General features: G+C 68.7%; 52 protein-coding genes and 2 pseudogenes (1 of these 54 cut by a window edge). 32 read left to right on the top strand and 22 right to left on the bottom strand.

Annotated elements, in window-relative coordinates; genetic code table 11:
- Nucleotides 1-95: 95 nt before the first annotated feature.
- A complete protein-coding gene (locus QC818_RS04250) occupies nt 96-1,259 on the bottom strand; it encodes a 1-acyl-sn-glycerol-3-phosphate acyltransferase (protein ID WP_374710053.1) in 1,164 nt (387 codons plus the stop codon).
- Between the two features lie 28 nt (nt 1,260-1,287).
- Complete coding sequence (locus QC818_RS04245) at nt 1,288-2,220, bottom strand: recombination-associated protein RdgC (protein ID WP_309651595.1); 933 nt, start codon at nt 2,218-2,220, stop codon at nt 1,288-1,290.
- 182 nt (nt 2,221-2,402) lie between these two features.
- Here QC818_RS04245 and QC818_RS04240 point away from each other — a divergent pair, with 182 nt between their 5' ends.
- The 8 genes from QC818_RS04240 (at nt 2,403) to QC818_RS04205 (ending at nt 14,148) form a co-directional block, all read left to right on the top strand.
- The gene (locus tag QC818_RS04240) at nt 2,403-2,822 is read left to right on the top strand and encodes an acyl-CoA thioesterase (protein ID WP_309651594.1); all 420 of its coding nucleotides are present in this window, start codon (nt 2,403-2,405) and stop codon (nt 2,820-2,822) included.
- A 279-nt stretch (nt 2,823-3,101) separates the two neighbouring features.
- Complete coding sequence (gyrA, locus tag QC818_RS04235) at nt 3,102-5,768, top strand: DNA gyrase subunit A (RefSeq protein ID WP_309651593.1); 2,667 nt, start codon at nt 3,102-3,104, stop codon at nt 5,766-5,768.
- A 95-nt stretch (nt 5,769-5,863) separates the two neighbouring features.
- Nucleotides 5,864-6,967 carry a 3-phosphoserine/phosphohydroxythreonine transaminase gene (gene serC, locus QC818_RS04230; RefSeq protein WP_309651592.1) on the top strand — a complete coding sequence of 368 codons (1,104 nt, stop codon included), beginning with the start codon at nt 5,864-5,866 and terminating at the stop codon, nt 6,965-6,967.
- Between the two features lie 120 nt (nt 6,968-7,087).
- Complete coding sequence (pheA, locus tag QC818_RS04225) at nt 7,088-8,179, top strand: prephenate dehydratase (protein ID WP_309651591.1); 1,092 nt, start codon at nt 7,088-7,090, stop codon at nt 8,177-8,179.
- A 9-nt stretch (nt 8,180-8,188) separates the two neighbouring features.
- Entirely contained in the window at nt 8,189-10,459 is a 2,271-nt protein-coding gene (locus QC818_RS04220; RefSeq protein WP_309651590.1) for a bifunctional prephenate dehydrogenase/3-phosphoshikimate 1-carboxyvinyltransferase, read from the top strand.
- Complete coding sequence (gene cmk / locus QC818_RS04215; protein ID WP_309651589.1) at nt 10,456-11,145, top strand: (d)CMP kinase; 690 nt, start codon at nt 10,456-10,458, stop codon at nt 11,143-11,145. Before QC818_RS04220 ends, cmk begins: the two co-directional genes overlap by 4 nt.
- A 180-nt stretch (nt 11,146-11,325) precedes the next feature.
- Nucleotides 11,326-13,002 carry a 30S ribosomal protein S1 gene (rpsA, locus tag QC818_RS04210; RefSeq protein ID WP_309651588.1) on the top strand — a complete coding sequence of 559 codons (1,677 nt, stop codon included), beginning with the start codon at nt 11,326-11,328 and terminating at the stop codon, nt 13,000-13,002.
- A gap of 768 nt (nt 13,003-13,770) precedes the next feature.
- Nucleotides 13,771-14,148 carry a histone-like nucleoid-structuring protein, MvaT/MvaU family gene (locus tag QC818_RS04205; RefSeq protein WP_309651587.1) on the top strand — a complete coding sequence of 126 codons (378 nt, stop codon included), beginning with the start codon at nt 13,771-13,773 and terminating at the stop codon, nt 14,146-14,148.
- Between the two features lie 55 nt (nt 14,149-14,203).
- Here QC818_RS04205 and QC818_RS04200 read toward each other — a convergent pair whose 3' ends face one another.
- The gene (locus tag QC818_RS04200) at nt 14,204-14,998 is read right to left on the bottom strand and encodes an AraC family transcriptional regulator (protein WP_309651586.1); all 795 of its coding nucleotides are present in this window, start codon (nt 14,996-14,998) and stop codon (nt 14,204-14,206) included.
- 357 nt (nt 14,999-15,355) lie between these two features.
- Here QC818_RS04200 and QC818_RS04195 point away from each other — a divergent pair, with 357 nt between their 5' ends.
- Nucleotides 15,356-15,628 carry a hypothetical protein gene (locus tag QC818_RS04195; RefSeq protein WP_309651585.1) on the top strand — a complete coding sequence of 91 codons (273 nt, stop codon included), beginning with the start codon at nt 15,356-15,358 and terminating at the stop codon, nt 15,626-15,628.
- Nucleotides 15,629-15,640: 12 nt separating this feature from the next.
- Here the strand turns inward: QC818_RS04195 and QC818_RS04190 are convergent, their stop codons facing one another.
- Genes QC818_RS04190 through QC818_RS04175 form a run of 4 tightly spaced genes read right to left on the bottom strand, consistent with a single transcriptional unit; the run spans nt 15,641 to nt 18,266 of the window.
- Nucleotides 15,641-16,510, bottom strand: a complete 870-nt coding sequence (locus QC818_RS04190) for a DNA replication terminus site-binding protein (protein WP_309651584.1) — start codon at nt 16,508-16,510, stop codon at nt 15,641-15,643.
- A 4-nt stretch (nt 16,511-16,514) separates the two neighbouring features.
- Nucleotides 16,515-16,742, bottom strand: coding sequence for a DNA gyrase inhibitor YacG (gene yacG / locus QC818_RS04185; protein ID WP_309651583.1), 228 nt, complete (start codon nt 16,740-16,742; stop codon nt 16,515-16,517).
- Between the two features lie 41 nt (nt 16,743-16,783).
- A complete protein-coding gene (gene coaE / locus QC818_RS04180) occupies nt 16,784-17,413 on the bottom strand; it encodes a dephospho-CoA kinase (protein ID WP_309651582.1) in 630 nt (209 codons plus the stop codon).
- 1 nt (nt 17,414) lies between these two features.
- Nucleotides 17,415-18,266: a prepilin peptidase gene (locus tag QC818_RS04175; protein ID WP_309651581.1), complete on the bottom strand. Its 852-nt coding sequence runs from the start codon at nt 18,264-18,266 to the stop codon at nt 17,415-17,417.
- A gap of 202 nt (nt 18,267-18,468) precedes the next feature.
- Between QC818_RS04175 and nagZ the strand changes: the two genes are divergently transcribed.
- Together nagZ and QC818_RS04165 are read left to right on the top strand one after the other, a co-directional pair.
- The gene (nagZ, locus tag QC818_RS04170; RefSeq protein WP_309651580.1) at nt 18,469-19,482 is read left to right on the top strand and encodes a beta-N-acetylhexosaminidase; all 1,014 of its coding nucleotides are present in this window, start codon (nt 18,469-18,471) and stop codon (nt 19,480-19,482) included.
- 36 nt (nt 19,483-19,518) lie between these two features.
- Complete coding sequence (locus QC818_RS04165; RefSeq protein WP_309651579.1) at nt 19,519-20,097, top strand: hypoxanthine-guanine phosphoribosyltransferase; 579 nt, start codon at nt 19,519-19,521, stop codon at nt 20,095-20,097.
- Between the two features lie 127 nt (nt 20,098-20,224).
- On the opposite strand, the gene QC818_RS04160 is transcribed toward QC818_RS04165, so the two are convergent.
- Together QC818_RS04160 and QC818_RS04155 are read right to left on the bottom strand one after the other, a co-directional pair.
- On the bottom strand, nt 20,225-21,913 hold the full coding sequence (locus tag QC818_RS04160; protein WP_309651578.1) for an AMP-binding protein: 1,689 nt from the start codon (nt 21,911-21,913) through the stop codon (nt 20,225-20,227).
- Between the two features lie 70 nt (nt 21,914-21,983).
- On the bottom strand, nt 21,984-22,427 hold the full coding sequence (locus tag QC818_RS04155) for a MerR family transcriptional regulator (RefSeq protein ID WP_309651577.1): 444 nt from the start codon (nt 22,425-22,427) through the stop codon (nt 21,984-21,986).
- 239 nt (nt 22,428-22,666) lie between these two features.
- On the opposite strand from QC818_RS04155, the gene QC818_RS04150 reads away from it, so the two are divergent.
- From QC818_RS04150 to mmsB, 3 genes are all read left to right on the top strand, one after another.
- Nucleotides 22,667-23,833: an acyl-CoA dehydrogenase family protein gene (locus tag QC818_RS04150; protein ID WP_309651576.1), complete on the top strand. Its 1,167-nt coding sequence runs from the start codon at nt 22,667-22,669 to the stop codon at nt 23,831-23,833.
- 22 nt (nt 23,834-23,855) lie between these two features.
- Nucleotides 23,856-25,010 (top strand): enoyl-CoA hydratase/isomerase family protein, encoded by a 1,155-nt coding sequence (locus tag QC818_RS04145; protein WP_309651575.1) that lies wholly within the window; start codon nt 23,856-23,858, stop codon nt 25,008-25,010.
- A 232-nt stretch (nt 25,011-25,242) separates the two neighbouring features.
- Complete coding sequence (gene mmsB, locus QC818_RS04140) at nt 25,243-26,142, top strand: 3-hydroxyisobutyrate dehydrogenase (RefSeq protein WP_309651574.1); 900 nt, start codon at nt 25,243-25,245, stop codon at nt 26,140-26,142.
- 227 nt (nt 26,143-26,369) lie between these two features.
- On the opposite strand, the gene QC818_RS04135 is transcribed toward mmsB, so the two are convergent.
- Entirely contained in the window at nt 26,370-26,954 is a 585-nt protein-coding gene (locus QC818_RS04135; protein ID WP_309651573.1) for a cupin domain-containing protein, read from the bottom strand.
- Between the two features lie 203 nt (nt 26,955-27,157).
- Here QC818_RS04135 and mobA point away from each other — a divergent pair, with 203 nt between their 5' ends.
- From mobA to moaA, 6 genes are read left to right on the top strand one after another with little or no spacing between them, the layout of a single operon-like run.
- Nucleotides 27,158-27,763 (top strand): molybdenum cofactor guanylyltransferase MobA, encoded by a 606-nt coding sequence (gene mobA, locus QC818_RS04130; protein ID WP_309651572.1) that lies wholly within the window; start codon nt 27,158-27,160, stop codon nt 27,761-27,763.
- Nucleotides 27,760-28,347, top strand: coding sequence for a molybdopterin-guanine dinucleotide biosynthesis protein B (mobB, locus tag QC818_RS04125; protein WP_309651571.1), 588 nt, complete (start codon nt 27,760-27,762; stop codon nt 28,345-28,347). The genes mobA and mobB overlap by 4 nt, the downstream gene beginning before the upstream one ends.
- Nucleotides 28,344-29,597 carry a molybdopterin molybdotransferase MoeA gene (moeA, locus tag QC818_RS04120; RefSeq protein WP_309651570.1) on the top strand — a complete coding sequence of 418 codons (1,254 nt, stop codon included), beginning with the start codon at nt 28,344-28,346 and terminating at the stop codon, nt 29,595-29,597. Before mobB ends, moeA begins: the two co-directional genes overlap by 4 nt.
- Before the next feature lie 10 nt (nt 29,598-29,607).
- The gene (moaC, locus tag QC818_RS04115; protein WP_309651569.1) at nt 29,608-30,417 is read left to right on the top strand and encodes a cyclic pyranopterin monophosphate synthase MoaC; all 810 of its coding nucleotides are present in this window, start codon (nt 29,608-29,610) and stop codon (nt 30,415-30,417) included.
- Nucleotides 30,418-30,419: 2 nt separating this feature from the next.
- Nucleotides 30,420-30,881, top strand: coding sequence for a molybdopterin synthase catalytic subunit MoaE (gene moaE / locus QC818_RS04110; protein WP_309651568.1), 462 nt, complete (start codon nt 30,420-30,422; stop codon nt 30,879-30,881).
- Nucleotides 30,878-31,870, top strand: coding sequence for a GTP 3',8-cyclase MoaA (moaA, locus tag QC818_RS04105; protein ID WP_309651567.1), 993 nt, complete (start codon nt 30,878-30,880; stop codon nt 31,868-31,870). Before moaE ends, moaA begins: the two co-directional genes overlap by 4 nt.
- Before the next feature lie 920 nt (nt 31,871-32,790).
- On the opposite strand, the gene QC818_RS04100 is transcribed toward moaA, so the two are convergent.
- Nucleotides 32,791-34,491, bottom strand: a complete 1,701-nt coding sequence (locus tag QC818_RS04100; protein ID WP_309651566.1) for a BCCT family transporter — start codon at nt 34,489-34,491, stop codon at nt 32,791-32,793.
- A gap of 373 nt (nt 34,492-34,864) precedes the next feature.
- Here QC818_RS04100 and QC818_RS04095 point away from each other — a divergent pair, with 373 nt between their 5' ends.
- Complete coding sequence (locus QC818_RS04095) at nt 34,865-35,161, top strand: H-NS family histone-like protein (RefSeq protein ID WP_309651565.1); 297 nt, start codon at nt 34,865-34,867, stop codon at nt 35,159-35,161.
- An 814-nt stretch (nt 35,162-35,975) separates the two neighbouring features.
- On the opposite strand, the gene QC818_RS04090 is transcribed toward QC818_RS04095, so the two are convergent.
- The 4 genes from QC818_RS04090 to pilV all read right to left on the bottom strand — a co-directional run bounded on the left by QC818_RS04090 (nt 35,976) and on the right by pilV (nt 39,859).
- The gene (locus QC818_RS04090) at nt 35,976-37,556 is read right to left on the bottom strand and encodes a ribonuclease J (protein WP_309651564.1); all 1,581 of its coding nucleotides are present in this window, start codon (nt 37,554-37,556) and stop codon (nt 35,976-35,978) included.
- Between the two features lie 184 nt (nt 37,557-37,740).
- The gene (locus QC818_RS04085; RefSeq protein ID WP_309651563.1) at nt 37,741-38,817 is read right to left on the bottom strand and encodes a pilus assembly PilX family protein; all 1,077 of its coding nucleotides are present in this window, start codon (nt 38,815-38,817) and stop codon (nt 37,741-37,743) included.
- The gene (locus tag QC818_RS04080) at nt 38,814-39,323 is read right to left on the bottom strand and encodes a PilW family protein (protein ID WP_309651562.1); all 510 of its coding nucleotides are present in this window, start codon (nt 39,321-39,323) and stop codon (nt 38,814-38,816) included. Before QC818_RS04080 ends, QC818_RS04085 begins: the two co-directional genes overlap by 4 nt.
- Nucleotides 39,320-39,859 carry a type IV pilus modification protein PilV gene (pilV, locus tag QC818_RS04075; RefSeq protein WP_309651561.1) on the bottom strand — a complete coding sequence of 180 codons (540 nt, stop codon included), beginning with the start codon at nt 39,857-39,859 and terminating at the stop codon, nt 39,320-39,322. The genes QC818_RS04080 and pilV overlap by 4 nt, the downstream gene beginning before the upstream one ends.
- 190 nt (nt 39,860-40,049) lie before the next feature.
- Between pilV and purU the strand changes: the two genes are divergently transcribed.
- From purU to QC818_RS04060, 3 genes are read left to right on the top strand one after another with little or no spacing between them, the layout of a single operon-like run.
- Nucleotides 40,050-40,904 (top strand): formyltetrahydrofolate deformylase, encoded by an 855-nt coding sequence (purU, locus tag QC818_RS04070; RefSeq protein ID WP_309651560.1) that lies wholly within the window; start codon nt 40,050-40,052, stop codon nt 40,902-40,904.
- Nucleotides 40,905-40,929: 25 nt separating this feature from the next.
- Complete coding sequence (locus QC818_RS04065; RefSeq protein ID WP_309651559.1) at nt 40,930-41,601, top strand: energy-coupling factor ABC transporter permease; 672 nt, start codon at nt 40,930-40,932, stop codon at nt 41,599-41,601.
- Nucleotides 41,602-41,658: 57 nt separating this feature from the next.
- Nucleotides 41,659-42,093, top strand: a complete 435-nt coding sequence (locus QC818_RS04060) for an REP-associated tyrosine transposase (RefSeq protein ID WP_309651558.1) — start codon at nt 41,659-41,661, stop codon at nt 42,091-42,093.
- Nucleotides 42,094-43,030: 937 nt separating this feature from the next.
- Here the strand turns inward: QC818_RS04060 and dinB are convergent.
- Nucleotides 43,031-44,077 (bottom strand): DNA polymerase IV, encoded by a 1,047-nt coding sequence (gene dinB, locus QC818_RS04055; protein ID WP_309651557.1) that lies wholly within the window; start codon nt 44,075-44,077, stop codon nt 43,031-43,033.
- A gap of 63 nt (nt 44,078-44,140) precedes the next feature.
- On the bottom strand, nt 44,141-44,803 hold the full coding sequence (gene lexA, locus QC818_RS04050) for a transcriptional repressor LexA (protein ID WP_309651556.1): 663 nt from the start codon (nt 44,801-44,803) through the stop codon (nt 44,141-44,143).
- 216 nt (nt 44,804-45,019) lie between these two features.
- On the opposite strand from lexA, the gene QC818_RS04045 reads away from it, so the two are divergent.
- Complete coding sequence (locus tag QC818_RS04045) at nt 45,020-45,667, top strand: TetR/AcrR family transcriptional regulator (RefSeq protein WP_309651555.1); 648 nt, start codon at nt 45,020-45,022, stop codon at nt 45,665-45,667.
- A 787-nt stretch (nt 45,668-46,454) separates the two neighbouring features.
- Here QC818_RS04045 and QC818_RS04040 read toward each other — a convergent pair.
- Together QC818_RS04040 and pilB are read right to left on the bottom strand one after the other, a co-directional pair.
- Nucleotides 46,455-47,687 carry a type II secretion system F family protein gene (locus QC818_RS04040; protein ID WP_309651554.1) on the bottom strand — a complete coding sequence of 411 codons (1,233 nt, stop codon included), beginning with the start codon at nt 47,685-47,687 and terminating at the stop codon, nt 46,455-46,457.
- Between the two features lie 109 nt (nt 47,688-47,796).
- Complete coding sequence (gene pilB, locus QC818_RS04035; protein ID WP_309651553.1) at nt 47,797-49,590, bottom strand: type IV-A pilus assembly ATPase PilB; 1,794 nt, start codon at nt 49,588-49,590, stop codon at nt 47,797-47,799.
- Nucleotides 49,591-49,930: 340 nt separating this feature from the next.
- Between pilB and QC818_RS04030 the strand changes: the two genes are divergently transcribed.
- Nucleotides 49,931-50,383, top strand: a complete 453-nt coding sequence (locus QC818_RS04030) for a pilin (protein ID WP_309651552.1) — start codon at nt 49,931-49,933, stop codon at nt 50,381-50,383.
- Between the two features lie 24 nt (nt 50,384-50,407).
- On the opposite strand, the pseudogene QC818_RS04025 reads toward QC818_RS04030, so the two are convergent.
- Together QC818_RS04025 and QC818_RS04020 are read right to left on the bottom strand one after the other, a co-directional pair.
- Nucleotides 50,408-50,794 (bottom strand): annotated as a pseudogene (locus QC818_RS04025) (IS481 family transposase); the annotation flags it as partial.
- A 240-nt stretch (nt 50,795-51,034) separates the two neighbouring features.
- Nucleotides 51,035-52,735, bottom strand: a complete 1,701-nt coding sequence (locus tag QC818_RS04020) for an O-antigen ligase family protein (protein ID WP_309651551.1) — start codon at nt 52,733-52,735, stop codon at nt 51,035-51,037.
- Between the two features lie 309 nt (nt 52,736-53,044).
- Here QC818_RS04020 and QC818_RS04015 point away from each other — a divergent pair, with 309 nt between their 5' ends.
- Nucleotides 53,045-53,839, top strand: coding sequence for a Wzz/FepE/Etk N-terminal domain-containing protein (locus QC818_RS04015; RefSeq protein ID WP_309651550.1), 795 nt, complete (start codon nt 53,045-53,047; stop codon nt 53,837-53,839).
- 165 nt (nt 53,840-54,004) lie between these two features.
- Nucleotides 54,005-54,307, top strand: coding sequence for an MBL fold metallo-hydrolase (locus QC818_RS04010; protein ID WP_309651610.1), 303 nt, complete (start codon nt 54,005-54,007; stop codon nt 54,305-54,307).
- Here QC818_RS04010 and QC818_RS04005 read toward each other — a convergent pair.
- Nucleotides 54,244-54,426: a hypothetical protein gene (locus tag QC818_RS04005; RefSeq protein ID WP_309651611.1), complete on the bottom strand. Its 183-nt coding sequence runs from the start codon at nt 54,424-54,426 to the stop codon at nt 54,244-54,246. The genes QC818_RS04010 and QC818_RS04005 overlap by 64 nt on opposite strands.
- Between QC818_RS04005 and QC818_RS04000 the strand changes: the two genes are divergently transcribed.
- The 4 genes and pseudogenes from QC818_RS04000 to rfbB form a co-directional block, all read left to right on the top strand.
- A complete protein-coding gene (locus QC818_RS04000) occupies nt 54,343-54,567 on the top strand; it encodes a hypothetical protein (RefSeq protein ID WP_309651549.1) in 225 nt (74 codons plus the stop codon). The genes QC818_RS04005 and QC818_RS04000 overlap by 84 nt on opposite strands.
- A pseudogene (locus QC818_RS03995) lies at nt 54,543-54,872 on the top strand (MBL fold metallo-hydrolase); the annotation flags it as partial. The gene QC818_RS04000 and the pseudogene QC818_RS03995, both read left to right, overlap by 25 nt.
- Nucleotides 54,848-55,207 carry an MBL fold metallo-hydrolase RNA specificity domain-containing protein gene (locus tag QC818_RS03990; RefSeq protein WP_309651609.1) on the top strand — a complete coding sequence of 120 codons (360 nt, stop codon included), beginning with the start codon at nt 54,848-54,850 and terminating at the stop codon, nt 55,205-55,207. The pseudogene QC818_RS03995 and the gene QC818_RS03990, both read left to right, overlap by 25 nt.
- A gap of 22 nt (nt 55,208-55,229) precedes the next feature.
- On the top strand, nt 55,230-55,368 hold the start of the coding sequence (gene rfbB, locus QC818_RS03985) for a dTDP-glucose 4,6-dehydratase (RefSeq protein ID WP_309651548.1). It continues 920 nt past the right edge of the window; 139 of the gene's 1,059 nt are visible here — the first part of the coding sequence; it begins with the start codon at nt 55,230-55,232; its stop codon lies beyond the right edge, outside the window.

Below are 55,368 nucleotides of genomic sequence, written 5' to 3'. Positions count from 1 at the left end.
ATGCTCGCCACATGCTGTCGATCTGGCGCTTCATGCTATCTGAACCTCGAACCTCGAACCTCGAACCTCGAACCTCGAACCTCGAACCTCGAACCTCACACCTCACACCTGGCCTTTCTTACATTTCGCACCGGATTGGCGTACTGCGCCAGCCACCAGTCGCGCAGCTCGGCCGGCACCTCGGCGAGGCGCGCCTGGAAGCGCGCCCGGTCGGCGTCGGTGACCTCGCTCAGGTCGACGAGCTCCGGGGCGTCGCCCAGGGCCTCCAGGGCGAGGTGATGGCTCGGGAAGAGATGGTAGCCGGCGAGGACCTGACGGTCGATCTCGGCGGCCACCGCCTCCGGGGTGTCGAAGTCGGCGGACAGCGGGGTGCCGAAGCGCAGGTGAACGCGCCCCTTGTCGCCGGTGATGCCGGCGACGATGGAGCGGATATCCTCGAACTCGCTCTTCTCGTAGTTGCCCCGGGTGTCGAGCTCGTACAGCTCGCGGGCCTTCTGGATGTCGCAGGGGTCGTACTCGTAGCTGATCGACACCGGCACCAGGCGCAGCTCGGCGATCGCCTCGCCCAGGCCGGCGCGGCGATCCTCGGCGCGGCGCGCCATGGTCATCATCTTGATGATCGCCGGATCGGTGCGGTCGATGCCGTCCTTGGCCCGTCCCTCGCGCTGGGCCATCCAGATCGAGTGGTTGTCGGCGGTGATCGAGTGGCGGATATACGCCGAGAGCTGCTGGTAGGCGGCCAGCATGGCGCGCTTGCCCCGCGCGCTGCGCGGCACGATGAAGCTCTTGTTGAGCCGCATCAGGTCGGTGACGTAGGGCTTCTTCAGCAGGTTGTCGCCGATGGCGATGCGCACGGTGTCGCGCCCGGCCAGGTAGAGGGCGTAATTGACGAAGGCCGGATCCAGCGAGATGTCCCGGTGGTTGCCGATGAACAGGTAGGCGGTATCCGGAGCCAGCCGCTCCAGGCCGTCGACCCGGAAGTCGCGGGTGGACTGGCGCAGCATGCGCTGCATGTAGGAAGCGATGCGGTCCTGGAAGCCGCGGACGGTGGTCACCCCCCGCACCTCGCGGCGGATCGCCATGCTGGCGATGGCCCGCGACAGGCGCGGCATCACCTTGGCGAGTCGCGGCAGGCGGTAGCGGGTGAGGGCGTCGAGCAGCTCCGGGTCCTTGGCCAGGCGGGCCAGGACCTCGGCGACCTCGGCATCGTCGTAGGGCCGAATGTCGGCCCAGGGGTCGGCGTCGTGTCGATCGTGCATGGTGGTCATGGGCGCGCGGGCGTCTCGGTCAGGCGGTGGGGGCATCCTGGCCGGCCTGGGCTTCGCCGCCCAGCCAGTCCAGCAGGCGCTCGATGCTGTCGGCCAGCGCCTGGGTCATCAGCAGGAAGTCGGTCTCCAGGCGGACCAGGGCGTCGTCGCCGTCGTCGGCCTGGGAGGCCTCGTCGATCAGGGCGTCGTCGAAGCGCAGGGATTTCACGGCCAGGTCGTCGTGGAGCACGAAGGAGAGTTTCCCCTCGAGGCCCAGGGCCAGCTTGCTGGCCTGGCGGCCGCCTTCCAGCAGCTGCTGGATCTCGTCGCTGTCCAGGTCGACCTGGCGGGCGCGCAGCACGCCGTCGTCGCCCTTGGCCTTGAGCTCCACCTGATCGCCGAGCACCAGGTCGGCGGGGCGGGTGGCGGCGTCGCCGAGCCAGGCGGTCATGGCCCGCATCGGCAGGGTCTGGCTGGCCAGCGGGGTGACCTTGAGGCTGCCCAGCGTCTCGCGCAGCAGGTCGAGCAGCTCCTCGGCGCGCTTGCGGCTGCTGGTGTTGACGGCGATCAGGCCGCGGCGGGTGTCCCACCACAGGTCGACCTTCTGGCTGCGCACGAAGGCCCGGGGCAGCAGCTCTTCGTAGACCTGCTCCTTGAGCGTGAGCTTCTCCTGGCGGCGTAGCTTGCGACCCTCGGCGTGCTCGATGGCCTCGGCGCGCTCCTCGACCTCCTCGCGGACCACCGCCGCCGGCAGGATGCGTTCCTGGCGCAGGGCCGTCAGCAGGCGCTGGCCCTGGAGCTCATGCACCAGCTGGCTGCCGGCTCGCCCGGCGGGGGCGCACCAGCCCAGGCGGCGCGGCTCGCTGCCGCCCAGCGGACGGAACGCCTGCTCGGCGAGGGCCTCCTCCAGGCGCGTCGTCTCCAGCTCCGGCGCGTCGTGCAGGCGATAGAGATGCAAGTGCTTGAACCACATGAATGAAGCGTTTCCTGGGCGAAAAGGAGGCACATTATGGCGAAGGACGGCCGGGGGTGCCAGCGCCCGGGAGTGCGGTCGTTGTTCAAACTGTCGTTTGAATATCGGCCGCCGCCGTGGCTAGAATCCGGGGTTCCCCCCATCGAACGCGCCCCGGCGGGGCGTCGCCAAGGAGTCACCGCATGGATTCTCGCCAGTCGACCGTCACCCTGCGCGTGCGCGGCTATCATCTGGACGGCTACGGCCACGTCAACAATGCCCGCTACCTGGAGTTCCTCGAGGAGGGGCGCTGGGCCTACTTCGACGAGCGGCCGGCGCTGGCCGAGGTGATCCAGCGCGGCGAGGTGGCCTTCGTGGCGGTCAACCTCAACATCGACTACCGGCGAGCCGCGGTGGCCGGCGACGACCTGGAGGTGGTCACCGGGCTCGCCGAGCTCGGCAGCCGCAGCGCGCGCATGCACCAGGAGATCCGTCGCGCCCGGGACGGCAAGTCGGTGGCCAGCGCCGACCTCACCTTCGTGCTCCTCGACGTGGCCGCCAACAAGGCGGTGAGCATCGACGGCGAGTTGCGCGAGGCCCTGGCGCCGCTGGTCGTCGACTGATCGGCGCGCCTGCGCCGGGGCGCTGGTGCGTCCCGGCGGGTCGGCATGCCCCGGGCCGGCCTTCTCGGCCGGCCCGTTCGGTGCCGCGCGCCGTCTCCATGGTGGCGAAGCGCCCGTCCCCGCGGCCCCTCGCCACCCCCGGCGACGATTGCCTCGGCGCCTTGCGCCCGAACGCTGCTTTGCGGCGCCCGCAGTGGTATGATGTGGCGCTATTATTGCGCGCCTCATCACGGCCATGTGACGCGCCAACCTGTTGCAGTGCAAAGGATTCGACGACCCATGGGTGACATCGCCAGAGAGATTCTGCCAGTCAACATCGAGGACGAGCTCAAGCAGTCGTACCTCGATTACGCGATGAGCGTGATCATCGGACGTGCGCTGCCCGACGTGCGCGATGGCCTGAAGCCGGTGCACCGTCGCGTGCTCTACGCCATGCACGAGCTCGGCAACGACTGGAACAAGCCCTACAAGAAGTCGGCCCGCGTCGTGGGCGATGTCATCGGTAAGTACCACCCCCACGGCGACAGCGCCGTCTACGACACCATCGTGCGCATGGCTCAGGACTTCTCCATGCGTCACGTGCTGGTCGACGGCCAGGGCAACTTCGGCTCCATCGACGGCGACAACGCCGCCGCCATGCGTTACACCGAGGTGCGCATGGCCCGGCTGGCCCACGAGCTGATGGCCGACCTGGAGAAGGACACCGTCGACTGGGTCGACAACTACGACGGCACCGAGCGCATCCCTGACGTGCTGCCTACCAAGGTGCCCAACCTGCTGGTCAACGGCTCCTCGGGCATCGCCGTGGGCATGGCCACCAACATCCCGCCTCACAACATGGTGGAGGTGATCGACGGCTGCCTGGCGCTGATCGACGACTACACCCTGTCCGTCGACGACCTGATGGAGTACATCCCCGGCCCGGACTTCCCCACCGGGGGCATCATCAACGGTCGCGCCGGCATCCTCGAGGCCTATCGCACCGGCCGCGGGCGCATCTACGTGCGCGCCCGCCACACCATCGAGCACGACGAGAAGACCGGCCGCGACCACATCATCGTCACCGAGCTGCCCTACCAGGTGAACAAGGCGCGGCTGATCGAGAAGATCGCCGAGCTGGTCAAGGACAAGAAGATCGACGGCATCGCCGAGCTGCGCGACGAGTCCGACAAGGAAGGCCTGCGCGTGGTCATCGAGGTCAAGCGCGGCGAGTCCGGCGAGGTGGTGGTCAACAACCTCTTCGCCCAGACCCAGCTGCAGAACGTCTTCGGCATCAACATGGTGGCCCTGGACGGCGGCGAGCCGCGCACCCTCAACCTCAAGGAGGTGCTCGAGGCCTTCATCCGCCACCGCCGCGAGGTGGTCACCCGGCGCACCCTCTACGAGCTCAAGAAGGCCCGCGAGCGTGGCCATATCCTCGAGGGCCTGACGGTCGCCATCTCCAACATCGACGAGGTGATCGAGCTGATCAAGGCCTCGCCGTCCGCCGCCGAGGCCAAGGAGAAGCTGCTGGCCCGCAGCTGGGCGCCGGGGCAGGTCACCGGCATGCTCGAACGCGCCGGCGCCACCTCCTGCAAGCCCGAGGACCTGGAGGAGGGCTACGGCCTCGATCCGGCCTCCGCCGAGTATCGCCTGTCGCCGGCCCAGGCCCAGGCCATCCTCGAGCTGCGCCTGCATCGCCTGACCGGGCTCGAGACCGAGAAGCTACTCGACGAGTACCTGAAGATCCTCGAGAAGATCGCCGAGCTCACCGAGATCCTGGCCAGCGCCGACCGCCTGCTGGAGGTGATCCGCGAGGAGCTGGCCGCCGTGCGCGACCAGTTCGGCGAGCCGCGGCGCACCGAGATCCAGGCCAGCCACCTGGACCTGTCCATCGAGGACCTGATCGCCGAGGAGGACATGGTGGTCACCGTGTCCCGCTCGGGCTACGCCAAGACCCAGCCGCTCTCCGACTACCAGGCCCAGCGCCGGGGCGGTCGCGGCAAGTCGGCCACCGCCATGAAGGACGAGGACGTCATCGAGCACCTGCTGGTGGCCTCGACCCACGACACCGTGCTGCTGTTCTCCAACCGCGGCAAGGTCTACTGGCTCAAGGTCTACGAGATGCCGGCGGCCAGCCGGGGTTCCCGGGGCAAGCCGCTGGTCAACCTGCTGCCCCTGGACGAGGGCGAGTCGATCAACGCCATCCTGCCGGTGCGCGACTACGACCCCGAGAGCTACATCTTCTTCGCCACCGCCAAGGGCACCGTCAAGCGCACCAGCCTGGAACAGTTCTCCCGGCCGCGCAGCGTGGGCCTGATCGCCATCGAGCTGGAGGAGGGCGATCGCCTGGTGGGCGCCGCCATCACCAGCGGCAGCGACCATGCCATGCTGCTGTCCTCCAACGGCAAGGCGATCCGCTTCGAGGAGGGCGATGTCCGCGCCATGGGCCGCACCGCCCGCGGCGTGCGCGGCATGAAGCTGCTCGATGGTGCCGAGGTGATCAGCCTGATCATCCCCCAGAGCCAGCGCATCGACGCCGAGACCGAGGAGGGCGAGGGCGACGCCGAGGCGGTCAACGGCAACGGCGGCCAGATCTATATCCTTACCGCCAGCGAGCGCGGCTACGGCAAGCGCACCCGGTTGGAGGAGTTCCCGCTGCGCGGCCGCGGCGGCCAGGGCGTGATCGCCATGCAGACCAGCGAGCGCAACGGCGCCCTGGTGGCGGCCATGCAGGTCTACGGCAGCGACGAGATGATGCTGATCACCGACCGCGGCACCCTGGTGCGCACCCGGGTCGACGAGGTGTCGATCTCCTCGCGCAACACCCAGGGCGTGATGCTGATCCGCCTGGGCGAGGCCGAGTCGCTGGTCAAGACGGTGCGCATCGACGAGCCCGAGGAGGAGGCGACGCCTGCCGAGGAGGAAGACGCCGAGGCGCGGGATGAAGGCACCGATGCCCAGTAGGAGCGCCGCTTGCTGCGCGATGGTGGCGCCCATCGCGCGCTGAAGAGCGCTCCCACAGGGTGGGGGAATACCCGAGACAAGGAATCAAGACGCCGATGACACGCCATTTCAATTTCTGTGCCGGCCCCGCGGCCCTGCCGGAGCCGGTGCTGGCCCGGGCCCGGGACGAACTGCTGGACTATCGGGGGCACGGCCTCTCGGTGATGGAGATGAGCCACCGCTCGCCGGAGTTCGTGGCCATCGCCGAGCGGGCCGAGCGCGACCTGCGCGAGCTGCTGGCGGTGCCCGACGACTACCGGGTGCTGTTCACCCAGGGCGGGGCCAGCCTGCAGTTCGCCGCCGTGCCCTACAACCTGCTGGGCCGCGGCGGGCGCGCCAACTTCCTCCACACCGGGATCTGGGGCAAGAAGGCCATGGCCGAGGCCCGCCACCTGTTCGGCGAGGCCCCGGTGGCCGCCTCCAGCGAGGCGGGCGGTTTCGCCGCCGTGCCGCGCCCGGCCGATATCGCCCTGACCGAGGACGCCGCCTACCTCCACTACACCGCCAACGAGACCATCGGCGGGCTCGAGTTCGACTACATCCCCGAGGCCGTGCGCCCCGACGGCACCGAGGTGCCCCTGGTCTGCGACCTGTCCTCGAGCATCCTCAGCGAGCCGCTGGACGTCTCGCGGTTCGGGGTGATCTATGCCGGCGCCCAGAAGAACATCGGCCCGGCCGGGCTCACCGTGGTGATCGTGCGCGAGGACCTGCTCGACCGCGCCTGCGCCGAGATGCCCTCCCTGCTCGGCTACCGGGCCCTTGCCGAGGGCGCCTCGATGGTCAACACGCCGGCCACCTACGGCTGGTACCTGGCCGGCCTGGTGTTCGAGTGGCTCAAGGAGGACATCGGCGGCCTGGCGGCGATGGAAGCCATCAATCGCCGCAAGGCCGACAAGCTCTATGCCGCCATCGACGCCAGCGAGCTCTATTCGAACCCGATCGCCCCGGCCAACCGCTCGCGGATGAACGTGCCCTTCGTGCTCGCCGACGACCGCCTGGACGCGACCTTCCTGGCCGAGGCCGAGGCGGCGGGGCTGCTCAACCTCAAGGGCCATCGCAGCGTCGGCGGCATGCGCGCCAGCCTCTACAACGCCGTGCCCGAGGCCGCCGTGGACGCCCTGGTCGACTTCATGGGCGACTTCGAGCGGCGCAAGGGTTGAGGGACGAGGTGCGAGGGACAAGGAGCGAGGGGTGAGGACTTCGAACCTCGAACCTCGAACCTCGAACCTCGAACCTCAGTAAGACACCGGGCCTCGGCCCCGATAACAAGGGAACCACCGATGAGTGATACCCCCGTCAATCTCGAGGCGCTGCGTCAGCGCATCGACGAGCTGGACACCGACATCCTGCGGCTGATCAGCGAGCGCGCCGAGTGCGCCCGCCGCGTGGCCGAGATCAAGACCCAGGACGATCCCCGGGCGGTCTTCTATCGCCCCGAGCGCGAGGCCCAGGTGCTGCGCCGGATCATGGAGCTCAATCACGGGCCGCTGGACAGCGAGGAGATGGCGCGGCTGTTCCGCGAGATCATGTCCGCCTGCCTGGCGCTGGAGCAGCCGGTCAAGGTCGCCTACCTGGGGCCGGAGGGCACCTTCACCCAGCAGGCGGCGCTCAAGCACTTCGGCGAGAGCGCCGTCAGCCTGCCCATGGCGGCCATCGACGAGGTCTTCCGCGAGGTCGAGGCGGGCGCCGTGAACTACGGCGTGGTGCCGGTGGAGAATTCCACCGAGGGCGTGATCAACCACACCCTGGACTCCTTCATCGACTCCGGCCTGCGCATCTGCGGCGAGGTGGTGCTGCGCATCCACCATCACCTGCTGGTCTCCGACACCACGCGGCGCGACAAGGTCTCGCGGATCTACTCCCATCCGCAGTCCTTCGCCCAGTGCCGCAAGTGGCTGGATGCCCACTACCCCCACGCCGAGCGGGTGCCGGTGTCGTCCAACGCCGAGGCGGCGCGGCTGGTCAAGACCGAGTGGCACAGCGCCGCGATCGCCGGCGACATGGCGGCCAAGCTCTATGGCCTGACCCCCGTCGCCGAGAAGATCGAGGATCGCCCGGACAACTCCACGCGTTTTCTGATCATCGGCAATCAGGACGTGCCCATGTCCGGCGAGGACAAGACCTCGGTGGTGGTGGCCATGCGCAACCAGCCCGGGGCCCTGCACGACCTGCTCGAGCCCTTCCATCGCCACCAGATCGACCTGACCCGCCTGGAGACCCGGCCGTCGCGCAGCGGCGTGTGGAACTACGTGTTCTTCATCGACTTCAAGGGTCACCACGCCGAGCCCCGGGTGTCGGCGGTGCTCGAGGAAGTCAGGCTGCGGGCCGCCGAGCTCAAGGTCCTGGGGTCCTACCCCCAGGGCGTGCTCTAGGTGGGCCGGATGCGTCCGGCGCCTGCAGAAGGCCGGCTGCTGATCGTCGGCCTGGGCCTGATCGGCGGTTCGCTGGCTGCCGCCCTGCGCGACGCCGGCTTCGCCGGGGAGATCCTGGCCTGCGACCCGGATGCCGACGAGGTCGCCCGGGGCGTCGAGATGGGCCTGATCGACCGCGGCGGCACCCGGCTGGCGCCCTTGCTCGAAGGCGCCGAGCTGGTCGTGCTGGCGGTGCCGGTGCTGGCCATGGGCCAGGTGATGGGCGAGCTCGCCGCCGCCCGCGGGCGCGCCTCGCCGGACCTGGTGATCACCGACGTGGGCAGCACCAAGGGCGCGGTGCGCGAGGTCGCCGAGGCCGCCTTCGGCGGGCTGCCGGCCAACCTGGTGCTTGGCCATCCCATCGCCGGTTCCGAGAAGAGCGGCGTGGCCGCCGCCGACCCGCGGCTCTACGTCGGCCACAAGGTGATCCTCACCCCCGAGGCGGCGACCGACCCCCGGGCGGTGGCTCGGGTGCGCGCCCTGTGGGAGGCCGCCGGCGCCGAGGTGCTGGAGATGGCCGTGGCCCGCCACGACCAGGTGCTGGCCCGCACCAGTCACCTGCCGCACCTGCTGGCCTTCTCGCTGGTGGACACCCTGGCGCGCCAGGACGAGCGCCTGGAGATCTTCCGCTATGCCGCCGGGGGCTTTCGCGACTTCACCCGCATCGCCGGCAGCGACCCGGTGATGTGGCGGGACATCTTCGTCGCCAACCGCGACGCCGTGCTCGCCGCCCTCGATGACTTCGAGGCCGGCGTGGGGCGTCTGCGGCGCGCCGTCGAGGCCGGCGACACCGACGCCATGCTGGCCACCTTCGATCGTGCCAGCCACGCCCGGCGCTATTTCGACTCCCTGCTCAACCAGACCAGTTACCAGGCGGAGTACCAGATGCAAGCACAAGGCAAGCGACGCTACCGGGTGCGCCCCGGCGGCAGCGTGACCGGGCGGATCCGCGTGCCCGGCGACAAGTCGATCTCCCACCGGGCCATCATGCTCGGCGCCCTGGCCGAGGGCGTCACCGAGGTGACCGGCTTCCTGGAGGGCGAGGACAGCCTGGCCACCCTCCAGGCCTTCCGCGAGATGGGCGTGGCCATCGAGGGGCCGCACCAGGGGCGGGTCACCGTCCACGGCGTGGGCCTGCACGGCCTCAAGGCGCCGGCCGGGCCGCTCTACGTGGGCAACGCCGGCACCGCCATGCGGTTGTTCGCCGGGCTGCTGGCCGGCCAGGCCTTCGACACCGAGCTGACCGGCGACGCCTCGCTGACCAAGCGCCCCATGGGGCGGGTCGCCGACCCGCTGCGCGAGATGGGCGCGGTGATCGAGACCGCCGAGGGCGGCCGCCCGCCGCTGACGATTCGCGGCGGCCAGGCCCTGCGCGGCATCAGCTACGACATGCCCATGGCCAGCGCCCAGGTGAAGTCCTGCCTGCTGCTCGCCGGGCTCTATGCCGAGGGCGAGACCCGGGTGCGCGAGCCGGCGCCGACCCGTGATCACACCGAGCGCATGCTGGGCGGCTTCGGCTATGCGGTCGGCCGTGAGGGTGATACCTGCTGGCTGAGCGGCGGCGGCAAGCTCACCGCCGCGCCCATCGACGTGCCCTCCGACATCTCCTCGGCGACCTTCTTCCTGGTCGCCGCGGCCATCACCCCGGGCGCGGACCTGGTGCTCGAGCATGTGGGCATCAATCCCACGCGGATCGGCGTGATCAACATCCTCAAGGCCATGGGCGCCGACCTGCGCCTGGAGAACGAGCGTGAGGTGGGCGGCGAGCCGGTGGCCGACCTGCACATTCGCTACGCGCCGCTCACGGGCATCGACATCCCCGTCGACCAGGTGCCGCTGGCCATCGACGAGTTCCCCGCGCTGTTCGTCGCCGCCGCCAACGCCGAGGGCACCACCCGCCTGCGCGAGGCCGCGGAGCTGCGGGTCAAGGAATCCGACCGGCTCAAGGCCATGGCCGACGGCCTGGCCGCCATCGGGGTCGACAACCGGCTCTACGACGACGGCATCGATATCGTCGGCCGTGCGCAAGGGCAGGGCGGCGAGGGGCCGAGCTACGGCGGCGGGCGCATCGACAGCCTGGGCGATCACCGCATCGCCATGGCCTTCACCGTGGCCGCGCTGCGCGCCTCGGACGAGATCGTCATCGACGACTGCGCCAACGTGGCGACCTCCTTCCCCGGCTTCGTGGATCTGGCGCGGCGCGTCGGCCTGTCCCTCGACGAAGAGCAGGAGGCATCATGAGCGATACGGCCCCGGTACTCACCATCGACGGCCCCGGCGGCGCCGGCAAGGGCACCATCAGCCGCCTGATCGCCGAGCGCCAGGGTTGGCACCTGCTGGATAGCGGCGCCCTCTACCGGCTGACGGCGCTGGCCGCCGGCCGGCACGAGGTGGCCCTGGACGATGAGGCGGCGCTGGCCCGGGTTGCCGAGACCCTGGACGTGGTCTTCCTGGCCGAGGGCGGCGAGGCCCGGGTGCTGCTGGAGGGCGAGGACGCCAGCCGGGCGATCCGCACCGAGCAGGTCGGCGATGCCGCCTCCCGGGTGGCGGCGCTGCCGGCGGTGCGCGAGGCGCTGCTCAAGCGCCAGCGGGACTTCCGCCAGGCCCCGGGCCTGGTGGCCGACGGCCGCGACATGGGCACCGTGGTCTTCCCCGAGGCGCCGCTCAAGGTCTTCCTCACCGCCTCGGCCGAGGAGCGCGCCCGGCGCCGGCACCTGCAGTTGCGGGAGGCGGGGGTGGATGCTAGTCTATCGAGTCTTCTAAAGGAGATTCAGGCACGCGATGCACGCGACATGCAGCGCAGCGTGGCTCCGCTCGTAGCGGCCGATGACGCCGTCGAGCTGGACACCACGAGCCTGACGATACCGGAAGTGGTGGATCGGCTGACGGAACTGCTGGCCCGACGGGGCCTGGCGTCCGCCTCCTGAAACTCCCTTGCGGCGCCTTCGGCAAGATGTGATGACGTGGTCGGGCACCCCCGTTTGCCGTGAGCCCGGCCAGGTCGAACCAGCGCCAACATCCCCGAAGGCAGTCTGAAATGGCCCGCACTCGCTGGTGGTGCGGAGGAGCGGCCCCGGCCGCGCAAACGTTGATCACGTAGGAACATCATGAGCGAAAGCTTTGCTGAACTGTTTGAACAGTCTCTCCAGGACATCAACATGGAGCCGGGCGCCATCGTCGCGGCTACCGTCGTCGACATCGAGGGTGACTGGGTCACCGTCAATGCCGGCCTGAAGTCCGAAGGCCAGATCCCCGCGGCCCAGTTCCGCGACGACAACGGCGAGCTGACCATCGCCGTCGGCGACGAGGTCCACGTCGCCCTGGAAGCCGTGGAAGACGGCTTCGGCGAGACCCGCCTGTCCCGCGAGAAGGCCAAGCGCGCCGAAGCGTGGAAGGTGCTGGAAGCGGCCTTCGAGAAGGAAGAGATCGTCAAGGGCGTGATCAACGGCAAGGTCAAGGGCGGCTTCACCGTCGACGTGGATTCCATCCGCGCCTTCCTGCCCGGTTCCCTGGTCGACGTGCGTCCGGTGCGCGACACCACGCACCTCGAGAACAAGGAGCTGGACTTCAAGGTCATCAAGCTCGATCCGAAGCGCAACAACGTGGTCGTGTCCCGCCGCGCCGTGCTCGAGGCCGAGAACAGCGCCGAGCGTGAGGCCCTGCTCGCCACCCTGCAGGAAGGCCAGCAGATCGTCGGTATCGTCAAGAACCTGACCGACTACGGCGCCTTCGTCGACCTGGGCGGCGTCGACGGCCTGCTGCACATCACCGACATGGCCTGGAAGCGCATCAAGCATCCGAGCGAGATCGTGGCCGTCGGCGACGAGATCACCGTCAAGGTGCTGAAGTTCGACCGCGAGCGCAACCGCGTCTCCCTGGGCCTGAAGCAGCTGGGCGAGGATCCCTGGGTCAACATCAAGGATCGCTACCCGGAAGGCACCAAGGTGCATGCCAAGGTCACCAACCTCACCGACTACGGCTGCTTCGCCGAGCTGGAAGAGGGTGTCGAGGGTCTGGTCCACGTGTCCGAGATGGACTGGACCAACAAGAACATCCATCCGTCCAAGGTCGTTCAGGTCGGCGACGACGTGGATGTCATGGTGCTCGACATCGACGAGGAGCGTCGTCGTATCTCCCTGGGCATCAAGCAGTGCACCGCCAACCCCTGGGAGACCTTCAACGCCCAGTACAACAAGGGCGATCGCGTCCAGGGCACCATCAAGTCCATCACCGACTTCGGCATCTTCATCGGCCTGGAAGGCGGTATCGACGGCCTGGTGCACCTGTCCGACATCTCCTGGACCGAGACCGGCGAAGAGGCCGTGCGCCAGTTCAAGAAGGGCGATGAGGCCGAGGCCGTGATCCTGTCCATCGACCCGGAGCGCGAGCGCATCTCGCTCGGCATCAAGCAGCTCGACACCGATCCGGTTTCCGAGTTCCTGGCCGTCAACGACAAGGGCTCCATCGTCACCGGCCGCGTGGTCGAGGTCGATGCCAAGGAAGCTCACGTCGAGCTGGCCACCGATGTCGTCGCCGTGCTGAAGGCCTCCGAGATCAGCGCCGACCGCGTCGAGGATGCCCGCAACGTGCTGAACGAGGGTGACAGCGTCGAGGCCCGCATCGTCGGCGTCGATCGCAAGAATCGTCAGATCAACCTGTCCATCAAGGCCAAGGATCAGGACGACACCCGTCGCAACATGGGCAAGCTGCGCGAGCAGGACGTCGAGAGCGATGGTCCGACCACCATCGGCGACCTGATCAAGCAGCAGATGGGTCAGGACTGAGCCTCGGGCCCACGCCCGACGCCAGGCCGATAAACAAGGCGCCGCCCGGAAGGGTGGCGCCTTTTTAATTTGGGCCCGGACGATCCTGTAGGAGCGCAGCTCCGCTGCGCGAAAGGCGCCGCCAGGCGCCCTGGTCGGGGCTCAATCCATCGCGCAACAAGTTGCGCTCCTACAACCCCAAAGGCCGCAGGCGCCCGGTTCATGCCCCACGGATGGCGCGAGCCACCGAGCGTGTAGGAGCGCAGCTGCGCTGCGCGAAAGGCGCCGCCAGGCGCCCTGATCGAGGCTCGGTCCATCGCACAACCCCAAAGGCCGCAGGCGCCCGGTTCATGCCCCACGGATGGCGCGAGCCACCGAGCGTGTAGGAGCGCAGCTCCGCTGCGCGAAAGGCGCCGCAGGCGCCCTGGTTGGGGCTCAATCCATCGCGCAACAAGTTGCGCTCCTACAACCCCAAAGGCCGCAGGCGCCCGGTTCATTCCCCAAGGGTGGTGAGCCCCGATCCTGTAGGAGCGCAGCTCCGCTGCGCGACAGGCGCCGCAGGCGCCCTGGTCGGGGCTCAATCCATCGCGCGACCAGTCGTGCTCCCGCTTTGCCAAAGCGTGCATTGTCGCGTCTCGAGTTTGCGGGATTAATGGCGTGCGGGAATGGATAAAGCGGTGGAGGCGTTAATGGTCCGAAAGTCTTTAACGATGCCACAAGTTGCGTAACGCTATTATTGCCGCAATAATGGAAAGGCATTCCCGAGACTTTTTTATAAGGACCTGCTAGATGTCTTCACTCCTCAGTAACTACATGCAGAAGGAACAGCAGCTCAAGCAACTCCAGGGCGAACTCGAACGCCTGGAGAATGACGAGCGACTCAAGGCCGAACTCGAGTTCAAGACCAAACTCGAGGAACTCATGCAGCAGTTCGGCAAGAGCGCCAGCGATGTCATCGAGCTGCTCGATCCCAAGCCCGCGGCGGCTCCCAAGGCGGCGGCCCCGGCCGGCGGCGGGCGTCGCAAGCGCAAGCTGAAGATCTACAAGAACCCGCATACCGGCGAGGTGGTCGAGACGCGCGGCGGCAACCAGAAGACCCTGAAGGCCTGGAAGGACGAGTTCGGCGCCGAGACCGTCGAGTCCTGGCTGGTGCGCACCGAGGACTGAAGGCGGACGGCGAGTCCCGATACGCGACGCCGCCCTCAGGGGCGGCGTTCTCGTCTCACAGCAGCGGGATGCGCAGTTCCAGGGTCTCCGCCTGCTGGAGCAGCTGCGGCGCCTCGCCGCTCAGCGGCTCGCCGTCGCCGCTCACCGCCCGGCCGCTCATGAACAGCATCGCCTCGTCGAGCTGCCCGGGGTGGGTCAGCGGCACGCAGGCATAGGCCTGCGCGGGCAGCTCCTGGGTCCGGAAGTTCGGGGGCAGCGCCAGGCCGGCGGCGGCGATGTCGAGCTCCACGCCCAGGTCGAGACGCGGCAGGGCGCCTTCCAGCGGCTGGTCATGATAGATGGCGATCGGCGGCGCCGCCGCGAGAGACGCCGGCAGCACTTCCGCCCCCTGAGCATGGCGTTGCCAGTCGCGCAGGTCCTCCAGCGGCCGGGCGGGTCGGTAGAGCCGGGTCAGCACCGTCTTGCGGCGTGGCAGCTCGCGCACTTGATACGCGAAGGGCGTGGCCGCCTTGCGCCGTCGGGCCAGGTTCAGTCGCAGGCAGCGCCGGTACTGCCGGGGCGTCCTGCCGAAGCGGCGCTGGAAGGCCCGCGAGAACGCCGAATGGTTGCGATAGCCGCAGGCGCCGGCGATGCGGTTGACGTCCATCGGGGTGTGGATCAGCAGCCGGGCGGCCTTCTCCAGGCGTAGCCGGTCGCGATAGGCGCCGGGCGAGAGCCCGAAGCAGTGCCGGAAGCGCCGCCTGATCTGTGAAGATGAATAGCCCATTCGTCGGGCGAGTGCCTCGATTCCCACCTGGTCGTCCAGGCTGTCCTGGAGCCAGACCTCCGCTCGCATCATGTCCTGGCACATGGCCCTGTTCCCCGTCCTGCGTCGTCGCCCGTGCCTTGGTGTCACCGCGTGGGGCCACTCGGGCCGTCGGCGTTGCCCGGTCTGTCGCCGGGATTCGATGTATGCCGCTTTTTGATCGTTATAAAGGTGCTTTCACGATACTTTATGCCGTCTCGCGGGGGGCGAAGGCAAGTTTGGATGTCGGGATTGAGCGATTCGGCACACAATCCTGCCGCGCCGGGAAAGATGCCAAGCGGGAAGCCAGCGAGTATACTCGCCGAGTCAGCGTCCCGTTTCACGAAGCCTCGTCTTCCCCCTTGCCGAACCGGGACACGAAACCAAGAGTCACGAATGAAACAGCACACATCCCGAACGCCTATGGATGAGCGTGAGAAGTTGCGCAAGTTCCGTGAACTCGACGACGCCTTCGCCGAGGCCCTGCGGGGCCTCGACAGCCCCGAGCGTCGTCGGGAGATTCCCACCGGCCCGCCGGTCCGCCCCCTGGAAGAACAGCCGGGCGATGACGCGGCGGGCGATCCGGAGGCAGACTTCGAGCGGCGCCTCAAGGCGCTGATGAAGGACTACGCCCTGCCGGCCGAGAGCGTCAGCGACCTCGTCCAGACCCTGCGAGCCCTCGGCCGGATCGCCTGATTTCCGGGCGGCTCAGCGACGATAGCGGTGGACGCGCAGGCTGGGCAGCAGCGGTTCCGGCTCCAGGCGCTCGTCGCGGCGCCGCGATCGGGTGCGCGCCTGCGGCGGCTGCGCCGGCGGTTGGTTGTGATCCGGCAGCCGGCCGTCCTCGGCGGGCAGGAACAGCGGCAGCGCCACGTTCATGGCGCGTCGCCGCCGGCCGTCGTCGAGGGGCTCGCGAAAGAAGAGGTTGGCGCGCATCAGCGGCGCCTGGCGCTGCACCTGCGCCAGCGGCTCCCGGTCGGGGAGCCCCGCCAGCCGTTCCAGCTGGATCCGCACATGGGCGGCCTCGGTGTCCAGGGCGAGCAGCTTCTGCTCGGCCTCGCGCACCGTCAGGCGCTTGATCGAGCGGCCGCTGGTATACCAGGCCAGGCGCACCCGCGCCACCGGGGCCTCGGCCAGCGGAATGGCGCGCCAGCATTGCTTGAGGTGCAATCGGGCCAGGCCGCTGCCGCGGAGATGTCCGTGAAGCCGCGGATGGCGGAAGGGCAGCACCGCCTTGGCCTCGGGCACCAGCGACGGGGCCCGCTCGCGGATCCGGGCCAGCTGGGCGGCGAACGCCCGCTTGGCGGCATTGACCGCCACGGCCTGCGCCATCACCGGCTCGGGGGCGGCGATCAGCCCCACATGGCTGCGGGTGCTGCGGCCGTCCTGGCCGTCCTGGTACCAGAAGTCCAGCAGGGTGCGGTGCAGCCAGTCGGCGTCGGCTCGGGCCTCGCCGAAGGCCCAGGCCTCGCCGCCGTGCTCGCGCCAGCCGGCCACCAGGGCCTCGGCGCTCTCCACCAGGCGGTCGTAGGCGGCCTCCAGCTCGGCCAGCAGGCGATATTCCGGCGCGTCGCCCATGGGGCTAGCGGTCTCCGTCGCGGTCCGCCTGTGCCAGCCAGGCGTCGATATCGGTCTCGTCCATGGCCGGCTCGCCGGCGATCCGATGGGACTCGTCGGCCCAGGCGCCGAGATCCAGCAGGCGGCAGCGACGGCTGCAGAAGGGGCGATAGGGGTTGTCCTCGGACCAGGCGACCGCCTTGCGGCATTGCGGGCAGGCCACCTCGAGGGGGCGGGCGTCGTCTTGGCTCATGATTCGGCCTCGTAGCGTGGAAATGGACGAAGGATGACGCCTCAGGGCGCCGGCGGCAATCCGGCCAGCGCGCGATAACGGCGGTCGAGGTCCGCCACCCGCGCCTCGAGGGCGGCCTCGTCGCCGTCATTGTCGAGCACGTCGTCGGCCCGGGCCAGGCGGGTCGCGCGGGGCATCTGGGCCGCGACGATGGCCCGGGCCTGGGCCTCGTCCACGTCGTCGCGGCTCGCCGTGCGGCGTACCTGCAGCGCCTCGGGGACGTCGATCACCAGGATGCGGTCGACCAGCTCATGCTGGCCCGATTCCAGCAGCAGCGGCGACACCAGCAGCGCATAGGGGGCCGGGCCGCGGCGGAAGGCGGCCAGGTGCTCGAGCAGGCGCTCGCGGATGCGCGGATGGGTGACCGACTCCAGCCAGCGGCGCTCCGCGGGGTCGGCGAAGACGATGTCGCGCAGGGCACGCCGGTCCAGCCGGCCGTCGGCGCGGAGGACGCGCTCGCCGTAGCGGGTGGCGATGGCCGCCAGGGCGGGCTCGCCGGGCTCGACCACCTCCCGGGCGACGTCGTCGGCATCGACCCAGGGGACGTCGTGGCGGGCGAAGGCGCGGGCCACGGTGGACTTGCCGGAGGCGATGCCCCCGGTCACGCCGATGATCAGGATATGGGCCGTCATGTCAGCTCACCATGCCCAGGTAGGCGGCCATCAGCGGCTCGCCGGCCAGCAGGGCGATCCAGCCGGCGGCCGCCAGCCAGGGGCCGAAGGGCATGGGCGCGCCCCGCAGGCGGGGCAGGGTCAGCTGGGCGATCCCCCCGACCAGCGCGCCGGCGCCGGCGGCCAGGATCAGCACCATGGGCAGGTAGGGCCAGCTCAGCCAGGCGCCCAGGGCCGCCAGCAGCTTGAAGTCGCCGTAGCCCATGCCCTCCTTGCCGGTGATGGCCTTGAACAGCCAGTAGAAGCTCCACAGCGACAGGTAGCCGGCCATGGCGCCGATCACGGCGCTCGGTAGCAGCAGCGGCTGGAACAGCAGCTGGTAGAGCAGGCCCGCCCACAGCAGGGGCAGGGTCAGGATGTCGGGCAACAGCTGGGTGCGCAGGTCGATCACCGCCATGGCCAGCAGGGCCAGGCAGGCGCCGATGATGAACAGGCCCTCGAGGGTGGCGCCGAACAGGGCCACCACCGCCAGGGTCAGCAGGCCGCCGGCCAGCTCCACCAGGGGATACTGGGCGCTGATGCGACCCCCGCACCGGGCGCAGCGGCCCCGGCGCTTCAGCCAGCCGAGCAGCGGCAGGTTGTCGTGCCAGGCGATCGGCGTCTCGCAGCGCGGGCACATCGAGCCGGGGGTGACCAGGTTGAAGCGCGGCGGCGTCTCGGCCTCGAGCTCGAGGGCATCCCGGGCCTCGGCGCGCCATTCGCGCATCAGCATCACCGGCAGCCGGGTGATCACCACGTTGAGGAAGCTGCCGAGGCACAGGCCGAAGAGCCCGGCCAGCGGCCAGAGCAGGTGGGGGGGCAGATCGACAGGCAAGTGGGCGCTCCTTTCCGGCTGGGTATCCGCCGGCCATTCTACGGGGCCGATGCCGCCTTGTCCGGTGTCTTCTATCCTGAAGTGCGCCCCGTCCCCGCGATCGGGGGGGGAGGCGGCGGCGCCGTCGCTCGGCTCGGGCACCCTGTCGCCGACGGCGGCTTTGTTCTAGAATCGCCCCCCTTCAAACGTCAGGAAGGCAACCATGACCCAGACGCTCGGACCGGTGATGCTGGACCTGGAAGGCCCTCGGCTGCGCGACGCGGAGCGCGAGCTGCTGCGTCGCCCCGCGGTGGGCGGGGTGATCCTGTTCGGCCGCAACGTCGAGGACGCCGCCCAGGTGCGCGAGCTGTGCCGGACGATCCGCGCGGTGCGCCCGGAACTGCTGCTGGCCATCGACCAGGAAGGCGGGCGGGTGCAGCGCCTGCACCAGGGCGTGACGCGGCTGCCCAGCATGGCGCGGCTCGGTCGCGATGCCGGCGCCACGCCCGAGGTCACCGGGCGGCTGTGCCAGGATGCCGGCTGGCTGCTGGGCATGGAGATGGCCGCCTGCGGCCTGGACCTCAGCTTCGCGCCGGTGCTCGACGTCGACGACGGTCACTCCACGGTGATCGGCGATCGCAGCTTCTCCGGCGATCCCGAGGTCGTGGCCGCCCTGGGCGGCGCCTTCATCGACGGCCTGCACGAGGCCGGCATGGCGGCGGTGGCCAAGCACTTCCCCGGGCACGGCGGCGTGGCCGCCGATTCCCATCACGAGCTGCCCGTCGACGACCGCCCCCTCGAGACCCTGCGCCGCCGCGACCTGGTGCCGTTCCGCGCCCTGGCCGGCCGGCTGGGGGGCATGATGCCGGCCCATGTGGTCTATCCCGCCTTCGACGAGCGGCCCGCGGGCTTCTCGCCGGCCTGGCTGGGCATGCTGCGCGAGACCCTGGGCTTCAAGGGCGCCATCTTCTCCGACGACCTGAGCATGGCCGGGGCCAGGACCGCGGGCGCCCCCGCGGAGCGGGCCCGGCAGGCCCTGGCCGCCGGCTGCGACATGCTGCTGGTCTGCAACGACCGCGCCGCCGCCCTGGAGGTGGTCGAGGCCTGCGAGGGGCGCGCCAGCAAGCGGGCGCCCCGGCTGCGCTATGCGCGGGCCCGGCCCGACCTGGATGCCCTGGAGGCGCTGTCCCGCTGGCGCCGCGTGCATGCCCGCCTGGAGGCCATGGCCGCCGCCTGACACTCCGATCGACGACGAACCACGACGAGTCACCCGATGCCCAAACTCGATGCCGATGCCCTGCCGTCCCTCTCCGACATGCGCGAGGTCATGGACACCGCCGACTGCCTGATCAGCCAGCAGGAGGTCGAGCGCGCCCTGGACCGCATGGCCGACGAGATCGCCCGCGACCTGGGCGACAAGCTGCCGGTCTTCTACTGCGTGATGAACGGCGGCCTGATCACCACCGGCCACCTGCTGACGCGGCTCGGCTTCCCCCTGGAGGTGGACTACCTGCATGCCACCCGCTATCGCGGCGGCACCCGCGGCGGCGAGCTGTTCTGGCGGGTGTCGCCGGAGATCCCCATGGCCGGCCGCCATGTGGTGATCGTCGACGACATCCTGGACGAGGGTGCCACCCTGGCGGCCATCCTCGATTACTGCCGCGAGGCCGGCGCCGCCAGCATCTCCACCGCGGTGCTGGTCGACAAGTGCCACGACCGCAAGGCGGTGCCGGACCTCAAGGCCGACTACTGCAGCCTCGAGGTGGCCGACCGCTACGTGTTCGGCTTCGGCATGGACTACAAGGGCTACTGGCGCAACGCGCCGGGGATCTTCGCGCCCAAAGGGCTCTAACCGCCCCTTCGGGGCGAGCTGTAAGCCTTAAGCCGTAAGCTATAAGAAACCCCCACGGGCCTGATGCTCGTGGGGGTTTTCTTGCCGCTTAAAGCTTACCGCTTACAGCTCCCGGGCGAAGCCCGGGTCACAGTCCGAGCTCGTGGACCGCTTCCTCGCGCATCTTGAACTTCTGGATCTTGCCGGTGACGGTCATCGGGAAGTCGTCGACGAACTTCACGTAGCGCGGCACCTTGTAGTGGGCGATCTTGCCCTGGCAGAAGGCCTTGAGGCCCTCCTCGTCGAGCTGCTCGCCCTCGCTGAGCTTGACCCAGGCCATGATCTCCTCGCCGTACTTCTCGTCGGGCACGCCGATCACCTGGACGTCGGAAATCGCCGGATGGGTGTAGAGGAAGTCCTCGATCTCGCGGGGATAGACATTCTCGCCGCCGCGGATGATCATGTCCTTGATGCGCCCGACGATGGCCACATAGCCCTCGTCATCCATGGTCGCCAGGTCGCCGGTGTGCATCCAGCCGGCCGCGTCGATGGCCTTGTCGGTGGCGTCCGCGTTGTTCCAGTAGCCGAGCATCACGCTGTAGCCGCGGGTGCACAGCTCGCCGGTCTCGCCCCGGGGCACCACCGCGCCGCTGTCGGGGCTGACCAGCTTGACCTCCAGGTGCGGGTGGATGGTGCCCACCGTGGTCACGCGCTTGTCCAGGGGCGCGTCGGTCTGGGTCTGGAAGCTCACCGGGCTGGTCTCGGTCATGCCGTAGCAGATGGTCACGTCTTCCATGTGCATCTTGTCGATGACCTTGCGCATCACCTCGATGGGGCAGATCGAGCCGGCCATGATCCCGGTGCGCAGGCTGGAGAGATCGAAGCGCTCGAACTCGGGGTGCTCGAGCTCGGCGATGAACATGGTGGGCACGCCGTACAGCGTCGTGGCCCGCTCCTCGGCGACGGCCTCCAGGGTGGCCTGCGGGTCGAAGCCGTCGCCCGGGTAGATCATGGCGGCGCCGTGGGTCACGCAGCCCAGGTTGCCCATCACCATGCCGAAGCAGTGGTAGAGGGGCACCGGGATCACCATGCGGTCGGTCTCGTCGAGGTTCATGGTGCGGGCGACGAAGAAACCGTTGTTGAGGATGTTGTGGTGGGAGAGGGTCGCGCCCTTGGGGGCGCCGGTGGTGCCCGAGGTGTACTGGATGTTGATCGGCTCGTCGAACTGCAGCTCGGCCTGGCGTTCGGCGAGGCGCTCGGCGGTCACGCCCTCGGCGTGGTCGAGCATGCCCTCCCAGCTGTGCATTCCCGGCAGGGCGCGCTCGGCGTCCAGGCAGATGATCCGCTGGAGCTCCGGCAGGCGCTGGCTGGCGAAGGCCTCGGGGGTGGTGTCCTGCACCTCCGGGGCCAGCTCGGCCAGGGTGGCCACGTAGTCGGAGCTCTTGAAGGCGCCCTGCAGGATCAGCGTCGAGGTGCCGGACTGCTTGAGGGCGTATTCCAGCTCGTGGCTGCGGTAGCTGGGATTGATGTTGACCAGGATGGCGCCGAGCTTGGCGGTGGCGAACTGGGTGATGGTCCACTCGGCGCAGTTGGGCGACCAGATGCCGACGCGGTCGCCCTTGGCGACGCCCAGGGCCATCAGCGCCCGGGCGGCCCGGTCGACGGCTGCCTGGAGCTCCCGCCAGCGATAGCGGAGCCCCTGGTGGCGACTGATCAGGGCGTCCCGCTCCGGGAAGCGGGCGACGGTCTCGTCGAAGCAGTCGCCGATGGTCTGCCCCTTCAGGGGCGTGTCGCTGATACCGCTGACGTAGCTGAATTGACGGGTCTGGCGTGACATGGCGGCTCTCATTGTTGTGGCATGAACGCTTTGGCACCGGGAAGTCACCCGGTGGCCCGGCCAGGAATCCTCAGGCGTCCGGATCGAGCTGGCGCAGCACCTCCCGCGCGCGCTGATCCACGTCGTCGATCTCCATGCGCATCAGGCGGATGTCCTCGAGCTGGCGCTCCAGGTTGGCGCGCTTCTCGGCGAGGATCTCCAGCAGGCGTCGCAGCTGACGCGCGTTCCCGTCCGGCATGGCGTCGTACATCATCACCACCTCGCGGATCTCGGCCAGCGAGAAGCCCAGGCGCTTGCCGCGCAGGGTCAGCTTCAGGCGCACCCGATCCTTCTCGCGATAGATGCGCTTCTGCCCCTGGCGGGTCGGTGCCAGCAGGCCTTCCTGCTCGTAGAAGCGAATGGTGCGGGGCGTGACCTCGAACATCTTGGCCAGTTCGCCGATGCTGTAGGTACGCTGCTGCCGGGGCAGGGCCTCCGCGCTGGCCTCGGGGGCCGGGGGTGAGGTTCGACTCATGACGATCATTCCTGTAGCCGGGTGGTCCACCGGCGGTTTCCCACCTCGTCCAGGAACCCTAGACGAGGTTTACGTTAACGTAAAGTGCTTGTTCGACCATGGGGTGATATGGGATAAACCAAGCAAGTGCTAGGTTGGTTGTCATCGCGACGGCGCGGCACGCCTCGGGCGTGCTCGCCGGCAAGGCGGGCAACCGGCCGCGTTCCCGTTCTTCCATTGTCGTTAGACGAGAGGTTCCCATGGATTTTGCGCTGACCGATGACCAGAAGGCGCTGGCCGATGCCGCCGCCGACTTCGCCCGGGCCGAGCTGGCCGACCATGCCGCCGACTGGGACGCGCGCAGTCATTTTCCGGTGGACGTGATCCGCCGCGCCGGTGAGGCGGGGTTCCTGGGGGTCTACACCCCCGAGGAGCAGGGCGGCCTGGGCCTGTCGCGCCTGGAGGCCTCGCTGATCTTCGAGCAGCTCGCCCAGGGCTGCATCGCCACAACGGCCTACCTGACCATTCACAACATGGTGACCTGGATGGTGGCCAACTGGGGCAGCGATGCGCTGCGCGAGCGCTATGTCCCGTCCATGATAGCGGGTGAGGCCCTGGGCTCCTACTGCCTCACCGAGCCCGGCGCCGGCTCCGATGCTGCCAGCCTCAAGACCCGCGCCGTGCGCGAGGGCGACGAGTACGTGATCAGCGGCTCGAAGATGTTCATCTCCGGCGCCGGCGCCACCGACGTGCTGGTGGTGATGGCGCGCACCGGCGAGCCGGACAGCGGCGCCGGCGGGGTCTCGGCGATCCTGGTGCCCGCCGATGCCGCCGGCATCGAGGTGGGCAAGAAGGAGGAGAAGATGGGCTGGAAGAGCCAGCCCACCTGCCTGATCAGCTTCGACGGCGTGCGGGTACCGGTCGGCAATCGCCTGGGCGAGGAGGGCGAGGGCTTCCGCTTCGCCATGAAGGGCCTGGACGGCGGCCGCCTCAACATCGCCAGCTGCTCGCTGGGCGCCGCTCAGCAGGCCTTGACCCTGTCCCGGGACTATCTGGCCGAGCGCAAGCAGTTCGGCCGCGAGCTGTCGAGTTTCCAGGCCCTGCAGTTCAAGCTGGCCGACATGGCAAGCGAGTTGACCGCCGCCCGGCTGATGGTGCGCCACGCGGCCTGGCGCCTCGACAAGGGCGACCCGGAGGCCACCGCCCACTGCGCCATGGCCAAGCGCTTCGCCACCGACATGGGCTTCAACGTCTGCAACGAGGCCCTGCAGCTGCACGGCGGTTATGGTTATATCCGCGAGTATCCCCTCGAGCGGCTGGTGCGCGACACCCGGGTCCACCAGATCCTCGAGGGCACCAACGAGATCATGCGGCTGATCGTCGCCCGCCGGCTGCTGGCCGACGGCGTCATCGAGTCGCTTCAGTAACCGGATGTCAGGAGAGACAGCGATGTCGGACCTAGCGGTGTGCTTCGACGAACTGCCCACCCGCGGCGGCGGACGGGTCGGCGTGGCGCGGCTCAACGCGCCGAAATCCCTCAACGCCCTGTCGCTGGAGATGATCCAGCGCCTCGACGCCAAGCTGGCGGCCTGGGCCGTGGACCGCAGCATCGTGGCGGTGTGGCTCGAGGGCAAGGGCGACAAGGCCTTCTGCGCCGGCGGCGACGTGGTGGCGCTGTACCGCTCGCTGGTCGAGGAAGGCGACGTCCGCGGCCAGGAGCGCGGCGGCCTGTTCGCCGAGACCTACTTCACCGCCGAGTACCGCCTCGACCATCGCATCCACACCTATCCCAAGCCGCTGCTGGTATGGGGCGACGGCATCGTGATGGGCGGCGGCCTGGGCCTGCTCGCCGGCGGCTTCCAGCGCCTGGTCACCGAGACCACGCGCATCGCCATGCCCGAGATCACCATCGGCCTCTACCCGGACATCGGCGCCAGCTGGTTCCTCAACCGCATGCCGCCGGGCCTCGGCGCCTACCTGGGGCTGACCGGCGCGCAGCTCAACGCCCGGGACGCCCTGGACCTGGGGATGGCGGACCGCTTCGTGCCCCGCGAGCGCCGCGACGACCTGCTGGGCGCCCTGGCCGAGGCCGACTACGGCGATCACGCCCCCGCCGAGTGCCGGCTGGCGGTGGAAGGCGTGCTGGATCGCTTCGAGGCCCGTGACCAGGCTCCCGAGGCCCAGGTCTGGCCGCTGCGCGACCATCTCCAGCGGCTGGTCGGCGAGACCGGCGCCGTCGACGCGGTGTCGCGGATCCTCGCCGACGAGCGCGACGACGCCTGGCTCGCGGCCAACCGGGCGCGCCTGGCGACCGGCTGCCCGATGACCGCCCACCTGGTGTGGCGGATGCTCGAGCGTCATCGGCACACCGGACTGGCCGACGCCTTCCGCGACGAGCTGGGGCTGTCGGTGCAGTGCTGTCGACGCGGGGATCTGGCCGAGGGCGTGCGCGCCCTGCTGATCGACAAGGACAAGCAGCCGCGCTGGTCCCACGATGACGTGGCCGACGTGCCGGAGGCCGACATCCAGGCGCTGATGGCCTCGCCCTGGGGCGACGAGGAACACCCGCTGCGGGACCTGGGCGTCGGCCATCGCGTCGGTTGATCGGGTCCGGCAAGGCTATCGCAGTGAAGCGTGACGAGGGGCGCCGGGGACAAGCCGAAGAGGAGGTCCTACGCCAGGGAAGGCGTCGGTAGCGTACATGGAGGTATTCACAGCGCCTCCTCGTAGGCTTGTCGACGGATCAGCCCCGAGCACCTACCCCTATCTGCGCAAGCCCTGTCGGGTTCGGTACTCAAGCTCTGCCACAACTCACAAGATATCAAGGAGCCACGCCATGAAGATCGCCTTTATCGGACTCGGCAACATGGGCTCGCCCATGGCCGCCAACCTGCTCGCCGCCGGCCACGACGTCTGCGTCTTCGACCTGGTCGAAGACGCCATGGCGGACCTGGCGGGGCAGGGCGCCCGGCGCGGGGACAGCGCCGAGGCGGCCTGCCGCGACGCCGAGGTGGTCATCTCGATGCTGCCCGCCGGCGCCCATGTGCGCGGGCTCTACCTGGGCGCCGAGGGCCGGACGGGCCTGCTGGACGCCCTGGGACACGGCCCGCTGATCATCGATGCCTCGACCATCGCCCCGGACGATGCCCGGGCGGTGGGCGAGGCCGCCGCCGAGCGCGGCCTGACCTACCTGGACGCGCCGGTCTCCGGGGGCGTCGGCGGGGCCAAGGCCGGCACCCTGACCTTCATCGTCGGCGGGGAGGCGGCCGGCTTCGACCAAGCGAAGCCGGTGCTCGAGGGCATGGGCAAGAACATCTTCCATGCCGGTGGCCTCGGCGCCGGCCAGGTCGCCAAGCTGTGCAACAACATGCTGCTCGGCATCCTGATGAGCGGCACCGCCGAGGCGCTGTCGCTGGGCGTCAAGCATGGCCTGGACCCGGCGGTGCTCTCTGAGATCATGAAGCAGAGCAGCGGCGGCAACTGGGCGCTCAACGTCTACAACCCCTGGCCGGGGGTGATGGAGGGCTCGGCGGCGTCCCGGGACTATCAGGGCGGCTTCCTCACCGACCTGATGGCCAAGGACCTGGGCCTGGCCTGGGAGCTGGCGCTCAAGGCCCGGGCCAGCGTGCCCATGGGCTCCCAGGCTCGCAACCTCTTCGCCCTGCACAGCGCCCAGGGCAGCGGGCAACTGGACTTCTCGAGCATCCAGAATCTCTATCGGGCCGGGGAGTCGTAGGGACGAGGTTCGAGGGGCGAGGTTCAAGGGCCCTTAGGGCAGCGACAAGCTACAAGGAGCGAGCCGCAAGGAAACCCCTTGTGGCCTGCCACGGTGGAATACGCTGTCACGCGCCTCGCGCCTCGCGCCTCGCGCCTCGCGCCTCGCGCCTCGCGCCTCGCGCCTCGCACCTCGTACCTCGCACCTCACACCTCACACCTCACACCTCACACCTCGCGCCTCGCCCCTCACCCGTGATGCAACTCCTCGCCGCCGTCGGAGAACGACGGCGGGGTGTTGGCGCTGACGATCACGCACTCCTCGTCGCCGATGTTGCGGAAGCGGTGGGGCAGGCGCGAGTCGAAGTAGTAGCCGTCGCCGGCCTCCAGGATGCCCACCTCGCCGTTGACGGTGATCTCGATGGTCCCCGAGATCACCACCCCGCCTTCCTCGCCTTCGTGCTCCAGCATCTCCTCGCCGCTGTCGGCGCCGGGCGGATAGCGCTCGTGGAGCACCGACATGCGGCGATCCGGCCGGCGCGCGGCCACCAGCCGCCAGGAGAGCTGGCCGTCGCCGATCTCGGTGAGCTCGCCGGCCCGATAGAAGGGGCGCGGGTGGCTGGGTTCGTCGCCGGCGAAGAAGGCGCTGATCGATACCGGCAGGGCATCGAGGATCTTCTTCAGCGAGCTCACCGAGGGGCTGACGCTGTTCTGCTCGATCAGCGAGATGCTGCTGTTGGTCACGCTGGCCCGCTTGGCCAGCTCGCGCTGGGAGAGGCCCTTCTCGCGGCGCAACTGCCGGAGGCGGGCGCCTACGTCGAAACTGTCATCCATCGTGGCGTGTCGGCGGCCGCGGCCGCAATCCTTGTCATGTGTGGAAAATTATTGACGGATGATACCGTCTTCGGGGCCTCACGATAAGCCACGACCCTGATCGCGGTCAGGAACCCCGGCGAACCTGACCTTACGGTCATGGAAGATGTGTCGCGGCTAAGGCATGATGAGGCCATGCCTGACCATTCTGCTGGAGCATTGCCGTGATCCATCGCCACGCCCTCACCGGCCTGGTGCTCGCCGGCGGCCAGGGCCGCCGCATGGGCGGCCGCGACAAGGGCCTGGAGGCCTTCGCCGGCCGTCCCCTGGCCAGCCACGCCCTGACGCCGTTGCGCGGGCGGGTGGCCGAGGTGCTGATCAACGCCAACCGTCACCCCGAGGCCTATGCGGCCCTGGGGGAGCGGGTGATCCCGGACCTCGAGGCCGGCTATCAGGGGCCGCTGATGGGCATCTACAGCGGCCTGCGGGCCGCGGCCACCGACTGGGTGGTGGTGGTGCCCTGCGACAGCCCGGCGCTGCCGGACGACCTGGTGGCCCGCCTGGTGGCCGGGCGCGGCTCGGCCGACATCGCCGTGGCCCACGATGGCGAGCGGCTGCACCCGGTGGTGGCGCTGATCCGCCGCGCCCTGGTCGACGACCTGGGCCGCGCCCTGGCGGCGGGCGAGCGCAAGATCGACCGCTGGTATGCTCGGCACGACTGGCGGGCCGTGGACATGGCGGATCGCGCCGAGGCCTTCGCCAACCTCAATACCCCGGATGACAAGCGGCGCCTGGAAGCTCGCCGGCGCCGGGAGAGCCCCCAGCCATGAGCGACGCCATCGCGGCGAGCGTGCCGCTCGAGCCGGACCTGCCGCTGCTGGGCATCGCCGCCTGGAGTGGCACCGGCAAGACCACCCTGCTGGAGGGCCTGCTGCCCGCCCTGCGCGAGCGCGGCCTGCGGGTGGCGGTGATCAAGCACGCCCACCACGGCTTCGACGTCGACCAGCCCGGCAAGGACAGCCATCGCCTGCGCCAGGCCGGGGCCGAGCCGATGCTGGTGGCCTCGCGCCGGCGCATCGCCCTGATGATGGAGACCCCGGATCACGAGGAGGCCGACCTCGCCGAGCTGATCGCCATGGTGCGGCCCCGGGCGCCGGACCTGGTGCTGGTGGAGGGCTTCAAGGCCTGGCCGCTGCCCAAGCTGGAGCTGCATCGCCGCTCGCTCGGCAAGCCGCTGCGCGTCGTCGAGGATCCGTGGGTGAAGGCGGTGGCCAGCGACGAGCCCCTGAGCCTGCCGCCGGGGGTCGAGGCCCTGGACCTCAACGCCCCGGCGCGGCTGGCCGACTGGATCGCGGCCTGGCCCCGGCGCTGGCCCGAGGAGCGCCAGCCGCGCCGGGAGGGGCGGCCCGCATGACGCTGTCCTGTTTCGAGCTCGGCGAGCGCATGCTGTCCCCGGACGAGGCCCGGGCGGCCCTGGCGGAGCTGGCGCCCGCGCCCCTGCCCGCCGAGACGGTGCCGCTGGCGGCCCTGCACGGGCGGGTGCTGGCCGAGGCCATCGTCTCGCCGATCGACGTGCCCCAGAACACCAACGCCGCCATGGACGGCATCGCCCTGGCCTGGCCGGCCCGCGGCGCGCCGCCGGCGGCCTGGCGCCGGGTCGGCGAGGTGCGGGCCGGCGGCCGTCACCCGACGCCGCTGGCGCCGGGGGAGTGCGTGACCATCACCACCGGGGCGCCGCTGCCCGCCGGCGCCGATACCGTGATCATGCGCGAGCAGCTCCTCGAGGACGGCGACACCGTCATCGTCGATCGCCCCGAGCGGGTGCGGCCGGGGCAGCACGTGCGCCAGGCCGGCGAGGACATCGCCCGGGGCGACACGGCCCTGGCCGCCGGCACCCGCCTGGCCGCCGCCGAGCTGGGGCTGCTGGCCTCGCTGGGGCTTGCGCGCGCCGCCGTGCGCCGCCGGCCGCGGGTGGCGATCTTCTCCACCGGCGACGAGGTCACCGCCCCCGGCGAGCCGCTGCCCGCGGCGGGCATCTTCGATGCCAATCGCTTCACCCTGGCCGGGCTGCTGCGCGAGCACGGCGCCGAGGTGATCGACCTCGGCATCCTGGCCGACGACCGGGCGGCGATGGTCGAGGCCCTGGCCGATGCCGCCGGGCGCGCCGACCTGGTGATCACCAGCGGCGGGGTCTCGGTGGGCGAGGCCGACTACACCCGCCAGGCGCTCGAGGCGGTGGGCCGGCTGGCCTTCTGGCGCATCGCCATCCGCCCGGGGCGGCCGCTGGCCTGCGGCGTGCTGGGCGCGGAGGGCGTGCCCTTCCTCGGCCTGCCGGGCAACCCGGTGGCGGCGATGGTCACCTTCCTGCAGTTCGTGGCGCCCCTGCTGGGCCGCCTGCAGGGGCGGGCCGAGGACGCGCCGCGGCGCCTCACGGCGCTGGCCGAGACGCCGCTGCGCAGCCGCGCCGGGCGCACCGACTACCTGCGCGGCCGGACCCGCAGCGACGACCAGGGACGGCTCTGGGTCTGCGCCACCGGAGCCCAGGGCTCCGGCATCCTGTCTTCCATGGTGGCCGCCGACTGCCTGATCGAGCTCGACGCATCCCGCGACGCCGTCGAGCCCGGCGAGCCGGTGGTCATCCAACCCCTTTCCCGACTGTCATGAGGCGCCTTCGATGAGCCTGACCCACCTGAATGCCCGCGGCGAAGCCCATATGGTCGACGTCGGCGACAAGCCGGAGACCCAGCGCGAGGCCTCGGCCTCGGGCCTGATCCGCATGCGGCCGGCGACCCTGGCGCTGCTCGCCGACGGCGGCCTGCCCAAGGGCGACGTCCTGGCCACCGCCCGCATCGCCGGCATCCAGGCCGCCAAGCGCACCCACGAGCTGATCCCGCTGTGCCATGCCCTGGCGCTGTCCAAGGTCAGCGTGGACTTCCAGCTCGACGAGGCCGACGCCTGCGTGCGGGTGACCGCCACCTGCCGGCTGACCGGGCGCACCGGCGTCGAGATGGAGGCGCTGACCGCGGTCTCGGTGGCCTGCCTGACGCTCTACGATATGTGCAAGGCCGTGGACAAGGACATGGAGATCGGTGAGATCCACCTCGACACCAAGCAGGGCGGCAAGTCCGGCGACTACCGCCGCGACCTGGCCGCCGGGGCCGCGCCCATCGTCACCGGCGAGGGCGAGGCCGGTGAGGTCTCGCTGGGCGCCCGCTGCGACGCGGGCCAGCCGTGCATCCTGGTCAAGTGCCTGGCCGAGCTCCGCGAGCGGCTCGGCGTCGGCGAGGTCTCGGTGCCCGTCGAGGTCCTGGAGAGCGCCGACGTCGGGGGCCTGAAGGCGGCCCTCAAGGCCATGGACCCGCGCTTCGCCGGCCTCGAGGAGGGGCGGGTGCTGTGCGCGGTCAACCAGGTCATGGCCGGCAACGCCACGCCCCTCACCGCCGAGGACGAGGTGGCCTTCTTCCCCCCGGTGACCGGAGGCTGATCATGCAGCGCGTGCGCGTACAGCAGCAGGCATTCGACGCCGGCGCCGAGCAGCGCGAGCTGCTGGCCCGGCGCACCGACGTCGGCGCCGTGGTCAGCTTCACCGGCCTGGTGCGGGACTTCAACGAACGCCCCGAGGTTCGGGCGCTGAGCCTGGAGCACTACCCCGGCATGACCGAGTCGGCCCTGGAGGCCATCGCCGACGAGGCGGAGTCGCGCTGGCCGCTGCAGGCCCTGCGCATCGTCCATCGCGTCGGCCGGCTGGCCCCGGGCGACCCCATCGTGCTAGTGGTGGTGGCCAGCGCCCATCGGCGCGCGGCCTTCGAGGCCTGCGACTTCATCATGGACTACCTCAAGACCCGTGCTCCCTTCTGGAAGAAGGAGCACACCGCCAGCGGCGACTACTGGGTCGCCGAGCGGGACACCGATCACCGCGATGCGCGGCGCTGGGAGACACCATCATGACCGACGAGCTCATCGACGACTTCGGCCGGCGAGTGCGCTACGTGCGCATCTCGGTCACCGATCGCTGCGACTTCCGCTGTGTGTACTGCATGAGCGAGGAGATGACCTTCCTGCCGCGGGACCAGGTGCTGAGCCTGGAGGAACTCTCGCTGGTGGCCCGAGCCTTCACCGAGCTCGGCGTGGAGAAGATCCGCCTGACCGGGGGCGAGCCCCTGGTGCGGCGCGACATCGATCGGCTGGTCGCCGACATCGGCGCCCTGCCGGGCCTCAAGGACTTCGCCATGACCACCAACGGAGCCAGCCTGCGCAAGTTCGCCCCGCGGCTGCGCGAGGGCGGGCTCGGCCGGCTCAACATCAGCCTCGACTCCCTGGATCCCGAACGCTTCCGCCGCCTGACCCGTACCGGCGACCTGGCGCGGGTGATCGACGGCATCCGCGCCGCCCGGGATGCCGGCTTCGAGCGCATCAAGCTCAACGCCGTGATCCTCAAGGGGCGCAACGACGACGAGGTGGCGGACCTGGTCGACTTCGCCCGCCAGGAGGGCGTGGACATCAGCTTCATCGAGGAGATGCCGCTGGGCGATGTCTCCGACCACTCCCGGGCCGAGACCTTCTGCTCCAGCGACGAGGTGCAGGCGCTGATCGAGCGTCATCACACCCTGGTGCCCACCACCGAATCGACCCTCGGGCCGTCGCGCTATTTCCGCATGCCGGACAGCGATATCCGGGTGGGCTTCATCTCGCCGCACAGCCACAACTTCTGCGATAGCTGCAACCGGGTTCGTGTCACCGTGGAGGGGCGGCTGCTGCTGTGCCTCGGCAACGAGCACTCGGTGGACCTGCGCGCGGTGCTGCGTCGCCACCCGGGCAATATCGAGGTCCTCAAGGAGGCGATCATCGCCGCCATGCCCCTCAAGCCCGAGCGTCACCATTTCACCACCGACGGCGACGTCCAGGTGGTGCGCTTCATGAACATGACCGGAGGTTGATCGAGAGGCGCGGCCCCCAAGGCCCGCGTAGGAGCGCAGCTTCGCTGCGCGAAAGGCGCCGCCAGGCGCCCGGTTCTCGCCCCGCGATCGGGCCTGGCCCCATCGTGTAGGAGCGCAGCTTCGCTGCGCGAAAGGCGCCGCAGGCGCCCTGCTTCCGCCCCGAGCTTTGGGGCTTCGTCCATCGTGTAGGAGCGCAGCTTCGCTGCGCGAAAGGCGCCGTAGGCGCCCGGTCCCGCCCCGAGCCTTGGGGCCCGGTCCATCGTGTAGGAGCGCAGCTTCGCTGCGCGAAAGGCGCCGCCAGGCGCCCGGTTCTCACCCCGCGGATGGGCTGGCCCCCCGAGCCTTTGGGCTTCGTCCATCGCGCAACAAGTTGCGCTCCTACCACCCCAAGCGCCGCAGGCGCCCGGTTCTCGCCCCGTGATTGGGCCTGGCCCGTCGTGTAGGAGCGCAGCTCCGCTGCGCGAAAGGCGCCGTCAGGCGCCCGGTTCTCACCCCGCGGATGGGCTGGCCCCCGAGCCTTTGGGCTTCGTCCATCGCGCAACAAGTTGCGCTCCTACCACCCCAAGCGCCGTAGGTGCCCTGGTCCCGCCCCGTGATTGGGCCTGGCCCGTCGTGTAGGAGCGCAGCTTCGCTGCGCGAAAGGCGCCGTCAGGCGCCCGGTTCTCACCCCGCGGATGGGCTGGCCCCCCGAGCCTTTGGGCTTCGTCCATCGCGCAACAAGTTGCGCTCCTACCACCCCGAGCGCCGCAGGCGCCCGGTCCCGCCCCGTGATCGGGCCTGGCCCGTCGTGTAGGAGCGCAGCTCCGCTGCGCGAAAGGCGCCGTCAGGCGCCCGGTTCTCACCCCGCGGATGGGCTGGCCCCGAGCCTTTGGGCTTCGTCCATCGCGCAATAAATTGCGCTCCTACCACCCCAAGCGCCGTCAGGCGCCCGGCGACGCCTCGGTGTCGGCCTCTGTCTTTGTCTCTGTTGCTGTCTCGGGCTCGACCTCCCGGGCCGGGCTCGCCTGCCGCTCGGCCGCCACCCGCCGCCGGGCAGCCCGCAGCTGCTGCTCGCGCTCCAGCAGATCGGCCTCGATGGCATCGGCGCCCACCGGGATGTCGCCGTGGCGGCGATACAGCAGGTTGAGCAGCGAGGCGTGATCCCGGCGCAGCATCCGCACCAGGGCCACCGCCATGGCCAGCAGCACGAAGGAGAAGGGCAGGGACGACAGCACCGAGGCCGACTGCAGCCCGCCCAGGCCCCCCAGGGCGATCAGGGTCAGGCAGATGGCGGCGATCAGCACGCCCCAGGTCACGCGCTTGTAGAGCGGCGGGTTGATCGAGCCGTCGTCGGTCATCTGGGCGACGATGTAGGACGCCGAGTCCGCCGAGGTGACCAGGAACACCAGGATCAGCAGCATGGCCACCACCGAGGCCAGCTCGCTCATCGGCAGCAGGTCCAGCAGGTAGAAGAGCGCCACGTTGACGTTGTCCCGGCTGGCCGCGGCCAGGCCGGCATCCGCCGTGCGCTCGAGATTGAGCGCCGCCCCGCCGAACACCCCGATCCACAGGCAGGCCAGCAGGGCCGGCACCAGCAGCACGCCCAGCACGAACTCGCGGATGGTGCGCCCGCGGGAAACGCGGGCGACGAAGGTGCCCACGAAGGGCGACCAGGCGATGGCCCAGGACCAGTAGAACAGGGTCCATTCGCTGGCCCAGGCGTCGTCGGCATAGGGCGTGGCGTGCAGGCTCATGCCGATGAAGTGCTGCAGATAGTCGCCGAAGCCCAGGGTGATGGTCTCGAGGATGCGCAGGGTAGGGCCGGTGACCAGCACGTAGAGCAGCATGCCCAGGCACAGCAGCATGTTGAGGTTCGACAGGCGGCGGATGCCCTTGTCGAGGCCGGCCCAGGTCGAGGCCATGTAGGCCGCGAACATCACCGCCAGGATCAGGCTCTGCCAGGCCAGGCCCTCGGGCAGCCCGAACACGGCATGCAGGCCGCCGTTGACCTGCAGCACGCCGAGCCCCAGGGAGGTGGCCACGCCCATCACCGTCGCCACCACCGCGAAGACATCCAGCCAGGGCGCCCAGCGGCGGCCCCGCGGGCGGGCCGGGGTCACCGTGGAGAGCACCGAGGATACCAGGCCGGCGCGGCCCTTGCGGAACTGGAAGTAGGCGATGATCAGGCCCACCAGGCCGAACACCGACCACTGGTGCACGCCCCAGTTGAAGAAGCTGTACTGGATCGCCTGGCGGGCCGCCTCGGCGGTGGCGGGCGTGGCCTCGGCGAAGGGCGGCGAGAGGTAGTGGCTCATGGGCTCGGCCATGCCGTAGAACACCAGGCCCACGCCCAGCCCGGCGGCCAGCAGCATGCTGATCCAGGAGAAGACGTCGTAGTCGGGGCGGCTGTCCTGGGGGCCCAGGCGGAGCTTGCCGTAGCGGCTGAAGGCCAGCGCGAACAGCAGCACCACGAAGCCGAAGAGGCTGACCATGTAGAACCAGCCGAACAGCCGGGTGATCTCCTCCAGGCCGCGGTTCGCCCACTGGCCCAGCGTCTGCGGGTCCAGCACGCCCGCCGCCACCACCAGGATGTTGATCACCACGGCCATGACGAAGACCCGGTGCCGACGCAAGCGCTCCATGCCGTCTCCTCCATGCGGGCGAACGCGGACAGTCGATCGATGGTAGCAGACCCCGGGGAGCGACCACGAGGCCGGGGCCTATCGGCGTCCACATGCGGTGGCGAATGTGCCGCCCGGCGCGCCGGGTGGTGCCGGCATTCCCGGATCTGTCACCGCCTTTCCGGCGGCGGGCGCCGTCGGCTTTCCCGGCGATCTTTTACGGGAGTCGGCGGGGCCTGTGGGCCGTCAATCTTCGCCTCGTTCAGCGGTTCATGGCCGAGAAAGTCGGCCGGTTAACGCTCCGGCATTTCTTGCCAAACGGGTATCAGGGCATATACTTTTGACAGCGTTGGCACATCACGACCACCCGTCAATTCCCGTCACGGAGGGGGCAATGTCCGAGCAGACCCTGGAGCGCATCGCTCGCAACAAGAACGTGGCCCGCGCCGCGGCCCGTCAACTCAGCATGGAGCAACTCCACAAGCTGGCCGAGGTCATCGGCGAGGTCATCGAGCAGAAGCATGACGAGGAGCGCAAGCGCCAGGAAGAGGAAGACCTCAAGGCTCGCAAGCTTGCCGAGATCCGTGAACAGATCAACGAGGCGGGCCTGTCACTCGACGACCTGGTGCCCGAACAGCCGAAGCGCAAGCGCGGCCGCCCGCCCAAGAAGAAGGCCGCCGACAAGGCCTGACCCTTTCCCGATTTCGCGTCCTTCCGGGGCCGGCGCCTGCGCGTCGGTTCCGGTTTTTTGTTGCGTCTCCGGGCCCGATACGGCCCATGGGAGCGCCGCTCCGCCGCGCGAAAGGTGCGGTTCCCGCCCCGCGGTTGGCTTGACCCCGATCCTGTAGGAGCGCAGCTCCGCTGCGCGAAAGGCGCCGTCAGGCGCCCTGATCTCGCCCCGAGCATTGGGGGGGGCAATCCATCGCGCAATAAATCGCGCTCCTACCAACCCAAGCGCCGCAGCTGTCCGGGCCATGCCCCATGGATGGGTCGCCTCCCGGTCCTGTAGGAGCGCAGCTCCGCTGCGCGAAAGGCGCCGCGAGGCGCCCAGGTCCGTGCCTCGGGAAGGGCTTGAACCTCGATCGCGCAACACGTGGCGCTCCTACCGACCCAAGCGCCGCAGGTGTCCGGGCCATGCCCCATGGATGGGCCGCCCCCCGGTCCTGTAGGAGCGCAGCTCCGCTGCGCGAAAGGCGCCGCGAGGCGCCCGGATCCCTGCCTTGGGAAGGGCTTGAACCTCGATCGCGCAACACGTTGCGCTCCTACCGTCCCAAGCGCCGCAGCTGTCCGGGCCATGCCCCATGGATGGGTCGCCTCCCGGTCCTGTAGGAGCGCAGCTCCGCTGCGCGAAAGGCGCCGTCAGGCGCCCGGTTCCGCCCCGGGAATTGGGGCTCCGTCCATCGCGCAACAAGTTGCGCTCCTACCACCCCAAGCGCCGTCAGGCGCCCGGATCCTTGCCACGGGAATGGTGCGAACCTTGATCGCGCAACGCCTTGCGTGCCCCTTCACCCCGTCGAGGCCTCGGCCTCCGCGGCGAGGATCTGCAGGTGAATCTCCGGCAAGCGGTGCAGGTGATCACCCAGCCAGGCCAGCAGGCGGGGGCGCAAGGCCAGGTTGAGATCGGCCAGGGAGTCGGCGTGGATCTCGTCCAGGCAGTCGTCGAGCCAGTCGGAGAAGGCCGTCTCGTCCAGGGGGCTGGCCTCGCTGGCATCCAGCAGCAGGCGGCCGATGCGGGCCCAGCCGCCTTCGGTGGCGGTCACCGTCAGGGCCAGGTGAAGATGGCCGTGGCGATCCCGTTGCCCGCCCAGGCCGGGCAGGCGGGCGACCGCATCCTGGTCGATGATGCGCGGCGTCTGGGGGTGGTGAGCCTCGCGGTGGAGGCCCTCGGCATCCAGGCGGATCAGGTCGCCGTTGCGGGGAATCAGCGGCGCCTGGATGCCCTGGCGTTCGGCCAGGGCCTGGTGCGCCCGCTGGTGGCGCGATTCGCCGTGCACCGGCAACAGGTGGGTCGGTTGCACCCAGTCGTAGAGGCGAGCCAGCTCGTCCTGGGCCGGGTGCCCGGAGGCGTGGATCGCCGGAGCCTGTTCGTCGTCCAGCAGGGTGACGCCGAGGCGTTCCAGGCCGCGCTTGAGACGCTCGATCAGCCGCTCGTTGCCGGGAATCGCCCGGGACGAGAAGATCACGCTGTCGCCGGGGGCCAGCTCCAGGTGCGGGTGCCGGCCCTGGGCCAGGCGCGACAGGGCGGCTCGGGGTTCGCCCTGGCTGCCGGTGGCGATGACCAGCACTTCCTCGGGCGGCAGGTAGCCGAGATCCCCCGACGGCACCAGGGGCGGCAGGTCGTCAAGGTAGCCCAGCCCGCGGGCCACGCCGACCATGCGCTCCATGGAGCGGCCCATCAGGCTGACCCGGCGGCCGCAGCGCGCCGCGGCGCGGCCCACGGCCAGCACCCGGGCCAGGTTGCTGGCGAAGCAGCTGACCACCACCCGGCCGCGGCAGTCGCCGATCGCCGTCTCCAGGGCTCGGGCCACCTCGCCCTCGCTGCGGGAGTGGCCGGGCAGGGGCGCATTGGTGGAATCGCCCACCACCAGGTCGACCGGCGCCAGGGCCCGGTAGGTCTCGGCGTCGACCGGCGGGCCGATCAGCGGCTCGGGGTCGAGCTTCCAGTCGCCGGTGTGCAGCACCCGGTGGCTGCCCGCGGCGATCAGCAACGCGCAGCTCTCGGGGATCGAGTGGGTGAGCGGCAGGTAGCGCAGGGTGAAGGGGCCGTCCTCCAGGGCCTCGCCGGGCTCGATGACCCGGATGGCGTCCTGGCGCAGGCCGCGTTCGGCGAACTTGGCACGCAGCAGGCCCGCGGCCAGGGGCGTGGCATGGATCGGGCAGCCCCAGCGCGGCCACAGCCAGGCCGCCGCGCCGATGTGATCCTCGTGGCCGTGGGTGATGATCAGCGCCGCCGGGGCGTTGTCGAGCGTCTCGAGGGTGGCGAGGTCGGGAACCTGGAGGGGACTGCCGGGCAGGTCCTGGCGGATCATCATGCCGCAATCCACCGCGATCCAGTGCCCCTCATGGCCGTAGAGGCTGAGATTCATCCCGATCTCTCCGCAGCCCCCCAGCGGCAGGAAATGCAGGGGCGAGCGGCGGCGGGGGCGAATCTGGGCGCGGGGGCGTGGCATCGAGGCGGCGATCGAGGAAAATGTCATATCACTATACGGGAAGGGCCCCGGCCCCCACAACGCGCTGCACTGCAACCTCGGCGGGGCCGGAGCACACGGCTCAGAGCTGTTCCCAGAACATCCCGGCGCTATCGCCTCCCGCTTGGCTGCCTCCCGTCACCATGGTGCGACCATCGAAGCGGACGGCGCCATTGGCGACCACGCCCCCGACGATATTCGACCGGCCATGGACGTGGAGGCTGCCGCCGCTCCAGAGCAAGCCTGAAATGGTGCGATTGCCGAACCCCTTGATGCGTATGGCATCGCCGGCGACCAGCGAGGCCGATACGTCGCTCTCGATGCGCAGGAACTCGTACTTGTTCTTGTTCTTTCGATAACCGAAAGAGCCCGTCGCGACCACGGTCAAGCCGTTCAACCGGCCATTCAGGTTGCCGGTGAAGTCCCCCTGGCAGAAGACATGCGTGGTACCGGACGGGATCGGTGCGTCGGCATCGCAGGCGGAGTGCACTTCGGGGTCGCCCTCCGAGGCTCGCCGCTGGATATCGGCGATAAAGCCGGTGGAGGTAGCATCCCCGGCCAGATCCCTGGGGTCGGGGACATTATGAGTGCCCTGGTTGTCATGCACGCCATTCTCGACATCGGCCCTGCCATGCAGTACCGCTGGCCCCGCCGAGGTGATGGTGCCGCCATAGTCTTCCAGCGGCAGCTCGCCACTGCCCTGTGGTCGTCCCACGATGATCAAGGAATACGATGTGGCCGGCTGGCCGTAGTTGGCGATGCCCTGGATCAGCAGCGCATCGTCGCCATCATGTCGGCACTGTGCCTGGCGATAGCCCAGCGGGATGGCGGTCTCGCTCGGAAGCGCCACGGAAGGTTCCCAGGGCACGCTGGCGGCGTTGTCTCGCGCATCCTCGGCGAGGCTGCGGCACGCCGTGCCGGTGTCGTGCTCGATCGTGTCCTCCATCGCCCTGGAGGCGCCCGTCTCCGCGGCCATCTGGGCCAGCGTGGTCAGTCGGTAGTTGCCGGCCATGCGCTCGTTGGTGGTCGAGCCGCTCATGCTGGACACAGCCACCATGGTGCCGATGGTCAGGAAGGCCATGACCACGATCAGGGCGGCCCCTCCTTGGCGTTGCCGGGCGGCGCTGCGCGGCGTCTTGTCGATGCATCGGGGAATCATGCGTCATCCTTGTCGACGGCGGCCTGCCGCTGCACGGCGACCATATCGAAGCGGCGCAGGCCGCCCATGTCGGTGTCGATCTCGAGGTGCAGGCGCCAGGCGCCCCAGGAAGCGGCGGAGGCGTCCTGCGTCATCAGCGGCGCCTCGGCGTCCGCCTCCGCCACCACGCCGGTCAGCAACGGCTGGAAGTCCCCGTCGTCGATCTTCTGCTCCAGGGCCCCATCCTTGATGCGGTAGCGGTGCGGCTCCCCGCCGGGAAACGACAGGGTGTACTCGCCGCCCTTGCGTTCGATGGTGTCGGCGCGGCGGATGTCGCGGATCAGGGTGTCCATCGCGAAGGTCACCTCGGCCTGCTGCCGGCCCAGCGCCTGGGTCCGCTTCTGCGACTGGCTGAGTTCGATGAAGATCGTGCCGGCGCCCAGCGTGATCACCAGGCCGATGGCCATGCCGACCATCAGTTCGACCAGGCCGAACCCGGCCTGGGTGCGGGGATGGGCGCGGGTCATGAAGTCACCCTGGCAGGCAGCCGGACGGCATAGTCGAGCGTCGAGGCCGCGGTGGCGTTGCCCTTGTCATCGACGAAACGGCCTTCTTGCCAGTCGATGGTGATCGTGAACTGGCATCCCGGCAGTGGCGAGCCATCGTCATCGGTGGCCGGCCGGACAGGATCGGCGCCCAGGCCGGGCAGCCGGTCCTTCCAGGCGTCTCGCCAGGGGGACATGTCGGCGAGCGGCGCTCCCATGGTGGCATCGATCTCCGCGCTGGTGGGGCAGTTGGCCTCGTCTGACTCTACCCGTTCGGTCTTGTCGGCGAAGGCCAGCCACAGGCGCTCCTGGGCATCCTGGGCGGCCAGGCTGGCGATGGCGCGCTGGTAGGCCACATGGCTGGACTGCAGCGATTCCAGTTGCAGGCCGGCCAGGCCGAGCACGCCGACCGACAGCAGCAGCAGGGCCACCAGGACCTCGATCAGGCTGAAGCCGGATGCGCGGGGCCGGCATCGGGCCGTCTGCCTCGCGGCACGGCGATGGGGGGAAGGTGCCATGGGGTGTCCCTTCGGTATTATGAGCAATGGCACGGTCGTTTCGAACGGGTGATGGAACGTAACGCAGTGTAACCGTGCAGGGGATGGCATGGCCAGTAGTTCCGGGGGCGCGCGGCCGGCGCCGCGACCCGCCTCGGCGATTTCGCTACAATGGCCGGCTCTACGTCACTTCCTGTCCAACGGTCATTCGATGTCTCATTACTATCGTCTCGTGGTTTCCTGTCCCGACCAGCGGGGGATCGTCTCCCGGGTCTCCAGCTTCATCGCCGGCCAGGGCGGCTCGATCACCGAGGCCAGCCAGCATTCCGACCTGGAGTCCGGGCGCTTCTTCATGCGCTACGTCATCCTGGCGGATTCCATCGGCATGTCGGCCGAGACGCTGCGCGACGCCTTCGCGCCGATCGCCGACGAGTTCGAGATGGACTGGGCGCTGACCGACACCCGCCGGCGTCGCCGGGTGGTGCTGATGGTCTCCCGGGAGAGCCATTGCCTGGTGGACCTGCTGTACCGCTGGACCGCGGACGAGCTGGATTGCGACATCGCCGCGGTGATCTCCAACCACGACGACATGCGCTCGATCACCGAGTGGCACGGCATCCCCTACCATCACGTGCCGGTGGATCCGGCGGACAAGGCGCCGGCCTTCGCCGAGGTCCAGCGCCTGGTCGACGAGGCCCGGGCCGACTGCATCGTGCTGGCGCGCTACATGCAGATCCTGCCGCCGAGCCTCTGCGAGCGCTATGCCGGGCGGGTGATCAACATCCATCACAGCTTCCTGCCGTCCTTCGCCGGGGCCAAGCCCTATCACCAGGCCTACCGGCGCGGGGTGAAGCTGATCGGCGCCACCTGCCACTATGTCACCGAGGACCTGGATGCCGGCCCGATCATCGAGCAGGACATTCACCGGGTGAGCCACTGCCACACGCCCAACGACCTGGTGCGCTTCGGCCGGGACGTGGAGAAGGCCGTGCTGGCCCGCGGGCTGCGCTGGCACCTGGAGGATCGCGTGCTGGTGCACGACAACAAGACGGTGGTCTTCGCCTGAGCGGGGCGAGGCCGGGAGAGTCGCGATGTCCTTTTCCGAGCTGGTGCTGGCGCCCTGGGTGCTGTGGCTGGGCGGGATCGTCTCGCTGCTGTTCGTCGGCCGGGCGCTGAGCCGCCGACCCTGGCGCACCCTGGTCGCCGACCATGGCCTGCAGCATCGCTGGCTGGCCGCCACCGTGGTGGTGATGCTGTTCTGGCAGCTGCGCGCCCAGGCGGTGGACTGGCTGACGCTGCACCTGATGTTCACGGCGCTGCTGACCCTGGTGTTCAAGGCCCCGCTGGCGCTGCTGTCGGCGGCCGCGATCAACCTGGCCATGGTGCTGCTGGGACGGGTCGAGTGGCCGCTGATCGGCGTCAACCTGCTGGTCACCGGGGTGGTGCCGGTGCTGGTGATCAGCCTGGTCTGGCGCCTGGTGGACCGGCGGCTGCCGGACAACCTGATGGTCTTCCTGTTCGTCTGCGCCTTCTTCGGCTCGGCGCTGTCCGCCCTGGGCAGCGGCCTGGCGGCGGTGGGGCTGATGGCCGTCGGCGCCACCGATCCCCAGGCCATGCACCAGGCGCTCGAGTATGCCCGCTTCCTGCCGCTGCTGATGCCCTCCGAGGCCTTCATCACCGGCATGCTGATGAGCATCCTGATGGTCTATCACCCGGACTGGGTGGCCACCTTCAACGACCACCGCTACATCGACACCAAGTAGGCCGCGCCGGCTCGGCTATCCTCGAAGGCACATGGGGATGTCGCGAGGAGGGCCGGCATGGACGCGCCGCACGCACGAGACCTGCGCAAGGGGCGGCATTCGCTTGCCTGGCGCTGCTACCATATCACCCTGGTGACCGAGGCCCGGCGGCCCGTGTTCGCCGATGTCGCCCACGCCCGGGCGGCCTGCCGCCTGCTCTATGCCAGCCCCGTCAGCCGGCATGGCCGCACCCTCTGTCATGTCGTCATGCCGGACCACGTCCACTGGCTGGTGGAACTCGAGGATCGGCTCCCGGTCCTGGTCCGGCTCTACAAGGCCAAGGTCTCGCAGGCCGTCGGCGAATGCATCTGGCAGCGCGGCTACCACGACCACGCCCTGCGCGAGGACGAGGGCCTCAAGGACACCGCCCGCTACATCGTCGCCAACCCGCTGCGGGCCGGCCTGGTCGACGACATCCTGCAGTATCCCTACTGGAACGCGATCTGGCTGTGAAGCCCGCATGGCAGGGGTGTGATCCCGGGGCGCCGAACCTGCCCCATGGATGGGTCGATCCCTGATCCTGTAGGAGCGCAGCTCCGCTGCGCGAAAGGCGCCGCCAGGCGCCCGGTCCCGCCCCCGAGCCTTGGGGTTTGGTCCATCGTGTAGGAGCGCAGCTTCGCTGCGCGAAAGGCGCCGGCCAGGCGCCCTGATCCCGCCCCGGGCATTGGGCTCAATCCATCGCGCAACAAATTGCGCTCCTACCACCCCGAGCGCCGCAGGCGCCTGGTCCTGCCTCGTGATTGGGCCCGGCTCCGTCGTGTAGGAGCGCAGCTCCGCTGCGCGAAAGGCGCCGGCCAGGCGCCCTGAGCCCGCCCCGGACATTGGGGCCTGTCCATCGCGCAATAAATTGCGTTCCTACAACCCCAGGCGCCTCGGGTGCCCGGTCCATGCCCCACGGAGGGGCCGATCCCCCGAGCCTGTAGGAGCGCAGCTTCGCTGCGCGAAAGGCGCCGCCAGGCGCCCTGGTTCCTATCCAAGCATTCGGGGTCAATCCATCGCGCAATAAATTGCGCTCCTACAACCCTGGGCGCCGCAGGCGCCCTGGTCCCGCCCCGTGATTGGGCCTGGCCCCATCGTGTAGGAGCGCAGCTCTGCTGCGCGAAAGGCGCCGCAGGCGCCCGGTCCCGCCCCGTGATTGGGCCTGGCCCCATCGTGTAGGAGCGCAGCTCCGCTGCGCGAAAGGCGCCGTCAGGCGCCCTGGTTCCTATCCAAGCATTCGGGGTCAATCCATCGCGCAATAAATTGCGCTCCTACAACCCTGGGCGCCGCAGGCGCCCTGGTCCCGCCCCGAGCCTTGGGGTCCGGTCCCATCGTGTAGGAGCGCAGCTCCGCTGCGCGAAAGGCGCCGCCAGGCGCCCTGGTCCCTCCCCGGGAATTGGGGCTCGATCGATCAGAGCGGCAGGCTCAATTGCTGGCGGGCGGCTTCGGGCGGCAGGCGCACGCCGACGCCGAGCAGGCGCACCGGGCGTTCGGCCCGGGCCCAGGCCTGGGCCAGCAGCCGCTCGAAGTTGTCGGGCTCGGCGGCCTGGCCGCGGCTTTCCAGGGTGGTCAGGCTGAAGTCGTCGAAGCGCACCTTGACGAAGATGCCGGCGATGGCCGGCGAGCCCTGGCGCTGCAGGCGCGCCCGCAGCCGCTCGTGGAGCGGGGCCAGGGCCTCGCGGGCCTGGGCGAGGTCCGGCAGGTCCCGGTCGAAGGTGGTCTCCACGCTGACCGACTTGCGTTCGCGCTCTACCTTGACCGGCCGCTCGTCGACGCCGCGGGCCAGCTCGTACAGCCGGTGGCCGAACTTGCCGAACTCGTTGACCAGCCGCTCAAGGGGCAGGCGGCGCAGGTCGCTGCAGTCGTGGATGCCCAGCGCCTCCAGGCGCGCGCCGGTGGCGGGGCCCACGCCGTGCAGCTTGTTCACCGGCAGCCGGGCCACGAAGGCCTCCACCCGCTCCGGGGGAATCACCGTCAGGCCGTCGGGCTTGTCCCAGTCGCTGGCCACCTTGGCCAGGAACTTGGCCGGGGCCACGCCCACCGAGACGGTGATGCCGGTGCGTGCCAGACATTCGCGCTTCAGCCATTCGGCCATCCAGGTGGCGCTGCCCTCGAAGCGCGTCACCTCGCTGACGTCCAGGTAGGCCTCGTCCAGCGACAGCGGCTCCACCAGCGGGGTCAGTTCGTGGAACACCGCCTGGATCTGCCGCGAGACCTCGCGATACTTGTCGAAGTCGCCGGGCAGCAGGGTCAGGTGGGGGCAGAGTTGCAGGGCTCGGGCGGTGGGCATCGCCGAGTGGATGCCATAGGCCCGGGCCGGATAGTTGCAGGTGGCGATCACGCCGCGATGTTCCCGCGAGCGGCCGATGGCGATGGGGATATCGCGCAGGCGGGGATCGTCGCGCATCTCCACCGCGGCGTAGAAGCAGTCGCAGTCGGCGTGCAGGATCTTCCTCACCGCGGCCCCTCCGCCATGGGGCCGCGGCGGGGCAGGGCGGCCGCTCGGGCGGCGGCCCCGTGATCAGCCCAGCGCCTGGCCATTGCCGCCGCGAATCACGCCGACCCCGACGCCCTCGATCTCCAGCGTCTCGTGGCGAAGGTCCACCTCGATGGGGGCGAAGTCGTCGTTCTCGGCCTCCAGCCGCACCCGGTGGCCCTGGCGGTGGAAGCGCTTGACGGTCACCTCGTCCTCCAGGCGCGCCACCACGATCTGGCCGTCGCGCACCCGCTCGGTGCGGTGCACCGCCAGCAGGTCGCCCTCGAGGATGCCCACGTCCTTCATCGACAGCCCCCGCACCCGCAGCAGGTAGTCGGCCCGCGGGGTGAAGTACTCCGGCGGCAGCGGGCAGTAGCGGTCGATGTGCTCGGCGGCCAGGATCGGATGGCCGGCGGCCACCTCGCCGATGATCGGCAGGCCCTGGGGAGCGTCGTCGTTCGCCGGGGCCGCGTCCGCTGCAGCCTCCTGCTCCTGGACGGGCAGCCGGATGCCCCGGGAGGTGCCGCGAATCACCCGGATCACCCCCTTGCGCTCCAGGGCCCGCAGGTGCTCCTCGGCGGCATTGGGCGACTTGAAACCCAGCGCCCGGGAGATCTCGGCCCGCGTCGGGGGGTAGCCCAGCTCGTTCATCGTCTTGACGATGAAGTCGTAGACGTTCTGCTGGCGGGGGGTGAGGGGGCGAGACATGCGACCTCCGGAACGGATGGGGTTATTGGTCAAGTATACAGCATGGTCTTCTATCCAGTAAAAGGCGAAAGGGAAGCGAGAACGCTTGCGTCGGGGTGTCGCGTTTCAAACGCCGCACCCTGCAGCGGATTGAGCCATTCATTGTGCTGTCATACACTCAGGGCGTTTTCAAACAAATGTTTCCAACCACAAGACCCGCTCCCTGGACGACTGCCCATGGCTCAGCCCGATACCGTCACGCGCATTCTCGACACCGCCGAGGTGCTGTTCGCCGAGCGCGGATTCGCCGAGACGTCGCTGCGCAACATCACCAGCAAGGCCAAGGTCAACCTGGCCGCGGTCAACTACCACTTCGGCTCCAAGAAGTCGCTGATCCAGGCGGTGTTCGCCCGCTACCTGGAGCCGTTCAGCGAGCGCTTCCACCGTGCGCTCGACGAGCTGGAGGCCCGCCATGCCCGTGACGGCAGCGAGATTCCCCTCGAGGAGCTGCTGGAGACCATGGCGAGGACGGTGCTCGAGGTGCCGGCCGAGCGCGACAGCCTGAAGGTGTTCATGCGGCTGCTGGGGCTGGCCTACAGCCAGGCCCAGGGGCATCTGCGGGGCTACATCCAGTCCGAGTACGGCGATGTCTTCAGTCGCTTCACTGAGCTGGTGCGCCGCGCCACCCCGGAGCTGCCGGACGCCGAACGCTTCTGGCGGCTGCACTTCATCCTGGGCTCGGTGATCTTCACCCTCTCCGGGCTGGACGCCCTGCGCGACATCGCCGAGCACGACTACGGCGAGCGCGTCTCGGTGCACGAGTTGATCGGCCGCCTGCGGCCGGTGGTGGTCTCGGCGATGCAGGCACCGATGCCCGGAGCCTAGTCGCGCAAGGGCGGCAGGCTCGGTGGCTGGTCTTGACCTGGGGTTGTAGGAGCGCAACTTGTTGCGCGATAAAACAGGCCCAGCCTCGGAACATGCACAGGGCGCCTGGCGCCTGGCGGCGACTTTCGCGCAGCGGAGCTGCGCTCCTACACGACGGAGCCGGGACCAATCACGGGGCGGAACCAGGCGCCTGCGGCGCTCGGGGTGGTAGGAGCGCAACTTGTTGCGCGATAAAACAGGCCCAGCCTCGGAACATGCACTGGGCGCCTGCGGCGCCTTTCGCGCAGCGGAGCTGAGCTCCTACACGACGGAACCGGGCCCAATCACGGGGCGGAACCAGGCGCCTGCCGGCCCCTGGGGTTGTAGGAGCGCAACTTGTTGCGCGATGAATCAGGCCCAGCCTCGGAACATGCACCGGGCGCCTGACGGCGCCTTTCGCGCAGCGGAGCTGCGCTCCTACACGACGGAGCCGGGCTCAATCACGAGGCGGAACCAGGCGCTTGCGGCGCTCGGGGTGGTAGGAGCGCAACTTGTTGCGCGATAAAACAGGCCCAACCTCGGAACATGCACCGGGCGCCTGACGGCGCCTTTCGCGCAGCGGAGCTGCGCTCCTACACGACGGAGCCGGGCCCAATCACAGGGCGGAACCAGGCGCCTGCCGGCCCCTGGGGTTGTAGGAGCGCAACTTGTTGCGCGATGGACAGGCCCCAATGTCCGGGGCGGGCTCAGGGCGTCTGCGGCGCCTTTCGCGCAGCGAAGCTGCGCTCCTACATAGGCCTGTGCCCCCTCAAATCACACTACCCAGCTCGAAGATCGGCAGGTACATGGAGATCACCAGGCCGCCGACCAGCACGCCGAGCACCACGATGATGAAGGGTTCGAGCAGCGAGGTCAGGGCATCGACCTTGTTGTCGACCTCCTCCTCGTAGTAGTCCGCCACCCGGTTGAGCATGGCGTCCAGGGCGCCGGCCTCCTCGCCGATGCCGACCATCTGCACCGCCAGCGGCGGGAAGCGTTCGGTCAGGCGCATGGCGAAGTGCAGCTGCTGGCCGGTGGCCACGTCGTCGCGGACCTGGGCCACGGCCCGCTCGTAGACCTTGTTGCCCGAGGCGCCGGCGGAGGTCTCCAGCGCCTCCACCAGCGGCACGCCGGCGCCGAAGGTGGTGGCCAGGGTGCGGGAGTAGCGGGCCACGCAGGCCTTGTCGAGGATGTCGCCGATCACCGGGATGCGCAGCGACAGGGCGTGCATCCGGTAGGCGAAGGCCTCGGAGCGCTTCATGCCCCCGCGGATCACGAAAACCAGCGCCACCACGGCTCCCAGCGACCATAGCCAGTAATCCTGGGCCAGCTGCGAGAGCTGGATGGTCATGCGGGTCATGGCCGGCAGCTCGGCGCCGAAGCCGTGGAACAGGCTCTCGAACTGGGGCACCACCTTGATCAGCAGCAGGGCGGTCACGGCGATGCCCACCGCGATCACCGCGGCCGGATACCACAGCGCCTTCTTGACCCGGCCCTTGAGCGATTCGACCTTCTCCTTGTAGGTGGCCACCCGCTCGAGCATGCGGTCCAGGGAGCCGGACTGCTCGCCGGCCTCCACCAGGTTGCAGAACAGCCGGTCGAAGTGCTCGGGATGGCGCCTCAGCGCCTCGGAGAAGCTGGCCCCGGCGGCGACCTCGTTCATCAGCTCCTGGACCAGGGCGCTCATCGCCGGCTTCTTCATGCTCTCGGCCACCACCTGGAAGGCCTGCAGGGCCGGCACCCCGGCGCGGATCATGGTCGCCATCTGGCGGGCGAAGACCATGATGTCCCGCGGCTTGATCTTGCCCATGCCGCTGCCGATGCCGCTCTTGCGACGGATGCCCTTGACGATGATGTTCTGGCCGGCGAGCTCCTTCTCGACCTCGATGCGGTTGCTGGCGATGATCTCGCCGCTGACCTTGCGGCCCTTGGGGCCCTTGCCGGTCCAGCGCCAGCGATAGAGCTTCGTCTTGTGCGCCTTGCGCATGGTCGCGGTCGCCATAAGCGGTTCCCTGGGATCAATGGTGTTGAGGTTCGAGGTTTGAGGTTCGAGGCGCCACGGGTGCGGGTGCTCTACCTCGTGCCTCGCACCTCGACCCTCGCGCCTGGGGTTAGTCCTTCGTCACCCGATTGACCTCGGCCAGGCTGGTCACCCCCTGCATCACCTTCAGCAGGCCGCTGCGGCGCAGGTCCGGGTGCCCCTCCTGGCGCGCCTGGGCGTCGAAGTCCATGGAGTTGCCGTGGGTCATGATCAGCCGGCTCATGTCATCGGAGATGGGCACCACCTCGTAGATGCCCACCCGGCCCTTGAAGCCCTGGGTGCAATGCTTGCAGCCCACCGGCTCGAAGAGGGTGGCACGCTCCACCTCGTCCTCGGAGAAGCCCTGGGCCAGCAAGGTCTCGCGGGGGATCTCGGCGGGCTGCTTGCAGTGCGGGCACAGCCGCCGGGCCAGGCGCTGGGCGATGATCAGGCTCACCGAGCTTGCGATATTGAACGGCGCCACGCCCATGTTGGCCAGGCGGGTCAGGGTCTCGGCCGCGGAGTTGGTGTGCACCGTGGAGAGCACCAGGTGGCCGGTCTGGGAGGCCTTGACGGCGATCTCGGCGGTCTCCAGGTCGCGGATCTCGCCGACCATCACCACGTCCGGGTCCTGGCGCAGGAAGGCGCGCAGGGCGCTGGCGAAGTCCAGGCCGATGCGCGGCAGCACGTTGACCTGGTTGACCCCCGGCACCTTGATCTCCACCGGGTCCTCGGCGGTGCAGATGTTGCGCTCGATCTCGTTGAGGATGTTGATGCCGGTGTAGAGGGTCACCGTCTTGCCGCTGCCGGTGGGGCCGGTGACCAGGATCATGCCCTGGGGGTGATCGAGCACGCCCTCGTACATGGCGCGCTGCTCGGCGGTGAAGCCCAGCTCCTCGATGCCGATCTGCGCCGAGGCCGGATCGAGGATGCGCAGCACGATCTTCTCGCCGTAGACGGTGGGCAGCGAGTTGACGCGGAAGTCGATCGAGCGGGTGCCGGAGATGCGCAGCTTGATGGCACCGTCCTGGGGCAGGCGCCGCTCGGAGATGTCCAGCCGCGCCATGACCTTCAGCCGCGCGGCGATGCGGGTGCGCATGGCGAAGGGTGGGTGGGCCACGTCGTGCAGGATGCCGTCGATGCGAAAGCGCACCCGGTAGCTGGTCTCGTAGGGCTCGAAATGGATGTCCGAGGCCTCCCGGCGGATGGCATCCAGCAGGATCTTGTTGACGAACTTGACGATGGGCGCGTCGTCGCCGGCGGCGGCCACGGCCTGCTGGTCGTCGTCGATCGCGGTGGCGCCGTCGTCGTACTCGAGCTCGCCGATGGCGTCATCGACGCCGGCCAGCTCGTCGAGCATCGACGACTCGGTGCGCGCCAGGTAGGCCTCGAGCACCGGGCCCAGCTGATCCACCGGGGCCAGCACCCCCTCGGGCGTCAGGCCGGTGGCGAACTGCAGCTCGTCCAGCTGGGCCAGGGTGGAGGGGTAGGGCACCGCCACGGTGAGCCGGTGGCCATGGCGGGTCAGCGGCAGCACGCCCAGCTTGCGCAACACCTTGTCCGGAAACTCGGCGGCGTCGGGCAGGCTTTCCAGGCGCAGTGCGTCCAGGTCGATGATCGGCAGGCCGTATTCCCAGGCCGCGGTCAGGGTCGCCTGGCGGGCGGGTACGATGCCGGAATCGATCACGTGCTCGAGCAGCGACACCTCGGCCTCGCGGGCCTCCTGCTCGGCGCGGGTCGCCGCCGCCTCGGTGACATGCCCCTCCGCCACCAGGCGGCGGGAGAGGCCGCGCATGCCGCGGCGGTTGGCCGCACCGGACAGCGGCGACTCGCCGGCATGCGGTGTCGCGTCCTGTTCCGGGGCGGGCGGGCGGTAGTCGTTCATGAGGCTCCAGGCAATAGCTGCGGTGGCTCCGTTGTCCCGATTCTAGCGCCCCGCCGCGCCCCGCGCCCAGCCGCAGGTGACGCCTTTTCAACCTTTTCCTTGATCCAGGTCGTTCAGCCACGGGTATGGGCAAATGCTGATGTAACGGGGCTGGCGAGGATGACGACCTTGCAGCCTGGCAGGTTGTAACTTAATGTAAGCAACAGGGCAGCATGGGGCATGCCCGGTGTCAGTCCCTCCGTCGCCCGGCAATGGGCGCCGCGGCTGACAGGTTCACGAGCAACGGACAGGTCATGTTGGCACGACGGCATGCCACTGACGCAGAGCAAGGGGTGACGACATGAAACAGGCACGGCAAGGCAATTTCAAGGCAGGGCAGGGGGGCTTTACCCTGATTGAGTTGATGATCGTCATTGCGATCATCGGTGTTCTCGCAGCGATAGCGCTGCCGAGATACTTGGATTATACGAATCGCGCCAAGGCTTCGGAGATCATCACAGCCGCTAGTGGTGCAAGGACTTGTGTAACTGAAGCCGCGCAACTAGGGGAAGATCCGTCTGGTTGTGGGAACGCTTTCGAAGATACCCAGTATGCCACTAATTTGAATGTTGCATCTGATGGTGAAATTACTGTCGATGGGCAAAGTGACGTGGCGGGTGTAACCGTCTCTTTAGCACCCTCTGTAACAGTAGCCTCTGGTGGCACGGCCTTCCAAGATCCCGGGCACGTTGCATCCTGGGCTTGTACAAGTGCGGGTAGTAATCCTGAATGGCTGCCGTCCAATTGTAGATAAGGCAGCTTTTATGTGTACTTTAGAGCCGGCATCATGCCGGCTCTTTTCTTGCCTCTTCACCGTGAAACGGTCTCCACGAGCTGCACTCAGCATGCGGTGCAGGCCTGATCGAGACAGCTGTGGATTCAGGAACTCACGAGCGACCACCAGCAAGTCATCCAGGCCTAGATGTAGGAAATCGCGGGCCGCGATGAGCACGGTTTCCTGGTCAGCCGTCAGCGTAGCCAGCAGGTTGTGCCGGGTATGCGAGCGGTCCTGAACGTCATCCTGGTATCGCCAGCGGCGAATGATCGAGTCGGAAAAGCCGTACCGGCGTACCTGCTCGCTATCGCTGATGCTGGAAGGCGCTGCCTGGATCTCGGCGCGGATCTTCGGTGTCGTAGTCGCCTGTGTATGTGGATTGATGTCCATATCCCTGATCCCGGATGAACTGCTGCAGAAGCTCGGCGGCCAGCAAAGGATAACTCCTATGGCTCATCTGATCATCCGGGACCCTAGAGGTAGGTAGAGCAGGGAGGGTGTCGGCGCTCCTGCTTCTACCGCGCAGTCCAGAGTGCTGCGTGAGTTCAGGAGTCATGGCAACACCGTACCCGTACCTGATGGCAATGTGTTGGACTTGGCCATTGAGATCGCCGACCCTCTCCCTAGGGGTTAACCGTCTAGAGATATTTTAGAAGCAGGGAACAAGTGTTCAATCTCTAAGGTTTCATGCTTGTGCATGGCGCTGTTGTCTAATAGGCCTCGCGCGGTAGATATGTTGAAAAAAATCTCTGGGGAGGGTCTTTTTTTTCTATAAGTATCGGCCCATTTTAAGTATCTGTTTATGTATCCCTCTTCTCCAAGTTTTGAGGCAATTCTCAACTGGTGGGTCATTATATAAAATTCAAGCGTTGCCGGAATTCCTAAAGGGTTGATTATAGAGCTTATGGCGTCAGTCTTGGAGGTTTCGCTTTCTGGATGTGTGATTTCTTGGATTTTCCAGAGAGTGTGAAGGTGTGTGGCTGTGAATAGGATGAAGAGTGGCAAGAAAACACATGCGCCAGATTTTATTATGAAAGTGTAGCGATTTTTGGCTTCTTTTATTGGCCAACATCGGCATGAAGCAAAGTGTATTAAAAGCAAGAATGACAACCAGCTTGTTAGACTTTGGTAGAATGGGAGTTCGGTCATCGAGTGAAGCGATAGTGGTGTTAAAAGAGAGGCTAGTAAAAGCCGCTCTCCTCTTGGGCTATGAGTGAAAAAGTGCCATAGAGCCCAGCCGCCGAAAACGAGAATGGCTAGCATAGGCAGCAGGCCTCCCTCGACTCCCCATAACAGCAGCTCGTTATGGGGATGTGAGAAGGTCTGACGTATATAGGGCTCGACGATCTCCGGTTGATTGATCGGCTGGGCAGCGCGCCAGTCGGCGAAGCTGTACAGGAAGTCATGCTGGAAGCGCCCATAGCCCCAGCCGGCAAGGGGGTGTTCCGCGATCATTCGCAGCGAGTGGGTATAGACGTGCCACCTCGCGCCGGTGTTGTTGGCAATCGAGTCGGCGCTGCGGGGCAGTCCCGCCATTTCGATAGTCCAGAGCACACCCGCCAACAGGCAACCCAGGACCAGGGCGCCGCCCCATCGCTTGAAATGAGAAGAATCCAGACCTCTCAGGTGGATAAGCAGCATCGGGATGACGATCAATGCCGCCAGCCATCCGGTCAATGAGCCGTTGAACCACAGGATGGCGGGCATGCACAGCGGAGCCAGCAGAGTGATCGCGCGCTGCCAGGACTTCCAGGCTTCGCCGAGCAGCCAGGCTGAGACGGCCAGCCCCGTGACCAGGAAGCTCGCCAGCACGTTGCGCTGCTGGAAGATGCCGTAGGGCTGGCGACGCGCCACGTCGTAGCCCAGCCAGTTGCCCGGCTCCAGCCAGTAGAGTTGAACGTAGCTCAGCGCGGTCTCCAGCAGGGCACCGAGCAGGATCGCGAAGCCGAGCCACCACCAGTCGCGCCGGGTCAGCTGCAGCTGGGCCAGGCCCAGCAACAGGATGGCCCCGGCGGTCACCGTCAGCATCCGCGGCAGGGCGATCAGTGAGGCGTCGTTCCAACTCCACAGGAAGGGTAGCCACAGGGCCAGCAGCAGTAACCCCAGGCCGATATGGAAGTTGCTGTAGCGAATCGTGCCGCGAGCAGCCGGCCACATGGCGATGGCCATCATCACGCCGAAGCCCATCCACACCGTGGCGTTCTGCGGCATGCGCAGCCCTGTGCCGCCAAGGTTCGGGAAGGTGATATGCATCAGCACTGTAAAGGTGAACAGCGTCGTGCCGATGAACCAGGCGATCAGTCGGCGGTTGGGGGCGGCGGTCTGTGTCATTGCGTCTCTCCGGCGCAGGGCTGGCCTGGTTGCATTTTGTTACATAGTGCCAGTGTTGCGGGCTCGCCGGGCGATGTAAAGCGAGACCTGCTCGCTGCTGAGGATAATCGAAGCGGGCGTACAGCGACGCCGGAACGGCTGCCGACAGGTGTAGCCAGCCGGCTACAATGGGCGGGCCAGACAGGATGCTGTATACTTCGCGGCTTCAAACACTTACCTGAATCAGGGCATGGGAAGGCGCCCGGTGCATAATCCCCGGGCGGTAGCGTGCCCGAAAGATATCTCCCATCCCCAGAATATCGAGATGCCATGACTTCTACTCCGTCGTCTCCACCCCCTCGAGAACCGACCACTGCCCACTACGCCGACGATGAAATCTCGCTGATCGACCTTGCCAAGCTGCTGGTGCGGCGTTGGAAGGCCATGGCGGGCATCTTCGTGGTGGTGGTGCTGATGGCCCTGGCCTACGCTTTGATGCAGACTCCGGTCTTCACTTATACATCCATATACCAAGTGGCCGAACGCGATGCTGGCCAGCCGCTGGAGACTCCGGCTTCGCTCGTTGCACGCGCGCAGACTCTCTACCTCGGCCCGGTGACCCGCGAGCTGATCGACGACGAAGGCCTGCAACGGCTGCCCTTTGAGACCGAGATCTCGACCCCCGAAAATACGCAGACCGTCAAGCTCGCCACTGCCGCTCCCGAGGCTCAAGTGGATCGTGTAAAGGCCCATCACCAGGCCCTGCTCGAACGTCTGGCCGACGGCCAGCAGCATCTCCTGGAACGGAGGCGCCAGACTCTAGAAAGTCAACTCGCTAGTGTCGACGAGACTATCGGCCAACGATCTCAATCAAGCGATGCTGTCAATACCGAATTGCTCAGCAGAACCTTGAAACGCAAATTCCAGCTTGAAGCCGAACTGGAAGGCCTCATGCCAGGTGAGACTGCCCAGGTTGCCGTGCAGAGCCTCGAGCAACAAGGCACCAGCCGCGCCCTGATTCTCGCCCTCGGCGTGGTGCTCGGCGGCATGCTCGCAGTGATGGGTGTCTTCCTGCTGCACTTCGTGAGCCTGGTGCGCGAAAGCCTTCATGAGGACGCCGGCTAACGGCCCGCCATAGCCAGCCATAAAGTCAGAGGGGCAGACCCCGGCTGCCCCCGGTGACATGCTAAGACCCGATCACCTTCGGCGGCACCGCACACGGGGGCTGCGCCGTCCCGACGTGGCACCCAGGCAGCCCAAAGGTAATCCAAGAGTCCTGGCCATGGACGACTGTCCTCGACTTCACCACCATGGGGCCCCGGGGTCACCGGCAGATGCCACCATCTGCAGATCGCCCCGGACCGCATCCTGCTGGTCGACTGCGGCCTTATCCAGGGCCAGGATGCCAAGCACCTCGACAGCCTGGAACAGCACCGGGTGCGCTTCCCGGTCGATGATGTGCTTGCGCTGGTGGCCACCCATGTGCACATCGATCACATTGGCCGGCTGCCCTACCTGCTGGCGGCGGGCTACCAGGGGCCCATCCTCTGCTCGGTGCCCTCAAGATCGGCTTCACCCGCGAGCGCGCCCTGATCGAGCGCTTCCTCGATGAAGTGACGCAGCGGCTGGTGCCCCTCGACTACAAGACCTGGCACACCGTCCTCGATGACGAGCACCATCGCCTGCGGGTCAGGCTGCAGCGGGCCGGGCATATCCTCGGCTCTGCCTATGTGGAGGTGGAAAGCCTCGACAAGGTCCAGGGCCAGCTGCAGAGCACCTACGGCGATCGCCGACACCGTCAGGGCAAGCTGAAGGCCACACCCAGGAGCTGCTCTATGAGCTGGAAGGGCTGATCCACCGCGGCGCCGCCGGCCCCTGGCACGACCTGGAAATCATCGTCGATTCGCCCCTGGCGGCACGGTTCACCGAGGTCTACCGCGAGCTCAAGCCCTGGTGGGACGTCGAGATCCATCGTCGGCTGCGCGGCGGCCGCCACCCGCTCAGCTTCGAGAACCTCTATACCGAGGCCAGCCACGAGGAGCACGAGCGCACCGTCGACTACCTGGCCGCCAGCCACCGCCCCGCGGTGGTGATCGCCGCCAGCGGCATGGTTACCGGCGGCCGGGTAGTCAAATACCTCACGCGCATGCTGCCCGACGAGCGCCACGCCGTGGTGTTCATTGGCTACCAGGGCGCCGGCACGCCGGGCCGCGACATCCAGCACTACGGCCCGCGCGGCGGCTGGGTGGAACTCGACGCCAGCGGGTCGACATCCGCGCCCGCATCGAGACCGTCAGCGGTTACTCCGCCCACGCCGACCGGCACGACCTGCTCAACTTCGTCAAGCGCATGCGTCATCCGCCGCGTCACGTGCGCCTGGTGCATGGCGAGCCCCACACCCAGCAGGCCCTCAAGGCCGAGATCGAGCGCTGGGCTGAGCAGGCCGGTCATGATGTCGAGGTGACGCTGGCGAGTGCTTTATCGATTTCATGACACTTTTGTTTGTAGGTAACTTATGAAACTCCTCATCACCGGCGGCGCGGGCTTCATCGGCTCCGCCGTCATTCGTCATATCATGGCTCACACCAGCGACAGCGTGGTCAACGTGGACAAGCTGACCTATGCCGGCAATCTGGAGTCGCTTTCAGAGGTCA

It is taken from the genome of Halomonas koreensis, from assembly GCF_031451675.1.
Taxonomy (GTDB): domain Bacteria; phylum Pseudomonadota; class Gammaproteobacteria; order Pseudomonadales; family Halomonadaceae; genus Halomonas; species Halomonas koreensis.
The sequence above is the reverse complement of the archived record's forward strand: the minus strand, read 5'-3'. Positions and strand labels throughout refer to the sequence as shown.

Coding starts and splice junctions, on each gene's coding strand:
- QC818_RS04250 (WP_374710053.1), bottom strand. CDS start 1,259: ATGCACGATCGACACGACGCCGACCCCTGGGCCGACATTCGGCCCTAC.
- QC818_RS04245 (WP_309651595.1), bottom strand. CDS start 2,220: ATGTGGTTCAAGCACTTGCATCTCTATCGCCTGCACGACGCGCCGGAG.
- QC818_RS04240 (WP_309651594.1), top strand. CDS start 2,403: ATGGATTCTCGCCAGTCGACCGTCACCCTGCGCGTGCGCGGCTATCAT.
- gyrA (WP_309651593.1), top strand. CDS start 3,102: ATGGGTGACATCGCCAGAGAGATTCTGCCAGTCAACATCGAGGACGAG.
- serC (WP_309651592.1), top strand. CDS start 5,864: ATGACACGCCATTTCAATTTCTGTGCCGGCCCCGCGGCCCTGCCGGAG.
- pheA (WP_309651591.1), top strand. CDS start 7,088: ATGAGTGATACCCCCGTCAATCTCGAGGCGCTGCGTCAGCGCATCGAC.
- QC818_RS04220 (WP_309651590.1), top strand. CDS start 8,189: ATGCGTCCGGCGCCTGCAGAAGGCCGGCTGCTGATCGTCGGCCTGGGC.
- cmk (WP_309651589.1), top strand. CDS start 10,456: ATGAGCGATACGGCCCCGGTACTCACCATCGACGGCCCCGGCGGCGCC.
- rpsA (WP_309651588.1), top strand. CDS start 11,326: ATGAGCGAAAGCTTTGCTGAACTGTTTGAACAGTCTCTCCAGGACATC.
- QC818_RS04205 (WP_309651587.1), top strand. CDS start 13,771: ATGTCTTCACTCCTCAGTAACTACATGCAGAAGGAACAGCAGCTCAAG.
- QC818_RS04200 (WP_309651586.1), bottom strand. CDS start 14,998: ATGTGCCAGGACATGATGCGAGCGGAGGTCTGGCTCCAGGACAGCCTG.
- QC818_RS04195 (WP_309651585.1), top strand. CDS start 15,356: ATGGATGAGCGTGAGAAGTTGCGCAAGTTCCGTGAACTCGACGACGCC.
- QC818_RS04190 (WP_309651584.1), bottom strand. CDS start 16,510: ATGGGCGACGCGCCGGAATATCGCCTGCTGGCCGAGCTGGAGGCCGCC.
- yacG (WP_309651583.1), bottom strand. CDS start 16,742: ATGAGCCAAGACGACGCCCGCCCCCTCGAGGTGGCCTGCCCGCAATGC.
- coaE (WP_309651582.1), bottom strand. CDS start 17,413: ATGACGGCCCATATCCTGATCATCGGCGTGACCGGGGGCATCGCCTCC.
- nagZ (WP_309651580.1), top strand. CDS start 18,469: ATGACCCAGACGCTCGGACCGGTGATGCTGGACCTGGAAGGCCCTCGG.
- QC818_RS04165 (WP_309651579.1), top strand. CDS start 19,519: ATGCCCAAACTCGATGCCGATGCCCTGCCGTCCCTCTCCGACATGCGC.
- QC818_RS04160 (WP_309651578.1), bottom strand. CDS start 21,913: ATGTCACGCCAGACCCGTCAATTCAGCTACGTCAGCGGTATCAGCGAC.
- QC818_RS04155 (WP_309651577.1), bottom strand. CDS start 22,427: ATGAGTCGAACCTCACCCCCGGCCCCCGAGGCCAGCGCGGAGGCCCTG.
- QC818_RS04150 (WP_309651576.1), top strand. CDS start 22,667: ATGGATTTTGCGCTGACCGATGACCAGAAGGCGCTGGCCGATGCCGCC.
- QC818_RS04145 (WP_309651575.1), top strand. CDS start 23,856: ATGTCGGACCTAGCGGTGTGCTTCGACGAACTGCCCACCCGCGGCGGC.
- mmsB (WP_309651574.1), top strand. CDS start 25,243: ATGAAGATCGCCTTTATCGGACTCGGCAACATGGGCTCGCCCATGGCC.
- QC818_RS04135 (WP_309651573.1), bottom strand. CDS start 26,954: ATGGATGACAGTTTCGACGTAGGCGCCCGCCTCCGGCAGTTGCGCCGC.
- mobB (WP_309651571.1), top strand. CDS start 27,760: ATGAGCGACGCCATCGCGGCGAGCGTGCCGCTCGAGCCGGACCTGCCG.
- moeA (WP_309651570.1), top strand. CDS start 28,344: ATGACGCTGTCCTGTTTCGAGCTCGGCGAGCGCATGCTGTCCCCGGAC.
- moaC (WP_309651569.1), top strand. CDS start 29,608: ATGAGCCTGACCCACCTGAATGCCCGCGGCGAAGCCCATATGGTCGAC.
- moaE (WP_309651568.1), top strand. CDS start 30,420: ATGCAGCGCGTGCGCGTACAGCAGCAGGCATTCGACGCCGGCGCCGAG.
- moaA (WP_309651567.1), top strand. CDS start 30,878: ATGACCGACGAGCTCATCGACGACTTCGGCCGGCGAGTGCGCTACGTG.
- QC818_RS04100 (WP_309651566.1), bottom strand. CDS start 34,491: ATGGAGCGCTTGCGTCGGCACCGGGTCTTCGTCATGGCCGTGGTGATC.
- QC818_RS04095 (WP_309651565.1), top strand. CDS start 34,865: ATGTCCGAGCAGACCCTGGAGCGCATCGCTCGCAACAAGAACGTGGCC.
- QC818_RS04090 (WP_309651564.1), bottom strand. CDS start 37,556: ATGAATCTCAGCCTCTACGGCCATGAGGGGCACTGGATCGCGGTGGAT.
- QC818_RS04085 (WP_309651563.1), bottom strand. CDS start 38,817: ATGATTCCCCGATGCATCGACAAGACGCCGCGCAGCGCCGCCCGGCAA.
- QC818_RS04080 (WP_309651562.1), bottom strand. CDS start 39,323: ATGACCCGCGCCCATCCCCGCACCCAGGCCGGGTTCGGCCTGGTCGAA.
- pilV (WP_309651561.1), bottom strand. CDS start 39,859: ATGGCACCTTCCCCCCATCGCCGTGCCGCGAGGCAGACGGCCCGATGC.
- purU (WP_309651560.1), top strand. CDS start 40,050: ATGTCTCATTACTATCGTCTCGTGGTTTCCTGTCCCGACCAGCGGGGG.
- QC818_RS04065 (WP_309651559.1), top strand. CDS start 40,930: ATGTCCTTTTCCGAGCTGGTGCTGGCGCCCTGGGTGCTGTGGCTGGGC.
- QC818_RS04060 (WP_309651558.1), top strand. CDS start 41,659: ATGGACGCGCCGCACGCACGAGACCTGCGCAAGGGGCGGCATTCGCTT.
- lexA (WP_309651556.1), bottom strand. CDS start 44,803: ATGTCTCGCCCCCTCACCCCCCGCCAGCAGAACGTCTACGACTTCATC.
- QC818_RS04045 (WP_309651555.1), top strand. CDS start 45,020: ATGGCTCAGCCCGATACCGTCACGCGCATTCTCGACACCGCCGAGGTG.
- QC818_RS04040 (WP_309651554.1), bottom strand. CDS start 47,687: ATGGCGACCGCGACCATGCGCAAGGCGCACAAGACGAAGCTCTATCGC.
- pilB (WP_309651553.1), bottom strand. CDS start 49,590: ATGAACGACTACCGCCCGCCCGCCCCGGAACAGGACGCGACACCGCAT.
- QC818_RS04030 (WP_309651552.1), top strand. CDS start 49,931: ATGAAACAGGCACGGCAAGGCAATTTCAAGGCAGGGCAGGGGGGCTTT.
- QC818_RS04020 (WP_309651551.1), bottom strand. CDS start 52,735: ATGACACAGACCGCCGCCCCCAACCGCCGACTGATCGCCTGGTTCATC.
- QC818_RS04015 (WP_309651550.1), top strand. CDS start 53,045: ATGACTTCTACTCCGTCGTCTCCACCCCCTCGAGAACCGACCACTGCC.
- QC818_RS04005 (WP_309651611.1), bottom strand. CDS start 54,426: ATGCCCGGCCCGCTGCAGCCTGACCCGCAGGCGATGGTGCTCGTCATC.